The organism is Vogesella margarita (assembly GCF_028548475.1).
Lineage (GTDB): Bacteria > Pseudomonadota > Gammaproteobacteria > Burkholderiales > Chromobacteriaceae > Vogesella > Vogesella margarita.
This window is the reverse complement of sequence record NZ_JAQQLE010000006.1, coordinates 109,572-163,326: the sequence shown is the minus strand read 5'-3', so window position 1 is coordinate 163,326 and position 53,755 is coordinate 109,572. Positions and strand designations below refer to the sequence as shown.

The window sequence follows — 53,755 nt, the reverse complement described above, 5'->3', positions numbered from 1 at the left end:
CCTGAAGAGTCGTTCGAGACCAGGACGTTGATAGGTCGGGTGTGGAAGCGCTGTGAGGCGTTAAGCTAACCGATACTAATTGCTCGTGAGGCTTGATCCTATCATTTGAGTGGCTTTGCCGAGAGGGCAGAGCAAGCGACCGATACAAAAGATCTTCTACCAGGCTGAGTGACAGACTCAGTGTAGGCTTCTTTGATTTGTGACAGTTTATGTCTGGTGGCCATAGCGAGGTGGTCCCACGCCTTCCCATTCCGAACAGGACCGTGAAACGCCTTAGCGCCGATGATAGTGCAGATACCTGTGTGAAAGTAGGACACCGCCAGACGCCCCTTACGAAGCCCAGCTCAATCGAGCTGGGCTTTGTGCTTTGTGAGCGTAAAAGCATCGAGCTTTGCTGCCGTCATTCAAGCTTCCTCCCTCGGGCGTGGCCGGCTGGGAGGACCGCTCTGCTCTTTACCCGCATGACCTCTCCAGCCCCCCCCATACACACCGGAACGGCTGCCACTGACCCCCTTGCGGCCAACCTTGCGCCTCGCGTCAGCAGATGGCGATACCTGTGGAGGCGATAGCCCCGGACGGGTTGTGCCGACAGGCCGCGGCTGATCCGCCATGGAGGTCCGTTGTTTCCCCAGTTCACGCAGCAGGTCAGCCCGTACCGGACAGTGAATCACTGTGAATAGCATGTAAAAAGGCAAGCCAGAGCGGCTTGCCTTTTTGTTTTTGCAACCAGGAGGTGCCTTTGGCTGCTTAGCGCGTAGCCTGGGAGATGGCTTCCTTGGCGGACTGCAGGGCATTGCTGCGGGCGTCGTCGCCCATGGAGACGGCTTCGGCGCGGATGAAACGCACGTCGCTGATGCCGAGGAAGCCGAGTACGGTCTTCAGGTAGTCTTCCTGGAAGTCCATCGCCTGGCCTTGCTCGTTGCTGTAGACGCCGCCGCGGGCGGAGACGACGTAGACGGTCTTGCCACCAGCCAGGCCAACCGGGCCGGTTTCGGTGTACTTGAAGGTGCGGCCGGCGACGGCCACGCGGTCGATCCAGGCTTTCAGCTGCGACGGGATGGAGAAGTTGTACATCGGCGCGCCGATGACCAGGATCTCGCTGCCGAGGAATTCGCCGATCAGCTGTTCGCTGCGGGCGCGCTCGCTGCGCTGCAGCTCGCTCCAGTCGCTTTCTGGGGTGAAGGCGGCGCCGAGGATCTCGCCCGACAGGTGCGGGATCTCGTTGCTGGCCAGGTCGTGGTAGATCACGCCGGTGCTACCGTGTTGTGCTTGCAGGCTGTCGACCAGTGCGCGGGTCAGCTGGCGGGTAACCGAGTTGTCGTTGAGGACGCTGGAATCAAGGTGCAGGATTTTCATGGTGAGCTCCGTTTCGGGTGAGTGCCGGTTGGCAGTAGCAATGGAACGTATGATAGTTTTTGCGACAATGCTGAACTAGACTGCTGAATCGGGAATGATTGTCCTGAATTTGACATCAATGCTGACGGAGCTCACGCGATGCAAGACCTGAATGATCTGTATTTCTTTGCCAAGGTGGCCGAGCACGGCGGCTTCATGGCGGCGGCGCGTCAGATCGGGGTGCCCAAGTCGCGGCTGTCGCGCCGGGTTGCCGAGCTGGAGGCGCAGCTGGGGGTGCAGCTGTTGCAGCGGACGACGCGGCGGCTGGCGCTGACCGAGGTCGGGCAGGCCTACTTCGGCCACTGCCAGGCGATGCTGGCCGAGGCGGAGGCGGCGCAGGAGGCGATCGCCCGTGCGACCGACGTGCCGCGTGGCCTCGTGCGGGTGAGCTGCCCGGATCTGCTGGCGCAGTCGTTGTTGGCTCCCTTGCTGCCGGAGTTCATGGTGCAGTATCCGGAGGTGCGCATCCTGCTGGAGGTGACCGGGCGCCGCGTCGACCTGATCAATGACGGTATCGATGTCGCGCTGCGGGTGCGTTCGCGGCTGGAAGACAGTGCCAGTATCGTGGCGCGCCCGCTGGGACAGTCGCCCTTATTTCTGGTGGCCAGTCCGGCGTTGCTGGCCGAGCGTGGCCTGCCGCAGCATCCATCCGAGCTGGCGTCGTGGCCGGCGCTGGTGATGTCGCGGCCGGACGGGCGCGGCGAGTGGACGATGCACGACGAGGTCGGCCAGCTGTACAGCGTACAACTGGCCGCGCCGCGGTTGATGACCGACAACCTGGTGGTGCTGGCGCAGGCGGCGATAGACGGCTGCGGCGTGGCGGCGTTGCCGATGCTGGTCTGCCAGCAGGCGCTGGCTGACGGCCGGCTGCGACGGCTGTTGCCGACTTTTTCCATGCCGGGCGGCATCCTGCACCTGGCCTTTACCGGGCGCCGCCATCTGGTGCCGGCGGTGCGGGTGTTTGTCGACTTTCTGGTGGCGCGCACGCCGCAGTGGAATGCGCGCTTCGAATGATGGTTATTGCGGCCGGTTGAGAACCGTATAACGCGGTTCGCCGTCTGTTGCCGTCGGCGGCGGCGCCAAGGTTGGCCGCAACCACATATCCGGCGCACCCATGTCGCCGCATTTGTCTCGGGTGTGGGCGGCGCTTCTGCTACAATCCTGCCCCTCCTTATTGAATGAACGGGTTGCACGATGGTTATTCCGGCATGCGGTGTCGATTTTGGCACCTCCAACTCCACGGTCGCCTGTGTTCGCGCCGGGCAGAGCCAGTTGCTGATGCTGGAAGACGACAAGGCGACCCTACCGTCGGTGGTGTTCTTCAATGCCGAGGAGGAAAGCACCGCCTTTGGTCGCGCCGCGATCGGCGAATACCTGGACGGTTACGAGGGGCGGCTGATGCGCTCGCTGAAGAGCCTGCTCGGCACCAGCCTGATGAATGGCCAGACCGAGGTCAATGGTCGTGCGCTGCGTTTCATCGACTTGCTGTCTTCCTTCATCGGCACCCTCAAGCAGCGTGCAGAGCAGCAGGCGGGGCAGGTATTCAGTCGCGCCGTGTTCGGCCGGCCGGTGTTTTTCATCGACGACGATCCGGTCGCCGACCAGCTGGCACAGGACACGCTGGCCGATGTCGCGCGTCGCGCCGGCTTTCAGGAGGTCGCCTTCCAGTTCGAGCCGATTGCGGCGGCCTTTGACTACGAAAGCCGCATCGAGCGCGAAGAGCTGGTGCTGATCGTCGATATCGGCGGCGGTACCTCCGACTTTTCGCTGGTGCGGCTGTCGCCGCAGCGCCGCCACCTGCTGGATCGCCGCGACGACATCCTTGCCAACGGCGGCGTGCACATCGGCGGTACCGACTTTGACAAGCAGCTGAGCTTGCACAGCGTGATGCCGCTGCTGGGTTACCGCACGCGGCTGAAGAATAATGCCGAGGTGCCATCCGGCTACTACTTCAACCTCGCCACCTGGCACACCATCAACTTTGCCTACACCCGCAAGACGCTGGCCGACCTGCAGGGGGTGTACGTCGATGCGCTGGAGCGCGACAAGCTGGACCGCCTGTTCTCGGTGATCAACAAGCGCGCCGGCCACTGGCTGGCGATCCAGGTGGAGGCGGCGAAGATCGCGCTGTCCGACAGCGAGGCGCACCAGCTGGTGCTGGACGAGATTGCCGACGGCCTCACCCACCAGCTGACGCGCAGCCAGTTCGACGAGGCGATCGAGCGCCAGATCGACAGCGTGACGCAGACCATCGACCGCCTGCTGCAGGATGCCGGCGTTGCCGCCGCGCAGATCGATACCGTGTTCTTTACCGGCGGCGCCAGCGCGGTGCCCCTGTTGCGCGAGCGGGTGGCGGCGCTACTGCCGCAGGCGGCCAAGGTCGAGGGCGACCGTTACGGCAGCATCGGCAGCGGGCTGGCACTGGACGCGATGCGCCGCTTCGGCTGAGCGGGGTTTGGCACGCACCGCTGCGGTGGTGTGGCTGGGTGTGATGGCGGATGGGATTGCGGCCAACCTTGGGGTCAAGGTTGGCCGCATGTCTGACGGGGCGGGGAGGCCGGCAGCGGGAGTTCAGCCGACGAACTCCACCGGCACGAAGTAACTGTGGCCGATACGGGTCAGCAGCACCTGCGGCTGGCCTTCGACTACGGCACGAAACGCGCGCGGCAGGCGTTTCCAGTCACGGAACATCATCTTGATCGGGTCGTTGTAGCAGTTCATGGCTTGCTCCTTGCGGTCAGTCCACGGCGTGAATGACGCTGGTCACCACACCCCAGATAAAGAAACTGGCGTCTTCGGGCACTTCGATCGGCTTGAACGCCGGGTTTTCCGGCAGCAGGCGCACCCGCCCGGCGGAGCGCTCCAGCCGTTTCACCGTCAGCTCATCGTTGATCACCGCCACCACCACCTTGCCGTTGCGTGGCTCCAGCGAGCGGTCGACCACCAGCATGTCGCCGTCGTGGATGCCGGCGTTGATCATCGAGTCACCCTTGACGGTGACGAGAAAGGTCGACGCCGGCTTGCGCACCAGGTGCTGGTTGAGGTCGATATCGGCCTCTTTCAGGTCGTCGGCGGCGACCGGCGAGCCGGCCGGCACGCGGCTGGCAAACAGCGGCAGCGACAGGTTTTTCAGCGCCTCGCCGAGCAGGGCGATGTCGCCGATGCTGCTGTGGTTGATGCTGCGCAGGCTGCGGTATTCGTCCAGCCAGTTTTCCAGTACCGGTTTCAGCGGCTCCGGCACGCGCATGGCGACGGTCTTGTCGCCGCCGAAGCGGGATTTGCGACCGGCGCCTTCGCGCTTTCCTCCTTGCGATGACATCCTGATTCCTCCTTGTTTTTGATTGTGTACGAATTCAAAAACGAAGGCAAGGGAATTGTGGCGACGCTTGGGCGGGCTGTGGTTTTTTGGCGGAAGCCGTTGCGGATCAGGGGTTTGTCGTTGTGCGCGTGAGGTGGGTAAGGGGGGCGTGCGGCCAACGTTGGCCGCACGCCGGGAGCGGAATACGGGCCGGCGTTGCACCGGCCCGTGGCGCCTTAGCGGCCTTCGCCGGCCTTGATGATTTTCAGGGTGTTGGTGCTGCCCATCAGGCCGACGCTGTCGCCGACGGTGACCACCAGGATGTCGCCCTGCTCGACACGGCCCTGTTCGATCAGCTTGCGCTCGGCTGCGGCGAGCAGCTTTTTCGAGTCGGCGGCGGTGGGCAGCAGCATCGGGAACACGTCGCGGTACAGCGCCAGGCGGCGATAGGTGCCCAGCTCCGGCGTCAGCGCGTAGATCGGTACGCCGCAGTTGACGCGGCTCATCCACAGTGCGGTGGAACCGGTCTGGGTCAGCGCCACCAGCGCGCGCACCGGCAGGTGGTTGGCGGTGAATAGCGCGGCCATGGCGATGGACTGGTCGACGCGGCTGAATTCGCGGTTGAGGAAGGCACGCTCCAGCTGGTAGTCGGACGAGGTTTCCGCTTCCAGGCAGACGCGAGACATCGCTTCCACCGTCTCCACCGGATACTGGCCGGCGGCGGTTTCCGCCGACAGCATCACCGCGTCGGTGCCGTCCAGTACCGCGTTGGCGACGTCGGAGACCTCGGCGCGGGTTGGCACCGGGCTGCTGATCATCGACTCCATCATCTGGGTGGCGGTGATGGTCAGCTTGTTGCGCTCGCGGGCGAGGCGGATCATGCGCTTCTGCAGCGCCGGCACCGCGGCGTCGCCGACTTCCACCGCCAGGTCTCCGCGCGCCACCATGATGCCGTCGGCGGAGTCGATCAGGTCGTCGAGGTTGGCGATCGCCTCGCAGCGCTCGATCTTGGCGATGATGCGCGCCTGGCTGCCGGAGGCGTGCACCAGCGTGCGCGCCATGTACAGGTCGGCGCTGCTTTTCGGGAACGACACCGCCACGTAGTCGGCTTCCAGTTGCGCCGCGGTCTTGATGTCGTCGATGTCCTTGGCGGTCAGCGCCGGTGCGGTGAGGCCGCCGCCCTGGCGGTTGATGCCCTTGTTGTTGGATAGCACGCCGCCGACCTTGACGCGGGTGTGGATCTGGTTGCCGACGACTTTTTCCACGGTCAGCACGATGCGGCCGTCGTCGAGCAGCAGTACCACGCCGCTTTCGACGTCGTTGGGCAGCTCCTTGTAGTCGAGGCCGACGCGCTGGTCGTCGCCCAGTTCGCAGTCGGCGTCGAGGATGAAGGGCTGGCCGTTGGCGAGCGTGGTCTTGCCGTTGGCGAACTTGCCGACGCGGATTTTCGGGCCCTGCAGGTCGACCATGATCGCGACCGGCGTGCCGAGGCGTTCGGCGGTGGCGCGTACCAGCGCGGCACGGTCGATGTGGTCCTGCGCGCTGCCGTGCGAGAAGTTGAGGCGGACGACGTTGACGCCGGCCTGCAGCAGGCGCTCCAGGGTTGCCGGATCGCTGGAGGCGGGGCCGAGGGTGGCGACGATCTTGGTGCGGCGGGTCATGGTGTGGCTCTCCGTTATTGAGTGTCTGTAATTATGGTACGGAATGGCGTTGTAATTAAGTGGCTACAGCGGTAATAAAATTACGCTGTGACAAGGTTGGCCGCAAAGTGTCTTCCCCCGGAGTGGATGGTGGTGTGTTGTGTGGTGCCGGCAGGGGCATGAACTGTGGTGCGGATGGCGTTGAGCGTTGTTTTTGTGCCAACCGGATTCGTGATTGTAATCAAACACTCGCGTTTTTGCGGTTGGCCGGCTGCCCTGGCCGCTAACGCGAAACGCTTGCATTCAGGACGTCGCCCCGGGGAGCGTGGTAAAGTGGATTGTCTACAAAAAGGGTGATCACGAGTCACTCGATGATTATTTTGGCGGAATTATTGGCATGAACTGTCCCCGCCGGCGGAATAAAGGAGCGTCTTGTTGTGGTGAATATTGCAGCCCTCGAACCTACCATCGTGTGGGAACACTTTCAGACCCTGTGTGACATTCCCCGTCCTTCCAAGCATGAAGCGGCGCTGCGCGACTATCTGAAAGGCTGGGCGGAGCTGCGCGGTCTGCAGACGGTGGTCGATGCGGCCGGCAACCTGATCGTGCGCAAGGCGGCGACGCCGGGCATGGAAGACCGGGTCGGTGTGGTGCTGCAGGGCCACCTCGACATGGTGTGCCAGGCCAACACCGGCACCGTGCACGACTTCTTCAACGACCCGATCCGTCCGGTGTTGAAGGACGGCTGGCTGATCGCCGAGAACACCACGCTGGGCGCCGACAACGGCATCGGTGTGGCGCTGGGGCTGGCGGTGCTGGCCAGCGACGACATTGCACACGGCCCGGTGGAGGTGTTGATGACGCTGGACGAAGAGGCCGGCATGGGCGGCGCGCTGGGGCTGGAACCGGGGCTGCTGCAGGGCAGTATGCTGATCAATATCGATACCGAGGAGTGGGGCGAGTTCTACATGGGCTGTGCCGGCGGCATCGATGTCAACGCGCGGCGCAGCTATCAGCCGCAGCCGCTGCCGGCGGGCTTCGAGGTGCGCCAGCTGACGGTGGCCGGACTGGTCGGCGGCCATTCCGGTGCCGACATCCACCTTGGTCGCGGCAATGCCAACAAGGTGCTGATCCGCCTGCTGCGCGAGCTGGAGACGGTCACCGACCTGCGCGTGGCCTCGTTCAATGGCGGCACCGCGCGCAATGCGCTGGCGCGCGAGGCCTTTGCCGTGGTCGCCTATCCGGCCGCTGACGGCGACAAGCTGGCAGCGTATCTGGATGCGTTCCAGTCGCTGATGCGCTTCGAGCTGGCCGGTGTCGACGAAGGGGTGAGCATTGCGGCCAACCTTGCCAGTGCCGGCGAGGTGCTGGCGCCGGCCGACCAGCAGGCGATCCTGAGCGCGCTGCACGCGGCACCACACGGCGTGAAGCGCATGAGCCAGCGCGTGGCCGGCGTGGTGGAGACATCCAACAACCTGGGGGTGGTCAGCATTGCCGACGGCAAGGTGTTCACCAACCTGATGGTGCGCTCGCTGCTGGATAGCGGCTTCCGGAATCTGGCCAGCGAGATCGTCGGCCTGTTCCGTCTGGCCGGTTTCGAGGTGGAAACCGAGGGCGGTTACCCCGGTTGGGCGCCGAATCCGGCCTCGCCGCTGCTGGCGCTGTTCCAGCAGGTGTACCGTGAGCAGTTCGGCGCCGACTCCGGTGTGCAGGTGATCCACGCCGGGCTGGAGTGCGGCATCATCGGCGCCAAGTACCCGCAGATGGACATGGTGTCGTTCGGCCCCAATATCCGTGGCGCGCATGCGCCGGGCGAGCGGGTGGAGGTGGCCTCGGTGGGCAAGGCGTGGCAGTTGCTGCAGGCGGTACTGGCCGCGGTGCCGGTCAGCGCCTGAGTCGGAGATCACGCAGCATGAATAAACCCGCCGACCGGCGGGTTTTTTCATGCTGGTGATGACGCGTCAGGCGAGGTCGCTTCTTGCCCGGGTTTCCCGTGTGTTGCCGGCGAGGTAGTGCTCGGCGAAGTCGTGGAAGGCTTCCGCCCGCAGTGGCCGCGAGTAGTAGTAGCCCTGGATCTCGTTGGCGCCGATTTCGAGGATCTTGCTCAGTTCGCTTTCGGTCTCCACGCCTTCGGCGACCACGGAAATGCCCAGCTGGTGCGACAGGTCGGTAATCGCCTGCACGAACAACGGCAGTCGCTTGTCCCGGTCCAGGTGCTTGATGAAGGACTTGTCGATCTTGAGTTTGTCGAAACTCAGGTCCTTGAGGTAGGAGAACGACGACCAGCCGGTGCCGAAATCGTCCAGTGCGATACGAATCTGCCGCTCCTTCAGCTGGGTAAAGATCTTGCGGCTGAGCTGTACATCCTCCAGTGCGATGTTTTCCGTCAGCTCCAGGATCAGCTGGCTGGCGGGCAGCGGGCCGTCCTGCAGCCAGTCGCTGACGCGGTTGACCAGGTTCTGGTTGAAGATCGAGCTGCTGAGGTTGATCGAGACGTGGATGTGACACAGGGTGTCGGCCGGAAAACGGGCGATGTCGTGCCGCATGCGGCGGAACAGCCACTCGCCCAGCTTCTCGCCCAGTCCGTTTTCTTCGGCAATCTCGATGATGTCCGGCGGGTTGATGAAGTTCAGCTTGGGGTGCTCCCAGCGGATCAGCACTTCCACGCCCAGCTGTTGCGGCTGGCTGATGTTGATGATCGGCTGGTAGCACAGGAAAAGCTCGGTATTGTGCGGCTCGGCCAGCAACTCCTGCAGGTGGCCGGCCAGCAGCCGCTTACGCTGGTACTGGTCGAGCATGAAGCGGTTGAACACCTGATAGTGCAGCTGCTTGTCCTGCTTGGCGCTCGCCAGTGCCAGATCGGCAAACAGCACCATCTCTTCCACCGTGTTGGCATGCTGCGGGTACTGGCTGATGCCCATGTTCAGTTTGACGCGGTGGGCCGGGTCTTCGTGATGCAGCAGCCGCTCAAGCTGGTTGTAGATCTTGCGGGAATAGGCGAACCAGCTGTAGTCGGACATGTTGCCGAACATCACCAGCGCAAATTCGTCGCTGCCGATGCGCGCCAGATAGACATCCTCATTCTGATGCTGCAACAGTTGCCCGGCGATCTGTGCCAGCAGCCGGTCACCGACGGCGTGGCCAAGGCTGTCGTTGACTTCCTTGAAGCGGCTGAGGTCGACCAGGCACAGCACCACCTGGGCGTCCGTTTTTGCGGTCAGCTGCGACAGCCTGTTCATGAAGGCTGCGCGGTTGGGGAGTCGTGTCAGCACGTCGTTCCAGGCCAGGAAGTGCTGCTTTCTCGATTCGCGGAACAGCAGCACCAGCATGATGAGGCTGAACAGCAGCAGGATGCCGATGGCGGCAAAGTTGCGGATCTTGGCCTCGTCCAGCAGGCGGCTTTCCTGTAGCGCATTGGGGCCGGTGAAGTTCTGCACCATGATGTCGCGCAGTCGCGGAATCAGTGCATCCAGCTCCTGGCTCATCTGCTCCAGTTGCGGGTCGGCCGGAGAGGGGGTGGTGATGGCGGCTTCATGGCGCTGCAATACCTGCAGAATGCTGCGTACCAGCGCCTCGGCGGCGAAGCGCTGGCGGATTTCCTGGTTGGCGTCACCCGTCAGGAACACGTCCATCCGGTTCCAGGCGATGTCGTAGCTGAGGCTGAGCTGGTTGCTGTCGGCGTGACCTGCCTGGTACAGCTTCAGGGTTTCCTGCAGACGGTAGACATCGATTTCCAGCTGTGCCAGCGCCCAGGCAGAAGTCTGGGTGGTGGTGGTGATGGTGCGGAAGGTGCGTTCATAGTTCCACGTCGACCAGGCGGTGACCGCAAGGAAGGTGCACATGCTCGCCACGAAGAAGAGGAACCTGACTTTGCCCATGATTCATTCGGCTTTGATGGTTCTGACCTGCCATACCATGTAGTTGTGGTATTTCTCCTGATTGAGCTCTGGGTGTTCGCTCAACGGAAAGATGACCCACAGCGGACCCTTGTTGCGGCGGCTCATCGGCTGGCCATCGACGTGGGTGGCGAGAATCGCCCGGTATTGCCGTGCCACGGAGGTGGGCACCCGCGCCCAGAAGTCATTCAGGGCGTGGACCTTGAGCACTTGCGGGGACAGGTTCAGCCGCTGCAGTAGGGTGTCGATCGCGACGCCCTGGTAGCGGTGCTGACCGGTGGTCCACGGTGTGGCGGTGGTGATGGTGGTTTGTGGCAGGGCGGCAAGCTGTTGCAGGGTGAAATGGTGTTGTGCGCTCTCCTGGTCGATGGTCAGGATCACGTTGTCAGCTGCTATGGCAGGTGCGGTGGCGCCCAGCAGGGTCAGTATCGCAAGACAGTTTCGCCATGTTTTCATTGCTGCGTCCTTTTGGCGGCATGATCGTGAACGGCTGGCCGAAGTTTATGGCCCGGTTGCCATTCTTTTATCATCTTTTTTCATTGTTGTCTGGCACTGTAGCGGCTACCTGCGCACTGTTGGCGCAGGTGCCGTGTGTCGCGACCGGATCTTGTCTTGCGGCCAAGCTCAGGCGGTGTGGAAGCGGCTGAAGCTCTGCCGGATTTCTTCGGTCAGTTCGCTCATGCGCGCGGCGGCGGAGACGGCTTCGTCGGCGGCTTCGCGGTTGCGCTGGGCGATGGCGGTAATGCGCTGCACCTCGCGCGATACCTGCTCGCCGGAGCGGGCCTGGTCGGACAACGAACTGGCAATGGAGTGCACGCTCTGGCCGACGGTTTCGGTGCCGTTCTGGATCGCGACGATGGATTCGCCAGCGCGCTGGCCCTGCGCGGCGCTGGTGTTGGCGCGTTCCACCGACTGGTTCATCGCCTCCACCGCCTGTTGCGAGCTGACGCGGATGGCGCCGATCATCTCGGCGATTTCACCGGTGGCCTTGGTGGTGCGCTCGGCCAGCTTGCGTACCTCGTCGGCCACCACGGCAAAGCCGCGGCCTTGCTCGCCGGCGCGGGCAGCCTCGATGGCGGCGTTCAGGGCCAGCAGGTTGGTCTGGTCGGCGACGTCACGGATGACCGACACGATGTTGTCGATGGTCTGTGACTGGCGACCCAGTTCGTGAATGCTGCCGGCCGTGGATTTGATCAGGGTGCTGATGGCGTCCATTTCGCGTACCGCGCCCTGGATCACTTCCACACCCTGGCTGGCGGAGCCGCTGGCGGTGCGGGCCGCGCTTTCCGCATTGCCGGCGCTGTGGTGCAGCTCCTGCACGCCGACGGCCATCTGCTGGATCACGCTGGCCATCTCGTCGGCGGCGCGGTTCTGCTCTTCGGAGCGGCTGACCAGGCGTTGCATGGTGTTGCGCAGCTCGTCGGAGGCGGCGCTGCTTTCCTGCACGCTACGCTCGACGGTGCGCAGGGCGCTGTTCAGTTCGCTGGTCATGCGCGACAGGTTGTACAGCAGCGAGCTGTTGTCGCCCTTGGCGATCTTGACGTGGATGCCAAGGTTGCCGTGCGAGATCTCCTTCATCACTTCCGCCGCGTAGTCCGGCTCGCCACCGATCTGGCGCGTCAGCGAACGGGCGATCAGCAGTGCCACCATGATGCTGGCACCGACGCTGGCGATGATGGCGATGATGGCCGCCAGCATGGTTTCCTTCAGGATGCTGGTGGTGGAGGATTTCTGCTCTTCCATCACCTGGGTGTGGTAAGCGATCAGCTTGTCCAGCTGCATGCTGAGCAGGCGTTCCTGCGGTTCCAGTTTTTCCGAGACGATGATCGAGGCGTCCCACTTCTGGCGCACGATCATGGGTAGCAGCTTGTCGACCAGGACGTTGAATTCCTTCATCGACTTGTCGATCTTGCTGACCAGTTCCACCTCTTTCGGGTCCTTGGCCAGGGTCTGCATTTCCTTGAATTCCTGCTGTGCCTTGGTTGCCGATTTCTTCAGGGTGTCGAGTTTTTCCTCAACCAGCTTGTCGTCGCTCTCCAGCAGGATGGTCCGTGCCGCGTTGGTGACCGAGAGCAGGGCTGCGCTCAAGGAGCGAGAGTTCTGGATGACGGGAATGCGGTATTCCACCAGCTCCGATACCCGTTCCTGAATACCGCCGAGGCGGTACAAGGTAAAGGCCGAGCCGAGTACCAGCAGTGTGATGACGGCGCCAAAGCCCAGCGTCAGGCGCTGTGCCAGTTTTAGTTTCCCCATGATTTTGTCCTTGCAGAGTATTTTTTGTAGGTGATGTCGGGTGTGCGGCGCATACGGTGTGTGCCGCGTTTTGATGTGGTCGATATTAAATACAATTGCGATTCTTTAGAATATTTATCGTAATCGCCACAGCATTGTGCAAGGACTTTACGGGCTGGCCGGCATTTTTGTCACGTTCCGCCTTGTTGTTGCGGCCAAGGTTGGCCGCAACATGTGGTGGTCTTGCCGCAGCCGGCTAATTCTCGCGGTGGCGCAACTGCTCGACGGTGTGCCTGATCAGCCAGTGTGCGATGGAGTGTCCGGCCGGAGTGGGCGGCAGGTGGTCGATGTCGAACCAGTCGGCGGCTTCGATCTCGCCCGGCTGCGGCGTGATCTCGCCGCCGGCGTATTCGGCGGTGAAGGCCAGCATCAGCGAGTGCGGGAACGGCCAGGATTGCGAGCCGACATACTGCAGCTGCCTGATACGGATGCCGACCTCTTCGGCCGTTTCACGTTCGACGCAGGCTTCCAGCGTCTCGCCCGGTTCGACAAAACCGGCGAGGGCGCTGTACAGGCCGGGGCTGAAGTGCGGGCCGCGCGCCAGCAGGATTTCGCGGCCGCGGGTGACCGCCACCATCATCGCCGGCGACAGGCGCGGGTAGTACAGCTCGCCGCAGGACGGGCAGCCGCGGCCGTGATCGTGCTGGTGTGGCTGCAGCGGGTGGGCGCAGGCACCGCAAAAGCGGTGGCTGTGCTCGAAGCGCCGCAGCTGTGCGGCACGGGCCAGTAGCGGCACCGCGTCGGCGGGCAGGCCCTGCAGTGCCTGGCGCAGGGTGTGGGCTTGCCAGCTTGCCGGTGCCGCGCCGATCAGCTCGGCACTGAACAGGTTGAACCGGCCGTTGTGGCCGATGAAGTACGGATTGCTGCTGTGTGCCGGGGGCTGCGCGGGGAAGGTGCCGGCGTCGAGCCATACCTGCTGGCCGTCAAACAGGCACCAGCGGGTGGGCAGGGTGGGGTCGGCAACGTCGGGTAAGTTGAGTGTCATGGCGGGTGGGCTGGAAATGGATGGGCCGATTCTATGCCCTTGGTGCGTTTGGTGAAACGGGCGCGCGCATTTTAGGGTGGGGGGGGCGAGTCGGAGGGGGACTTGCGGCCAACGTGTGGATGGCTCGGGCCCGGTGTCTGCCGGCGCAATGATCGACGTCCAGTGTCTTGCCGGCAGGTGGGCGTTGTGTGGCCAATGTGCGGGCGCAGCGGCGGCTGCGCCCGGATGCTACTCAGACGGGTAGCTTGTCGCGCGTGGCGCGCGCTTCGTCCAGCAGGCGCTGGAACAGCTCGCTGACACTGGGAACGTCGTCGAGCAGGCCTTGCACCTGGCCGATCAGCTGTACCCCGTGCTCGTGGTCGCCGTCCTCGATCGCCAGCCGGATCGATTCGGTGGCGGCGCCGAACTGCGCCAGCTGGCGCAGGTTCTGCGGCTGGGTCAGCATGCCGCCCAATACCGTCTTGCCGAGTGGCAGCTTCATCCGGCGTGCCATGCCCAGTGCGCGCCAGCCGGCCACCAGCAGGCTCAGCGGCTTGCGGGTCAGTTTGCGTGCGGTCGAGGTGTCCATCACCCGGCACCACAGGCCATCGAAATTGCGCGAGTAGAGGGTGTCGCCAACGCCGCGCTGGCGAATCATCTCCTTGGTGGTGTGGTGTACCGGGCTTTCCCGGGTGAGGGCGAGACGGCTGCCCATGGCGATAGCGTCGGCGCCCAGTGCCAGTGCCGCAACCAGCCCCTGGCCGGTGCCGAAGCCGCCGGCGGCGATGATGGGGAGCGAGCTGACCTTGCGGATGGCTGGAATCAGCACCAGCGAGGTGACTTCGCCGCCGTGGGCGGCGGCCTCGTGGCCGGTGACCAGCAGGGCGTCGACGCCGATCTTCTCTGCGGAGATGGCGTGCTTCTCGGTGACCACGGTGGCGATGACCTTGCCGCCATAGCTTCGGGCGCGCTTGACGATCCAGTCACCCTTGCCGAGCGAGAAGTTGATCACCGGCACCTGCTCCTGTAGCGCCACTTCGGCGTTTTCCCTGGCGCCGGGCATCATCAGGGTGCAGCCGATGCCGAACGGCTTGTCGGTCAGGCTGCGGATGCGTCGGATGGCGCTGCGTGTCTGTTCTGCGGTGAGCGGGCCGGTGGCGAGGATGCCCAGGCCGCCGGCGTTGCCGGTGGCAGCGACCAGTTCCGGAGTGGCGATATAGCTCATGCCGGGGCAGAGCAAGGGGTGCTGGATGCCAAAGGTCTCGGTGAAGCGGGTGTGCATGATCGGGCGGCTCCTGAGGGCGGGAATGCGCTATTCTTGACACACTATTGGCTTTTTTTCAAACGGTCGTTTGATATGTATCTGATTGTGATTGCGTGGCTGTACGTGGTGCTGATGCTGGCGGTGGTACAGGACAGCTTGGTCCGCGCAGGCATCTTGCTGTTTTTTCTGGGCTTTCTGCCGACCCTGATTGTGTTGCGTTTGCGTCGCCGCCGCATCCGGCGCCTGAAAAACCCGGACGGCGAATTTTGAGCGGTGACGGCTTGAAGCGGCCGTCACGCCAATGCTACAATTGCGAGTTCCCCCAATGTCTGGGGGATATCACGCACATCCGTACCAAAGGGTGCCTTGTACGCAAGGTTGTCTGTACGGATGGAGGCATAACCCTTTAGGAGATTCAAATGTCCAACAACGTGACCATGCGTCAAATGCTTGAGGCCGGCGTTCACTTCGGCCACCAAACCCGTTTCTGGAACCCGAAAATGGCTCAGTACATTTTCGGCAGCCGTAACAAGATTCACATCATCAACCTGGAAAAGACTCTGCCACTGTTCGTTGGCGCCCAGGACTATGTGCGTCGTTTGACTGCTAACAAAGGCAACGTGCTGTTTGTGGGTACCAAGCGTCAGGCGCGTGAGATCGTCCGTGAAGAAGCGACCCGTGCAGGCGCGCCATTCGTGGATCACCGCTGGTTGGGCGGTATGCTGACCAACTACAAGACCGTTAAGCAGTCCATCAAGCGCCTGGAAGACAAGCGCGCTGCCCTGGAACTGGCTGGCGATTCCGGCTTCAACAAGAAAGAGCTGCTGGATATGCAGCGCGAAGTTGAAAAACTGGAGCGTTCGCTGGGCGGTATCAAGGACATGAAGGGTCTGCCAGACGCGATCTTCGTTATCGACACCGGCTACCAGAAGGGTGCCGTTGTTGAAGCCAAGAAGCTGGGCATCCCGGTTATCGGTGTTGTTGATACCAACAACTCGCCAGAAGGCATCGACTACGTAATCCCAGGTAACGACGACTCCAGCCGTGCCATCCGTCTGTACGCTCGCGGCATCGCCGACGCCGTACTGGAAGGCCGCGCCCAGTCGCTGCAGGAAATCGTTGCTGCTGAACCAGCTGCTGCTGAATAAGCTGAAGGGTAACGCGAAAAAGGGGCGCAAGCCCCTTTTTTTCGAACCCTGACGAGACGTAACCGTATACTTTTGAAGGAGTAAGTCATGGCGGAAATTACCGCAAAAATGGTTGGCGACCTGCGCGCAGCGACTGGTCTGGGCATGATGGAATGCAAGAAGGCACTGGTTGAAGCCGAGGGCGATCTGGCCAAGGCTGAAGAAATCCTGCGCATCAAGTCCGGCAACAAGGCTTCCAAGATGGCCGGCCGCGTTGCTGCCGAAGGCATCATCGGCTCCTGCATCGAAGGCGGTGTTGGCGCGCTGGTAGAAGTGAACTGCGAAACCGACTTCGTTGCCAAGGACCCGACTTTCCTGGCGCTGGCTGCTGCTGCTGCCAAGGCTGTTGTTGCGGCCAACCCTGCCGACGTTGAAGCCCTGTCCGCCGTTGAAGTTGACGGTGTGTCGGTTGAAGAAATCCGCAAGGCAGCCATCGCCAAGCTGGGCGAGAACATGACCATCCGTCGTTTCGTTCGCTACAGCACCGAAGGCACCATCGCGACTTACCTGCACGGCGCCAAGATCGGTGTCATCGTTGACCTGAACGGCGACGAAGCACTGGGCCGTGACGTTGCCATGCACATCGCCGCTTCCAAGCCGATCTGCGTGTCGAAAGACCAGGTTCCGGCCGAGACGCTGGAACAAGAGCGCAAGATCTACACCGCGCAGGCAGCCGAATCCGGCAAGCCGGCCGATATCGTTGCCAAGATGGTTGAAGGCCGCGTGAACAAGTTCCTGGCCGAAGTGACCCTGGTGGGTCAGCCTTTCGTCAAGAACCCGGACGTGACTGTAGAAAAACTGCTGGCCGAAAAATCGGCTAAAGTGAATGCATTCGCGATGCTGGTTGTTGGCGAAGGCATCGAAAAAGCCGTAGTTGACTACGCTGCTGAAGTGGCCGCTGCTGCCAAGCTGTAATACCCGTTAATTGAACGGTCCAACGGCACCCTGCTTGCAGGGTGCCGTTTTGCAAATTGAATTCTAACCCCACGCCCGAGGTGATCATGAGCCAAGCCCCTGCCTATAAACGAATCTTGCTGAAATTGTCCGGTGAGGCCCTGATGGGTGATGACAGCTACGGTATCAACCGTGCCACCATCGAACAGATTGTCGGTCAGATCAAAGAAGTGGTGGCGATGGGGATCGAGGTGGGTATCGTCATCGGTGGCGGCAACATCTTCCGTGGTGTGGCGCCGGCCGCCGCAGGCATGGACCGTGCCACCGCCGACTACATGGGCATGATGGCGACGGTGATGAACGCGCTGGCGCTGAAGGATGCGATGACCAAGGCTGGCCTCATCGCCCGCGTGCAGTCGGCACTGACCATGCAGCAGATCGCCGAGCCCTACGTGCGCGGCAAGGCGATGCAGTACCTGGAAGAGGGCAAGGTTGTCATCTTCGCCGCCGGTACCGGCAACCCGTTCTTCACCACCGATACCGCGGCCGCGCTGCGTGGCATGGAAATGAACGTTGACATCATGCTGAAGGCGACCAAGGTGGACGGCGTGTACACCGACGACCCGAAGAAAAACCCGGATGCGGTGCGCTACCAGACGCTGACCTTCGACGAGGCCATCTCGCGCAACCTCAAGGTGATGGACGCGACCGCGTTCGCGCTGTGCCGCGACCAGCAGCTGAATATCAAGGTATTCAGCATCTTCAAGGACGGCGCGCTCAAGCGCGTGGTGCTTGGCGAAGACGAAGGCACGCTGGTACACTGCTGAGCCTAATGGATATGGATAGGGCGGAAGCGGCGTCAGCCGTTTTCCGCTTTGTTTTTTAGAGAGACAACGGGAGTAATCATGATTAATGACGTGAAAAAATCGGCCGAGCACAAGATGCAAAAGACCCTCGAAACCTTCAAGGCAGACCTTGCCAAGGTGCGTACCGGTCGTGCCCATACCGGTCTGCTCGATCACGTCATGGTGGAATACTATGGCAGCGACGTGCCGGTCAACCAGGTGGCCAACGTGACCCTGATCGATGCCCGTACCATCGGCGTGCAACCGTGGGAAAAGAACATGGCCGGCAAGATTGAAAAGGCCATCCGCGACTGTGACCTGGGTCTGAACCCGGCCAGCATGGGTGACCTGATCCGCGTGCCGATGCCGATGCTGACCGAGGAGCGCCGCAAGGATCTGATCAAGGTGGTGCGCAGCGAAGCCGAAGGCGCGCGTGTGTCGGTGCGCAATGTGCGTCGCGACTCCAACAACGACTTCAAGAACCTGCTCAAGGACAAGGCCATCACCGAGGACGAAGAGCGCCGCGGTCAGGACGAAATCCAGAAGCTGACCGACAAGTATACCGCCGAGATCGACAAGGCACTGGCGACCAAAGAAGCCGAACTGCTGGCCGTATAAGGGGTATCGCTTGTTCGCGAGTTCCACGCAGGATGTGCCCGAGGTACGGCCCGTACCCCGGCATATCGCCATCATCATGGATGGCAACGGCCGTTGGGCCAAGAAGCGCTTTCTGCCGCGCGTTGCCGGCCACAAGCGCGGTCTGGAGTCGGTGCGTGACACCATCAAGGCCTGTGCCGAGCTGGGCGTCGAATACCTGACCCTGTTCGCGTTTTCCACCGAAAACTGGCGCCGCCCGCCGGACGAGGTCAGTTTCCTGATGGGCCTGTTCATGACCGCGCTGGAACGTGAGGTGGACAAGTTGCACCACAACAATATCCGCCTGCACGTGATCGGTTCGCGCGAGCGCTTCTCTGCCGAAATCGTCGAGCGCATCGAACGGGCCGAGGCACAGACTGCCCGCAACGCCGGTCTGGTGCTAACCATCGCCGCCGACTACGGCGGTCGCTGGGACGTGATGCAGGCGGCCAACCGGCTGCTGACACAGGGTGCAACCCGGCTGGACGAGGCCGCCCTTGCGGCCAACCTGTCGATGGCCTACGCCCCGGAGCCGGACCTTTTCATCCGTACCGGCGGCGAGCAGCGCATCAGCAATTTCCTGCTGTGGCAGCTGGCCTATACCGAGTTGTTCTTCACCGATTTGCTGTGGCCGGACTTCGATGCGCAGGCATTGACCTCAGCAGTGGCATCCTTCCAGTCTCGTGAGCGCCGTTTCGGTCGTACCAGCGAGCAACTGCCCGAAACCCAACGCCGAGGCTGAGTCATGCTCAAGACGCGTATTCTGACGGCGCTGGTGCTGCTTCCGCTGATGCTGGCGGCGCTGTTCCTGTTCAATGGCGTGGCCTGGGCCGGTTTTTCCTGGCTGATCATCGTGCTGGCGCTGTGGGAGTTTGCCCGCATGGCCCGGCTGGATGGGGGGCCGCGTTACGCCTATCTGGCGGTATCGACCGCGCTCGCCGCCGGCCTGTGGCTGCAGGGCTTTGTCGCGCCGGCGGCACTGATGGCGCTGTCGCTGCTGGTATGGCTGCTGCTGGCACCGTGCTGGCTGGCCAAACGTTGGCCGCTGCCCACGGGCTTGCCGGCGATGCTGCTGGGCTGGCTGCTGCTGTTTCCGGCATGGTTTGCCTTCCTCGCGTGGCGGCCGCAACCGACCGTCGCCGATGGCCTGCAGCTGCTGGCGGTGATGGGGCTGGTGTGGGTGGCCGACATCGCCGCCTACTTTGCCGGCAAGGCCTTCGGCAAGCACAAACTGGCCCCGACGATCAGTCCCGGCAAGAGCTGGGAAGGGGTGGCTGGCGCGGTGGTCGGCGTGTCGCTGTACAGCTGGCTGGTGACGCAATGGGGCTGGCTCAATGTGCCGCTGTCGCCACTGTGGCTGCTGCCGCTGGCGATCGGCCTGACTGCGGTCAGCGTGATCGGCGACCTGCTGGAGTCCTGGTTCAAGCGCAGCGCCGGCGTCAAGGACAGCAGCCAGCTGCTGCCTGGGCATGGCGGCGTGTACGACCGTATCGATAGCCTGATTGCCGTGCTGGCGGTGTCCCATGCACTCCGTCTTTTGCTGGTCTGAATCATGAACCGTTCCCAAGGTATTACCGTACTCGGCGCCACCGGCAGCATCGGCGTCAACACCCTCGATGTGGTGGCCTGCCACCCGGAGCGTTATCACGTGGTGGCGCTGACCGCGCATCGCCAGGTCGACAAGCTGTTTGCGCAGTGCCTGCAGTTCCGCCCCCTGCTGGCGGTGGTGGCCGATGCGTCGGCCGCCAGCCAGTTGCAGCAGCGGCTGCGCGACGCGGCGTGCCCGACCGAGGTGGCGTACGGCGAGGCGGCGCTGGAGGTGGCGGCGACCCTGCCGGAGGCGGACATGGTGATGGCGGCCATCGTCGGTGCCGCCGGCCTGCGGCCAACGTTGGCCGCCGCGCGGCTGGGCAAGCGCATCCTGCTGGCGAACAAGGAGTCGCTGGTGGTCGCCGGCGAGCTGTTCATGCGCACCGTGCGCGACAGCGGTGCCGAGCTGCTGCCGGTGGACAGCGAGCACAATGCGCTGTTCCAGGCATTGCCGGCAAGCTACGACGGCAACCTCGACCGCAACGGCATCGAACAGCTGATCCTGACTGCGTCCGGTGGCCCGTTCCGCCAGCGCGATGCCGCCAGTCTGCGCCATGTCACGCCTGACGACGCCTGCAATCATCCGAACTGGGTGATGGGGCGCAAGATTTCCGTCGACTCCGCCACCCTGATGAACAAGGGCCTGGAGGTGATCGAGGCGCACTGGCTGTTCAATGCGCCGGCCGACCGCATCGACGTGGTGGTGCATCCGCAAAGCGTGATCCACTCCATGGTGCGCTACAAGGACGGCTCGGTGCTGGCGCAGCTGGGTTCGCCCGACATGCGTACGCCGATCGCCTACGCCATGGGCTGGCCGGAGCGCATCGCCGCACCGGTGAAGGCGTTGGACTTCCTGGCCCTGTCCGGGCTGACGTTCGAGGCGCCGGACCTGCAGCGCTTCCCCTGCCTGCGGCTGGCGTTCGACGCCTTGCGCGCCGGTGGTGCCGCCTCGGCGGTGCTTAACGCCGCCAACGAGATCGCCGTCGAGGCCTTCCTGCAGCAGCGCATCGCCTTTCTCGATATGCCCGGTCTCGTGGAGCGCGCGCTGCAGACGCAGGACCTGTCCGCCTGCCACGAGCTGGAGGCCCTGCTGCAGCGCGACGCGGATACCCGCCGCCAGGTGCAGGCCTGGGTGGCTGCATGATGGCCTTGCTGGCCTTCCTGCTGGTGATCGGGGTACTGGTCACCTTTCACGAGTTTGGCCACTACATCGCCGCCCGCTATTGCGGGGTCAAGGTGCTGGAGTTCTCCATCGGCTTTGGCAGGCCGCTGTTGACCTGGCAGCGCGGCGAGACCAGCTGGAAGATCGCCTGGATTCCGCTGGGCGGCTTCGTGCGCATGCTCGACAGCCGCGAGGCGTCGGTGTCGGAGGATGAGCTGCCGCGTGCCTTCAACCAGCGGCCGCCGTGGCAGAAAATCCTGATTTCGATCGCCGGGCCGCTGGCCAACCTGCTGCTGGCGGTGCTGCTGTTCTTTGTGGTGATGCAGGGCGAGCAGACCCGCCTCTTGTCCTACGTCGGCAGCGTCGCGCCACAGTCGGCGGCGGCGGCGGCCGGTGTGCTGCCGGGGGACCACATCCGTGCGGTCAACGATACCGAGGTTGCCGACTGGCACGCGCTGCGCGGTGGCCTCAGTGACGCCATCGCCCTCGACGGCCGCATGGTGCTGTATATCGCCCGGGACGGCGTGGATATGACGCTGCCGGTGGATTTGCCTGCGTTCGGCCTGCAGCAGCTCGACGAACAGAGCCTCGCCCGACTCGGCTTGTCGCCGCTGCGTTACCACCTGGCGTTGGGCGAGCTGGTGCCGGACGGTGCGGCGGCGCGGGCCGGCCTGCGTCAGGGCGACCGCCTGCTGGCTGCGGATGGCCAGCTGCTGACGTCGTGGCCGGCGTGGGTCAGCTATGTGCAAAGCCACCCAGGACAGGCCATCCGCCTGCGCATCCAGCGCGACGGCCAGTTGCGCGAGGTGGTGCTGACGCCGGACAGCAGCGAGCGCAACGGGAAAAAGGTTGGCCGCATCGGTGCCGGTGCGCTACCCGATGTGGCGTGGCAACAGAAAATCGAGCAGCAGGTCACAGTGGGGGCGGGCGAGGCCTTGCAGCAGGCGCTGGCACGCACGGCTAGCCTCATGGCATCCAGTTTGCGTATGATTGGCGCGATGTTTACCGGCACGGTGGCGCTGGAAGCGCTGAGCGGGCCGCTGACCATCGCCGACTACGCCGGCAAGAGTGCCGGCCTGGGCCTGGTACCGCTGCTGGAATTCATGGCGCTGATCAGTGTCAGTCTCGGGGTGTTCAACCTGTTGCCGGTGCCGGTGCTGGATGGTGGACACTTGCTGTATCATGTTGCCGAATGGATACGCGGGCGACCGTTGCCCGATCGGGTGTATGAAATCGGTCAGCGTTTGGGGATGGCTTTCATCATGACAGTCATGTTGCTGGCCCTGTTCAATGACTTCGGCCGCCTTTTTGCCGGCTAGGATTATAAAAACCATGAACAAACGCTTTCTTGTGGCGGCGCTGGCCGCCACTTTCCTGTCGCCGGCCTGGGCCGCCGACAGTTTCGTGATCAAGGATATTCGCGTTGAAGGTCTGCAGCGTACCGAGCCCGGTACCGTGTTCAGCTACCTTCCGCTCAAGGTGGGGGATACCTTCACCCAGCAGCAAGCCGCCGATGCCATCAAGGCCCTGTTCGCCACCGGCTTCTTCAACGATGTACGCATCGAGACCGAGGGTGACGTGCTGATCCTGGCAGTCAGCGAGCGCCCGGTGATCGCCCAACTGCAGATCAACGGCTCCAAGGAGTTCAGCAAGGACCAGTTGGTCAAGGCGTTGAAAGACAACGGCCTCGCCGAGTCGCGCATCTTCGACCAGGGGCTGCTGGACCAGGCGGTACAGGAACTGAAGCGCCAGTATTTCAGCAAGGGCAAGTACTCGGTCGAGATCCAGCCGCAACTGACGCGACTGGAGCGCAACCGCGTGGCCGTGACGCTGGATATTGTGGAGGGCATTACCGCCAAGATCCGCGACATCCGCATCGTCGGTGCCAAGGCGTTCGAGCAGGACGATCTGCTGGAAGAAATGGCGCTGACCCCGTCGGGCTGGCTGTCGTGGCTGTCGCGCTCTGACCAGTATTCGCGCCAGCAGCTGTCTGCCGACCTGGAGAAGCTGCGTGCTTTCTACCAGAACCAGGGTTACGTCGAGTTCAACATCGAATCGACGCAGGTGGCGATCAGCGCCGACAAGAAGGACATGTTCGTCACCGTCAATATCCGCGAGGGCGAGCAGTTCCGCATTGCCGACGTCCGTCTTGGCGGTGATCTGAAGCTGCCGGAAGCGGAGCTGCGCAAGCTGCTGCTGGTGAAGCAGGGTGACCTGTTCAACCGCGAGCAGGTCAACGAAACCGTGACCGCGCTGTCCGACCGGCTGGGCGCGGAAGGCTACGCTTTTGCCAACGTCAACGTCGCCCCGGAAGTGGACGCCAAGACCAAACAGGTGACACTGACTTTCTTCGTCGATCCGGGTCGTCTGACCACCGTGCGCCGCGTCAGCATCGCCGGCAACACCCGTACCCGTGACGAGGTGATCCGCCGCGAGCTGCGCCAGCTGGAAAGTGCACAATACAATGGTGACGGCGTCAAGCGCAGCAAGGAGCGTCTGGAGCTGCTCGGCTACTTCGAGAGCGTCAACGTCGAAACCCCGCCGGTAGTCGATACCCCGGACCAGGTGGACATGAACGTGACGGTGAAGGAGCGCCCGACCGGCTCCATCCAGGCAGGTCTCGGCTTTGCCCAGGGTGACGGTCTGCAGCTGAGCGCCTCGGTGTCGCAGGCCAACGTGCTGGGCTCCGGCAAGTCGCTGTCGGTCAGTTTTGCCAACGGCAAGACCACCAAGAACGCGTCGATCTCGTTTACCGATCCATACTATACGGTCGATGGCGTCAGCCTCGGCTACGACCTGTACAGCCGCAGCTACAATCCACAAAAAACGGACCGTGCCCAGTACAGCACCAAGACCACTGGTGCCGCAGCCCGCTTCGGGGTGCCGATCACCGAGTACGACCGCATCAGCTTCAGCTTTGGCGCCGAAAATACCAACATCAAGCTGTACGAAGACAGCCCCGATCGCTATAAGGATTTTGTCGGCCAGTACGGTGCCAGCAACATGACCGTGCTGGCCTCCGCCGGCTGGTCGCGCGATACCCGCGACAGCGCCTTGTGGCCGACGCGTGGTGTCAGCATGGGTGTGTCTGCCGACGCCGGCTTGCCGGGCGGCGACATCCAGTATTACCGTCTGTCGCACAACCAGACCTGGTTCTGGCCGCTGTCGAAGAACTACACGCTGGCGCTGGGCGGGGAAGTCGGTTTTGCCAACGGCTATGGCCGGACCAGCCGCCTGCCGTTCTTCCAGAACTACTACATCGGCGGTATCGGCTCGGTGCGCGGCTACGACAACGGTAGCCTCGGCCCGCTGGACAGCAATGGTGACGCCCTGGGTGGTACCCGCAAACTGTCCTTCTCGGCAGAGCTGCTGTTCCCGTTCCCTGGCATGAAGGATAATCGCAGCCTGCGCAGCAGCGTATTCTTCGACGGCGGTACGCTGTGGGACGACAAGGACAAGTCGGTGACGGCATCGAACGGCGCGCGCTACTCGACCGGTCTGGCGTTGTCGTGGTTGTCGCCGGTGGGACCGATGAAGTTCAGTTATGCGTTCCCGATTGGCAGCAAAGAGACCGACAAGTTGCAGCGCTTCCAGTTTACATTGGGGCAGGTTTTCTAAGGATTCAGGGTGGCAAGGATGATGCTGAAGGCAGTGCTTTGCAGTGTTGGGCTGATGCTGGCGGTGCCAGCGTCGGCGGCCGACTTCAAGATGGGCTACGTCAATACCGAACGCGTTTATCGCGAGGCGGCACCGGCGGTGAATGCCCAGAAAAAACTGGAAAAAGAGTTCGCGGTGCGCGAGGCGGACCTGAAGCGGCTGGCCGCCAAGGGCAAGGAGCTGGAAGCCGGCATCGCCCGCAACAAGATGCCTGAGGCCGAGCGCAAGGCGATGGAACGCGACCTGGCCGTGACCGAGCGCGAGTATGCGGCCAAGATGCGCGACTTCCGCGACGACCTGAACCAGCGCCGCAACGAGGAGTTCGCGTCGGTGCAGGAGCGGGCCAACCGCATCATCAAGACCATCGCCGACCGCGAGCAGTACGATGTGATCCTGCAGGACGTGGTGTACGTTAACCCCAGGCACGACATTACCGGCAAGGTCCTGAAAGAGCTGGAAAAGTAAGCCGGCACGGTCCGTCCTGTTACCTGAAGCCGACTCGTGTCGGCTTCGTTTTTGATGCCTACCATGAAACTATCTGCAATTGTGGCCGCCCTGGGCGGCGAGCTGCGGGGCGACGATCGCGACATCCAGCGCCTGGCGCCGATGGACGAGGCCGGGGCGAGTGACATCACCTTCCTCGCCAATCCCAAGTACCGCAGCCAGCTGGTCGCCACTGAAGCCGCGGCGGTGATCGTGAAGCCGGCGCTGGCGGAAGAGGCGGCCAAGGTTGGCCGCAGCCTGATCCTGGCGGCGGACCCGTACCTGTATTTTGCCAGGGTGGCGCGGCTGTTCAGCCCGCTGCCGCAGGCACAGGGCGGGGTGCACCCGCGTGCGGTGGTGGCCGAGAGCTGCCGCATCGCCGCCAGCAGCGAAGTGCGCGAGCTGGTCAGCATCGGCCGCAACGTGATCATCGGCGAGCGCTGCATCCTGCATCCCGGCGTGGTGATCGGTGACGATGTCTGCCTGGGCGACGACGTGGTGCTCTATCCCAATGTGGTCGTCTATCACGGCTGCCGCCTCGGCTCGCGGGTGATGGTGCACGCCGGCGCGGTGATCGGGGCCGACGGCTTCGGCCTCGCCTGGAACAGCGACCGCTGGTTCAAGATCCCGCAGACCGGCGTGGTGGTGATCGCCGACGATGTCGAAATCGGCGCCAACACCACCATCGACCGCGGCGCGCTGTCCGATACCGTGATCGGTGAGGGCGCCAAGCTCGATAACCAGATCCAGATCGCCCACAACGTGACGGTCGGCGCCCATACCGCGATGGCCGGTTGCGCCGCGGTGGCCGGCAGTACCCGCATTGGTGCGCGCTGCACCATCGGCGGCGCGGCACGCATCATTGGCCATCTGGAGATCGCCGACGGTACCCATGTCGGCGCCGGTACCCTGATTTCCAAATCCATCCGCAAGGCGGATGCCTACACCGCGGTCTACCCGATGGCGACGCACAAGGAGTGGCTGGCCAACGCCGCCCATGTCCGCCATCTGGACGACCTGGTGACCCGTGTCAAACAACTTGAAAAAGCGCTGAGCACAGCGCAACAGAACAAGGACTGAACAGAATGACTGAAGCCGCATCTACCGAAAACTGCGCCGTATCGATCGACGTCCGCGAGATCATGCGTTACCTGCCGCACCGCTACCCGTTCCTGCTGGTAGACCGCGTCACCGAGTTCGAGGCCAACACGCGCATCAAGGCGCTGAAGAACGTCACCATCAACGAGCCGTTCTTCATGGGCCACTTCGAGCAGTATCCGGTGATGCCGGGCGTGCTGATCATCGAGGCGCTGGCGCAGGCCGCCGGTATCCTGTCGATCCGCAGCGTCGGCGAGCGTCCGGAAAACGAACTGTACTTCTTCGTCGGCATCGACAGCGCGCGCTTCAAGCGCCAGGTGGTGCCAGGCGACCAGCTGGTGCTGGAAGTGGAGCAGCTGTCGATGAAGCGCGGCATTGCCAAATACAACGCCCGCGCCTTGGTCGACGGCCAGGTAGCGTGCGAGGCGCAGATTATGTGCGCAAAACGCGAGGTGTAAGCATGGCCATTCATCCTACCGCCATCATCGCCGACGGGGCGCAGATCGCCCCCGACGTCGAGATCGGCGCCTACAGCATCATTGGGGCCAACGTCAGCATTGACAGCGGCACCTGGGTCGGCCCGCACGTGGTGATCGAAGGCCATACCCGCATCGGCAAGAACAACCGCATTTTCCAGTTCTGCTCGCTGGGTGCGATGCCGCAGGACAAGAAGTACGCGGGCGAGCCGACACGGCTGGAGATCGGCGACAACAACACCATCCGCGAATTCTGCACCTTCAACATCGGCACCGCGCAGGATGGCGGCGTGACCCGTATCGGCAACGACAACTGGATCATGGCCTATGTCCATCTGGCGCACGATTGCCAGGTCGGCAACCACACCATCTTCGCCAACAATGCGACGCTGGCCGGCCACGTGCACATCGGCGACTGGGTGATCCTGGGCGGCTTCACCAGCGTGCACCAGTTCTGCCATATCGGCGCCCACGCGATGACCGCGTTCTCCAGCGCGGTGGCGCAGGACGTGCCGCCGTACGTGATGGCGCACGGCAACCGTGCGGTGCCGTCCGGTATCAATGCCGAGGGCCTCAAGCGTCGTGGCTTTACCGCCGAGCAGATCCGCAACATCCGCAACGCTTACAAGTCGCTGTACCGCAAGGGCCTGTCGTTTGACGAGGCCAAGGCCGAGATCACGGCGCAGGCGGCGGAAGGCAGGGAGGAGCTGGCGCTGTTCGTGCAATTCTTCGACACCGCGGGCCGGGGCATCATCCGTTAACCATGACTGACAAGCTGTTTGCCCGTCCGGCCCGGCTCAAGGTCGCTATGGTGGCCGGCGAGGCCTCCGGCGACCTGCTCGGCGCCCACCTGATGGATGCGCTGAAGGCGGCGCATCCCGACATCGCCTTTGCCGGCATCGGCGGGCCGCGCATGCTCTCACGCGGTTTCGTCAGCCAAGTGCCGCAGGAGCGGCTGGCGGTGCGCGGCTATGTCGAGGTGCTGTCGCGCCTGCCCGAGCTGCTGCGCATCCGGCGCCGCCTGCGCGACACCCTGCTGGCGGAAAAGCCGGACGTGTTCATCGGCATCGACGCGCCGGATTTCAACCTGCAGCTGGAAAAATGGCTGAAACAGGCCGGGATTCCCACCGTGCACTACGTCAGCCCGTCGGTGTGGGCGTGGCGTCCGGAGCGGGTGGTGAAGATCGGCGAATCGGCGGACCAGGTGCTGTGCCTGTTCCCGATGGAAAAGCCGCTGTACGACGCCGCCGGCGTCAACGCCACCTTCGTCGGCCATCCGCTGGCCAGCGAGATCGCGATGCAGCCGGACCGCGAGGCGATGCGCGACCAGCTCGGCCTGCCGCGCGACGTGCCGGTGTTTGCCTTGCTGCCGGGCAGCCGCAAGAGCGAGCTGGACTACATGGGCGGGCTGTATCTCGAGACCGCCCGCCTACTGTTGCAGCAGTTTCCCGATGCGCAATTCCTGGTGCCGCTGGCGACGCGGCCAACCCTGGACCAGTTCGACCGCCTGCTGACCGAGTACAAGGCGTGGGACCTGCCTATCCGCAAGCTGATCGGCCACGCGCAGATGGCGATGATCGCCGCCGACGTGGTGCTGGTCACCAGCGGTACCGCGACGCTGGAAGTGGCGCTGACCAAGCGGCCGATGGTGATCAGCTACAAGCTGTCGTGGCTGACCTACCAGCTGGTCAAGCGCAAGCTGAAGCTGCCCTACGTCGGGCTGCCCAATATCCTCGCCAAGCGCTTCGTGGTGCCGGAGTTGCTGCAGAAAGAGGCGACACCGGAGAAGCTGGCCGCGGCAGTGGCCGACCTGTACCAGAACACCGAGGCACGCGACGAGGTGATCAGCACCTTTACCGAGCTGCACCGCTCGCTGCAGCAGGACTCGGCGCGTCTGGCGGCGCAGGCCATCCTCAAGTTGGCCGCATGCTGATCTGCGGCGTGGACGAGGCCGGGCGCGGGCCGCTGATCGGCTCGGTGTTCACCGCCGCGGTGATCCTCGATCCGGCGCGGCCGATTGCGGGCCTGGCCGACTCCAAGAAGCTGAGCGAGGCGCGGCGCGAGGCGCTGGCGCTGGAAATCAAGGATAAGGCGCTGGCGTGGTGCATCGCCTTCGCCTCGGCCGCCGAGATCGACCAGCTGAACATCTTCCAGGCCACCATGCTGGCGATGGTGCGCGCGGTGGACGGTCTGGCGATCACGCCGGGCAAGGTGCTGATCGACGGCAACAAGATCCCGAAGACGCTGACGCTGCCGGCGGAGGCCATCGTCAAGGGCGATGCCAAGGTGCAGGAAATCTCCGCCGCCTCGATCCTGGCCAAGACCGCGCGCGATGCGGAAATGATCGCGCTCGACCGCCTGCATCCGCAGTACGGTTTCGCCCGCCACAAGGGCTATCCCACCGCCGAGCACCTGAAAGCCTTGCAGGAGACTGGGGTACTGGCCGAGCACCGCCGCAGCTTTGCCCCGGTGCGCGAGGCGCTGGGGCTGGCACAGGGCAGCCTGTTCTAAGGTTGGCCGCATGCGCAAGAGCAGCTTTCCCCCCGTCGTTGACGCCGATACCCGTCTGCTGATCCTCGGCTCGCTGCCGGGCGATGCCTCGCTCGCGGCGGCGCAGTACTACGCCCACCCGCGCAACCAGTTCTGGCGGCTGCTGTCGGCGATCGGCGCGGTGGAGCTGACCTCGCTGGCCTATCCGCAGCGGCTGGTGGCGCTGCAGGCGCTGGGCGTCGGCTTGTGGGACGTGGTGGCCTCGGCGCGGCGCCGCGGCAGCCTCGATAGCGACATCCGCGAGGTGGCGTTCAATCCGCTGTCCGAGCTGCTGGCGACGCTGCCGGCGCTGCAGGCGGTGGCCTTCAACGGCAAGACCGCCGCCAAGGTAGCGCCGACCCTGGCCGCCAGCGGCCTCGACATCCTGCTGCTGCCGTCGTCCAGCCCGGCGCTGACCACGCCGTTCGAGAAAAAACTTGCCGAGTGGCAGGTGCTTGGCCGGTATATCCTTCAATAATCAACCCGCTGCCGTGCGCGCGGCGGGTCGGAGGAAGGCCATGAATCACTACTGCATCTGGTTTGTCAGCCCCGATGATGCCGCCACCCGCCGTGCCGAGGTGACGCTGGACGGCACCATCCACAACCATCGCGTGCTGGAGGAAATCGAGGCGCGCATCGCGCGCGACTGCGGCCTCAGCACCATCCTGATCACCCACTGGCAGCGCTTCGAGGAGCCGCCGGCGACGCTGCCGCTGGGGCGCGCCGCCTGATCCGCCAAGCGGCGGATGTCCGCCTCGCCGCGTCTGTGAGAAGATGCGGCTTTCTCTTGTTCCGGTTTCCTTATCATGCAAACAGTTGACCAAACCCGTGACTGGCTGCTTTCGCGTGCCCGTGTCGTCGCTGATATCGAGCAGGTACCGCTGCTGGACGCCGCCGGTCGCGTGCTGGCACGCGAGCTGGTCTCGCCGCTGGACGTGCCACCTCATGACAACAGCGCGATGGACGGCTACGCCGTGCGCGCCGCCGATGCGGCCAACGTCTTGCCGGTCAGTCAGCGCATTCCCGCCGGTACGCTGCCGCAGGTACTGGCCGCCGGCAGCGCGGCGCGCATCTTTACCGGCGCGGTGATCCCGCCGCAGGCCGACGCGGTGGTGATGCAGGAACAGGCCGAGCTGCAGGATGACGGCAGCGTGCGCTTCACCGCGCCGGTGCGTATCGGGCAGAACATCCGCCGCCGTGGCGAGGACATCGCCGTCGGCCAGGTGGTGCTGGCCTGCGGCCAACGTTTGCGCGATGCCGACCTCGGCGTCGCCGCCGCCATCGGCCAGCCGCAGCTGGCGGTGTATCGCCGCCTGAAGGTGGCGGTGTTCTTCACCGGTGACGAGCTGGTGGAGCTGGGCGAGGCGGCACCGGCCGGCAAGATCTACAACTCGAACCGCTACTGGCTGGTGCCGGCGTTGCGGCAGCTCGGCTGCGAGGTGATCGATCTGGGTATCATCGCCGACCGGCTGGACGCCACCCGCGCCGCGCTGCGCGATGCCGCCGTGCGGGCCGACGTGGTGATGACCTGCGGCGGGGTGTCGGTGGGGGAGGAGGATCACGTCAAGGCGGCGGTGGAGGCCGAGGGCGAGCTGCAGCTGTGGAAGATCGCGATCAAGCCGGGCAAGCCGCTGGCCAGCGGCCGCATCGGCGACGCCGACTTCATCGGTCTGCCCGGCAACCCGGTGTCCGGCTACGTCACCTTTGCGGTGCTGGTGCGCGATTTCCTGCGCGCGCGCATGGGCGAGACGGTGCAAGGTTGGCCGCAGCCGCGCCTGCTGCCGGCCGCTTTCGACTGGCTCAAGCCGGACCAGAAGCGCGAGGAATTCCTGCGCGTGCGCATCGTGGAGCAGGATGGCGCCCAGCAACTGCAACGCTTCGCCAACCAGGGCTCCGGCGTGTTGACTTCCTGCGCTTGGGCCGACGGTCTGGTGCGCCTGCAGCCGGGGCAGAGCGTGCAGCCGGGCGACCTGCTGCCGGTGTATCCGCTGTGACCACGCTGCAATTCCTGCGCGACGGGCAGGTGCTGGCCGAGGTCGACGCCTGTACCGGCGACCTGCTGATCGACGTGGCGCGTTTTCACGAGGTGCCGTTGCACTGGCGCTGCGGGCAGGGTACCTGTGGCACCTGCGCGGTGCACATCGCGCACGCGGGCCAGCCGGCCACGGTCAAGGTTGGCCGCAAGGAGCGCAATGTGCTGCTGCGCGCCGGTTTGATCGACGCCGCGCAGGCGGCGGCCGACACTTGGCCGGACACGCCGCAGACGGTGCGGCTGGCCTGCCATCTGTCGGTCACCGATGTGCCGTGGCAGGTCACGCTGCCGCAAGATAGTTAAGCCGCTCCCGCCAAAGCCGCGTACAATGCGCGGCTATTTTTATGTTGACGATTCAAGAGGATACGGCGATGGCCAAGAAGAAAGACCACGATCTGGACGACGAAACCCTGGCGCTGCTGGCCTGGTGCGAAGAAGTCGAAGGCTTCCTGGTCGCCGGTGGTGCCACCCTGGCGCAGGCGCAGGAACACATCGAAGAGCAGGCCGAGTGGTTTACCGACCAGTTCTACGACGGTCTGACTCCGGAAGAAGCCGCCAAGGCGGCGCTGGCATGATCGAACGTGTGGCCGTGATCGACTTCGAAACCACCGGCATCACGCCGGGGCGGGAAGGGCGAGCCACGGAAATCGGTATCGTGATGCTGGAGGGGGGCGTCATCGTCGACCGTTTCCAGAGCCTGATGAACGCCGGCGTGCGCGTGCCGCCGATGATCGAGCAGCTGACCGGCATCAGCAATGCCATGCTGCGCGCAGCACCGCCCGCGGCGGGCGTGATGCGCGATGCGGCCAACTTCGTCGGCTCCACCCCGCTGGTGGCACACAATGCCAGCTTCGACCGCAAGTTCTGGGATTTCGAGCTGGCGCAGTGCGGTCTGGTACGGACGCAGGACTTTGTCTGCACCCTGTTGCTGTCGCGCCGGCTGCTGCCGCAGGCGCCGGATCACAAGCTGGGCACGCTGACGCGCTGGGCCGCGCTGCCGGCCACCGGCCGCGCCCACCGCGCGCTGGCCGATGCCGAGATGGCGGCCAACCTGCTGCTGCACCTCGGCCAGACCATGGCGCGCGCCTGCCGTCAGCCGGTGACGCACGCGCTGCTGTGCAAGCTGCAGGCCGTCACCGCGGCCAAGGTGCCGCAGTTCCTGCAGCAGCACTGAGAACCTGTTCACGAGCTGCTGCGACTTGATCTAAACGGGGCGATACGACGTTGAAAACGGCTTCGGAATGCTTGTTTATATCTGGATAAAGCCGCTTTCTCAGCCGTTTTTCCCTGTCTTGCGCGAGCGTGCGAGATCGTGAACACGCTTTGGGTTTTTAATGAAGCACCGGCCGGAAGCGCCCGGCAATGTGCTGCGCCATGCCGTCGGCCAGTACCTGTTTTTCCAGGAACACATGGCCGCTGTGCTCGCTCTCCAGCAGCATGCCTTCCTCCTCGTTGCCGGTGCGCAGGATGACCTCGATCGCCGGGTTCAGGGTGCGGGCGATCTGGATCATCTGCCGGGTCTTGAAGATGTCCGGCGCGGTCACCACCAGCATGCTGGCGCGGGCGACATGCGCCTGGATCAGCACCGCCGCCTCGGCGGCATCGCCGCATACTGCCGGAATGTGGCTGGCACGCAGCGATTCGATCAGCTCGCGGTTTTCGTCCGCCACCACGTAGGGGATCGCCAGCTTGTCGAGCTGGCTGGCGATGCGCTGCCCCACCTGACCGTAGCCCACCAGCACCACCTGGCCCGTGAGCAGCGCCTGGTCGACCGACATTGGCAGCTCGGCCAGCGGGTCGTCGCGCCGCTCCAGCTTCTGCGCCAGCGGCGAGTGCCGGCGCAGCCAGTTCTGCAGCGGGGCGATGCAGCCGAATAGCGCGGCGTTGAGCGCGATCGAGATCAGTGCGCCGGCCAGGATCAGGCTTTGCCCGGCCGCCGACAGCAGACCCAGGCTCATGCCGAGGCCGGCCAGGATGAAGGAAAACTCGCCGATTTGCGCCAGGCTGACGCCGACCGTCAGCGCGGTATTGAGTGGATAGCGGAACAGCAGCACCAGTGCGATGGCGGCAATGGTCTTGCCCAGCATGATGATGGTGACCACCGCCAGCACCTTCAGCGGCTCCTGCAGCAGGATCGCCGGGTCGAACAGCATGCCTACCGACACGAAGAACAGCACCGAGAAGGCATCGCGCAGCGGCAGCGACTCGTCGGCAGCGCGGTGGCTGAACTCCGACTCGCGCATCATCATGCCAGCAAAGAAGGCGCCCAGTGCGAACGACACGTCGAACAGCTTGGCCGAGCCCAGCGCCACGCATAGCGCCGCGGCGATCACGCACAGCGTGAACAGCTCGCGCGAGCCGGTGCGCGCCACCAGCCACAGCAGCCGCGGAAACAGGCGGCGGCCGACGATCAGCATCAGCGCGATGAAGGCCGCGACCTTGGCCAGGGTGATCAGCAGCGTCATGCCCATGCCGTTGCTGGCGCCGCTTGCGGCCTCGCCGCCGAGCAGGCCGCTCAGTGGTGGCAGCAGCACCAGCACCAGCACCATGGCGAGATCTTCGACGATCAGCCAGCCGACGGCGATGCGACCGTTGACGCTGTCCAGCACCCCCCGGTCCTCCAGTGCCCGCAGCAGCACCACGGTGCTGGCCACCGACAGGCACAAGCCGAACACCAGTGCCTCACCCGCTGGCCAACCCCAGTACAGGGCTGTCGCCGCCCCCAGCGCGGTGGCCACCGCGATCTGCACGATGGCCCCTGGCACTGAAATGCGTTTCACCGCCATCAGGTCCGACAGCGAGAAGTGCAGGCCGACGCCGAACATCAGCAACATCACACCGATTTCGGACAATTGACCGGCCAACGCCACATCGGCAACAAAACCGGGCGTGGAGGGGCCGATCAGCACCCCGGCCAGCAGATAGCCGACCAGCGGCGGCATGGCCAGACGGGTGGCGGCATAGCCGAACAACATGGCCAGCCCCAGCCCGGCGGCGATAGTGGAGATCAGGGAAATATCGTGCGGCATCGCTATCCTTTTATGAATCGAACAGCCAATGACAAGGACTACTAACCCGGTGTAGTCCGGAAACGGCCTGTTGGCCAGCGCGGATGTGATTTTGTCGGCTGTTCTTGATTTGCGTGAGTTGATTATTTATTGACTATCTCAGGCTGACAAGTTCCTGAAATAAAGTGAAATTATCGTGCTAATCATGAAAAATAAGGTTTTCTGGCGAGATATATTGCGATATGGCCGGTTTTAACGGTTTATGAAGGCAGGGCATAAAAATGCCTGGTCGCGGAGGCGGGCTGGAGTCGAAATAAGCGCAAATTATGCGGTGGGGAGGGGGGCAAAAGCAGCATAAAACTGTGCCAAAAATAATGCGAAGGCACAGAAGAAAAAAAGCTGACGGAAAAGCTGACCAAACGGCCTCAAAAAGCCCAAAAAAATAGCCCACGCAAGGTGGGCTATTTTTGCTAAGTCATTGATTTGACTTGATGTTGGTGGTGGAGGCGGCGGGAATCGAACCCGCGTCCGGAAATCCTACACAGAGAGTTCTACATACTTAGTCGTGTCATTTGGATTTAACCTCCACTACGCCGACGGACAGGCTGAGCTTTGGCGAGTTACCTTTTGGTTCGCATTGTGCCAAGTAACCCGACACAACACTAGCAGATGTAAAGTGACACTACAGGGTTTTGACGCCCCCGGCCCATCTGCGAACCGTTGTAGTGTCTAGCCGGCCGTTAGGCTGCTAGAGCGTAGTTTTCGTCGTTTGCGACTAAATAAATTCAGTGTTTTACGGGAAGTCTGAGATCCCGGTATGCCCTCTTCTGCTTCGCAACCCCCGTCGAAACCAGGTCGCCCCCACATCTGAAGAACTTCAGTATACCTGAACGTATAGCCACGCGCCAGTAGTGGCTTGATTCAATTCGCGATTTCTGCACGGCTCCGCAATGGCGGCTGGCTGGTCGTTGTTCCGGCGGTGCCTGTCCTTGCCGGTCTGCGCGACTGGCGGGAGGGCGGGGTAGGCGGAGAGTGGTGATGGTCGCGGCGCCGTTGGCTGGCGGCTGGTCAGGGCGGCAAGCTATTGACGGCATTGCGATAATCGATTTCCCGCCCGGTGCAGGGTGGCCTAGCGTTAAAGCAGGCTTGTTGTTTGCGGGGAGTGTGTGATGGATGCCGTGGATACCGTACTGGAGTGCAGCGTTTGCCTCGACAGCCTGCCGCCCGATAGTGGCGAGTGCGAGGTGACCGACTATGTGGCGCATTACTGCGGGCTGGCCTGCTATGTGCGCTGGCACCAGCATGAGGTGCCGGGCGAGTCGCCGCCGCTGGTGGCGTTGTCCGGCTGAGGCGCCGTACGGAGGGTGAGGGTGGCAAAAGGTTGGCCGCAATGCCGCGGGGCATTGCGGCCAACCTTGTGGTGTCAGGACAGGTGGGGCAGCAGCGCCAGTGGCTGGTCGATGGTGATGTCGGCCTGCCAGCTGTCGGTGTCGTCGCTGTCGGCGATATAGCCCCAGTTGACCAGCACCGTTTTCATGCCGACCGCGCGGCCGGCCTGGATGTCGCGCTCGGCATCGCCGACATACAGGCAGTGCTCCGGTGCGATGTCGATCTGCTGCGCCGCGTGCAGCATCGGTGCCGGGTCCGGCTTGGCGACGCCGACGGTGTCGCCGCTGACCACCACCGCCGGCGGCACCGCGAACGGCAGCGCCGGCACCAGCCGGTCGGTGAAGCGCATCGGCTTGTTGGTGACGATGCCCCACTTCAGGCCGCGGGCGTCGATTTCGCGCAGCAGCGCGTTGATGTCGTCGAACAGTACCGTCTCGTCGGCAAAGCTGTGCTCGTACAGATCCAGAAAGCGCAGCCGGTATTCCTCGAAGCGCGGGTGGGTCTTGTCGATGCCGAAGCCGAGGCTGACCAGGCCGCGCGCGCCGTGGCTGGCGATCGGGCGCACCGCCGCGTACGGTTGTGGCGGCAGGCCTTCCTCGGCCAGCAGGCGGTTGAGGGCGGCGCCCAGGTCGCGGGCGGTGTCGGCCAGGGTGCCGTCAAGGTCAAACAGTACGGCCTTGATCATGATTGCTGAGGTCTCCGGTAATGAGTTGCGGCCAACCTTGAGGCAAGGTTGGCCGCAGGCGGGCGGGGCGGTTCAGCGGACGGTCTTGCCGAGGAACAGCTTGTACGCCGGGTTGTTGGTTTCTTCCACGCACGGGTAGCCGAGGCTGTCGAGGAATTGCTGGAATGCGGCGTTGTCCTCGCTTGGCACCTGGATGCCGACCAGCACGCGCGCATAGTCGGCGCCGTGGTTGCGGTAGTGGAACAGGCTGATGTTCCAATTAGTGTGCATCGCCTCCAGGAAGCGCATCAGCGCGCCCGGACGCTCGGGGAACTCGAAGCGGAACACGCGCTCGTCCTTCAGCTGCGGCGCGTGGCCACCGACCAGGTGGCGGATGTGCAGCTTGGCCAGCTCGTTGTCGGTCAGGTCTAGCCCGTCCAGCTCGTTGCTCTGCAGGTCGGCTACGATGCGGCCAACGTCTTCGCGACCGGTGATCTGCACGCCGACGAACACGTGGGCGATGCTCGGATCGGCAAAGCGGTAGTTGAACTCGGTGATGTTGCGGTTGCCGACCACGCTGCAGAACTTCTTGAAGCTGCCCGGTTTCTCCGGGATGGTGACCGCGATCACCGCCTCGCGCCGCTCGCCCAGCTCCGAACGCTCGGACACGTGGCGCAGGCGGTCGAAGTTCATGTTGGCGCCGCAGTTGATGGCGACAAGGGTCTTGCCGCTGCAGCCTTCGCGCTCGATATAGCTCTTGACCGCCGCCACCGCCAGCGCGCCGGCCGGTTCGGTGATGGAACGGGTGTCCTCGAAGATGTCCTTGATCGCGGCGCAGATGGCGTCGGTATCGACCAGCATGATCTCGTCCAGCAGCTCGCGGCAGATGCGGAAGGTTTCCTCGCCCACCAGCTTCACCGCCACGCCGTCGGCGAACAGGCCGACGTCCTTCAGCTCGACACGGTGGCCGGCCTCGATCGACTGCCTCATGGCGTCGGAATCGACCGGCTGCACGCCGATGATCCTGATTTCCGGCTTCAGGCGTTTGATGTAGCTGGCCACGCCCGCGGCGAGGCCGCCGCCGCCGATGGCTACGAATACCGCGTCGATCGGGCCGGGGTGCTGGCGCAGGATTTCCATGCCGATGGTGCCCTGGCCGGCGATCACGTCCGGATCGTCAAACGGCGGGATGTAGGTCATGCCGTTTTCGGCCACCAGTTTCATGGTGTGCTGATAGGCGTCGCTGAACGATTCGCCGGCCAGCACCACCTTGCCGCCGCGGCGGGTGACGCCGTCGATCTTCACCTGCGGGGTGGTGACCGGCATCACGATGGTGGCTTCACAGCCGATGCGCTGCGCCGACAGCGCCACGCCCTGCGCGTGGTTGCCGGCGCTGGCGGTAATCACGCCGCGGGCCAGCTGCTCGGGCGTGAGCTTGGACATCTTGTTGTAGGCGCCGCGCAGCTTGAACGAGAACACCGGCTGCAAGTCTTCGCGCTTGAGCAGGATGGTGTTGCCGGTGCGGCGACTGAGATTGGCGGCCACGTCCAGCGGGCTCTCGATGGCCACGTCGTAGACGTTGGAAGTAAGAATGCGTTCTAGATAGTCCTTGGGATGCGGCATGGTGATCGGTGTCCGGATGATGTCTTTTTTTATGAATCACCAGATTAACAGGAACCAAGTGCCAGCGAAAAGCGCCGTAAGGCAAAGATTGCTGCAATGCGGCGGTCGGCGCGGCGCGCGGGCTTGTTTTGTATAGAAAAACCTGTACCGCAGCGCGAATGAAGCGCGGGCTTGGGTGTATAATCCCCGCCTGCTTTGCCTTGAACCCACCCTAATCGTGTTTTGCCTCTGATGAAAAAGATTACCTCTGCACTGCTTGTTGCCGCCCTGTCTCTCTCCACGCTGGCCCAGGCCAATACCGCTTTCGTGCCGCCGGTGCCGGAAATCGCGGGCAAGGCCTATTTCCTGATGGATTTCCAGAGCGGCCAGATCATCGCGGCCCGCGATCCGGACCTGCGTGTCGAACCCGCCTCGCTGACCAAGCTGATGACGGCCTATCTCACCTTCAAGGCGCTGAAGGAAAAACGCCTGACACTGGAGCAGACGCTGACCGTGTCGCAGGTGGGCTGGAAGCAGGAAGGCTCGCGCATGTTCCTCGACCCGAAAGTGCCGGTCACGGTCGATAACCTGATCAAGGGCATGATCGTGCAGTCCGGCAACGACGCCTGCGTGACGCTGGCCGAAGCCATTGCCGGCAGCGAGCAGGTGTTCGCGCAGATGATGACGGCCGAGGCCAAGCGCCTGGGCATGAAGGCCACCAACTTCAAGAATTCCACCGGCCTGCCGGACCCCGAGCACTTCACCTCGGTGCGCGACCTGGCCACGCTATCGGCGGCGATCATCCATGATTTCCCGCAGTACTACCCGACGTATTCGATCAAGTCGTTTACCTATAACAACATCACCCAGCCTAACCGCAACCTGCTGCTGTACCGCGATCCGAACGTGGACGGCATGAAGACGGGCCATACCGAGGGCGCCGGCTACAACCTGATCGCCTCCAGCCGCCGCGACGGCCGCCGCGTGCTGTCGGTGGTGGTCGGCACCGCCAGCCCGGAAGCCCGCGCGGTGGAAAGCTCGAAATTGCTCAACTACGGCTTGCAGTTTTTCGAAACGCCCAAATTGTATACTGCCGGACAAGCCGTCTCGACGCTGCCGGTGTACAAGGGTGCCGCCTCGACGCTGGCCATCGGTTTTGATCGCGACGTGCACGTGACCGTCGCCAAGGGCGCAACCAGCCGCCTGAAGGCGGAGATGAAGACGCTGCAGCCGGTGATCGCGCCGATCAAGCAGGGCCAGGAAGTCGGCAAGCTGACCGTGTCGCTGGACGGCAAGGTGCTGCTGGAGCGCCCGGTGCAGGCGCTGAAGGCGGTGGAAGAGGGTGGTTTCTTCAGCCGTCTGTGGGACAGCATCAAGTTGTGGCTGGGCTGGTAAGCCGCCACGCAAGGTTGGCCGCAGCCATTGCGGCCAACCTTGACCATCAGGAATAGCCGAGTACAGAGCAATGAGTGAAGAGCAGAAAGAGTTGATGGAGTTTCCGTGCCGCTTCCCGATCAAGGTGATGGGCGAGAAACATCCTGACTTCCACCCCACCATTTTCGAAGTGGTGCGCGTGCATGCGCCGGATCTGGACATCACCGACATCGTGGCGCGCGACAGCTCCAGCGGCCGTTACGTGTCGCTGACCGTCACCGTGACCGCGATGTCGCGCGAGCAGCTGGACGACATCTATCGCGCGCTATCCAGCCATGCCCTCGTCAAGTTTGCACTGTAAGCCATGAGCCGCCTCGTCAAACAGCTGGGTCTGGTCGACTACACGCCGACCTGGCAGGCCATGCAGGCCTTTACCGACAGCCGCACGCCGGCGACGCCGGACGAGCTGTGGTGCGTCGAGCACCCTCCGGTGTACACCCTGGGCCTGGCCGGCAAGCCGGAGCACCTGATCATGCCCAGCAGCATCGAGGTGGTGAAGTGCGATCGCGGCGGCCAGGTCACCTATCACGGCCCCGGCCAGCTGGTGGTCTACCTGCTGATCGACTTCAAGCGTATGGGCATCGGCGTGCGTGAGTTGGTGCGCCGCATCGAGCAGGCGATCATCGACATGCTGGGCGAGCTGGGTATCGCCGCCTACGGCGATGTCAACGCCCCCGGCGTTTATGTAGGCGGCGAGAAGATCGCGTCACTGGGCCTGCGCATCAAGAACGGCGCCGTCTACCACGGGCTGAGCCTGAACGTGGACATGGACCTGACGCCCTTCCTGTGGATCAACCCTTGCGGCTATGCCGGCCTCAAGGTCACTCAAATCAAAGACCAAGGCGTTGCGCTGACCGTTGCGCAAGCCGCCGAACGGCTGCTGCCGCAGCTGGAGCGACACCTGACGGTGATGAAGGAGACAGCATGAAACTGGAAAACCAGGTTGGCGTAAAACACAAGGGCGCCGACAAGACGGCACGCATTCCGATCAAGATCGTGCCGCTGGACGAAAAGCTCAAAAAGCCGGAGTGGATTCGCGCCAAGCTGCCGAACGGCCAGCGTTTCAACGAGATCAAGCAGATCCTGCGCGAGCAGAAACTGCACACCGTCTGTGAAGAGGCGACCTGCCCGAACATCGGCGAATGCTTCAGCAAGGGCACCGCCACCTTCATGATCATGGGCGACATCTGCACCCGCCGCTGCCCGTTCTGTGACGTCGGCCACGGCCGTCCGAACCCGCTGGACGCGCAGGAGCCGATCCACCTCGCCGAAACCGTGGCCGCGCTCAAGCTGCGCTACGTGGTGATCACCTCGGTTGACCGCGACGACCTGCGTGACGGCGGTGCCCAGCACTTTGCCGATTGCATCAGCGAAGTGCGCAAGCAGTCGCCGGGCACCCAGATCGAGGTGCTGGTGCCGGACTTCCGCGGCCGTCTCGACATCGCGCTGGACATCCTCAGCGCCACCGCGCCGGACGTGATGAACCACAACCTGGAAACCGCGCCGCGCCTGTACAAGCAGGCCCGTCCCGGCTCCGACTACCAGCACTCGCTGACGCTGCTGAAAGAGTACAAGGCGCGCAATCCGGAAGTGCGCACCAAGTCCGGCATCATGGTCGGCCTCGGCGAAACCGATGAAGAAGTGTACGAAGTGATGGCCGACATGCGCGCCCACGATATCGACATGATCACCATCGGCCAGTACCTGCAGCCGACCGACGGCCACCTGCCGGTGCTGCGCTACGTGCACCCGGACGTGTTCAAGCAGTACGAAACCCGTGCCTACGAAATGGGCTTCAAGCACGCCGCCGTCGGCGCCATGGTACGTTCCAGCTATCACGCTGACGTGCAGGCGCACGAGGCCGGCGTGTAAGGTGACACTTCCAACGCTTGAGTGTACTGAACAACGATAATTTGTACTCTACATTGCTACTGGCTACTGGCCGATACAGATCACTAATGCATCTTTAATAGTGTTTTTTGGGCGCTAGCTGTCAGGTTTTCTAAAAAGCCGACCTTTTGGTCGGCTTTTTAGTTTGCATGAAGTGTTGCTACGCATGTGGAGCAACGCCAAGGCTGCTTGTGCGGATTTTCGTCGATACGAATCCTGCTGGGTAGCGCGGCGTGATTTTCGGACAGGCTCATGTACTGACGAGCAGGACAAGCCAGTCTTCGACGTTGGGCAAATATTGGTGCGGATTTCCGGTGGGCTTTGGCATTGGCGGATCCGATAACGCTTCATCAAGCGAGATGGCTATCTGCCGCAACAGGCTAGTCGCCAGCTTAAGTGAGAACCCATGTGGCCTTGGAGATACCGGAAACGATAATGTCGGCTGCGGCTCAAGGGCCCAAGATGGCATTGATCGGGATGGAGATGCGCGACTCGCTGCCGGCATGGGCTTCGGTGCCATGTTCCAGCCAGTTGGGAAACACCAGTAGCTGGCCAGCTTCCGGGGCAATGGAAATCTCGCTGCCGGCGTTGGGGCGCAGGCTGCCTTGCCACGGTGACAGCAGCGCGCCGGGGCGCGGGTCGCGCAGCACGATGGGTCCGCTGCCGGCGGGTACCTTCAGGTAGTAACAGGCGCTGAGCAGGGCACCGGCGTGATTGTGAAAGGTGTTGTAGCCGCCGGCGTCATGCACATTGGCCCAGGCTTTCAGCTGGTAGCGATGCAGTGGCGGGCCCATTTCGTTGAAGATGAAATCGAAAACGCTCCGTACCGCCTGTGTCAGCGGCAGAAAAAGCGGGTCGTCAAACAGTGTCTGTGCACTGTTCCAGCCCATGCGGTTGGAGCGTCCCTCCGCAACTGGATGCTGCTGCCGCCACAATTCGACCTGTGCCGTCCATTGCGGCACGTGTTCGTTCAGGGCTGACAGGCTGACCGACCAGACCCGGGTCGGAAACAGCTCCATGTGGGCAAGATTGAGTTGTTGCATCGAGGTATTTTTCAGTTTTTTTTATAAAATGTACTGGATAACAGCGGTTTTGCTGTGAGGGCTGTGTGCCGACAGTTTGGGTTCTTGGCGGTGTAACGCCTGTATTGACAGCCTTTTGCCCCCGATTTTCGGGTGTGAAAAACCACAGTCTGGATAATAAGGCGGCCGTTGCTATGACATTTTATTTTCAAGTTGTCCTTATGTAATCACAATGTCGCCACCCGTACCAGACTAGGAATCGCTATGCCTACCCTATTCTCCACCCGTCCTGCCTGCGGCCAACCTGGCAGCAAGCAAAAACTGCTGGTGCTGGCCACCGCCGCCGCCTGTTTTGCCTTGGCCGCCGGTTCGGCGCAGGCGACTCCTTGCACCACCTCCGTCACCACCGAGACAACCACTGCGGCGACGGTATGCAGCGACCTGTCCGTTAGCTCTGCCGGTGCCATCGATGTGAGCGGCAACACTGCCGTTACCATCAATTCTGGCAACGAAGTGTCGACTTCCGTTGACAACAGTGGCCGGATTACCGGTAGCACGGCGATCTACTTGCAGGATGATTCGAGCAGTCTTGACACCCAGATTTACAACCGTAGCAGTGGCGTGATTGTGGGGCAGAGCTATGCCGTGAACCGTGCCGGCGGCCTGGAAGCGCAGGACATCAGTATCTATAACCAGGGCCAGATCGCCGGCTCCATCGTCGCCACCGACCTGTTCAACCAGAACGGCGGCGTGGTGACGCTCAAGAATGGCGTCGACAGGGACGACCTGCGTAACAGCGGTAGCGCTGGCTCAGCGGTGCTGAGTGGTGACTTCAGCCAGGAGTCTGGTGCCACGCTGCGGGTAGGCATCGTGTCGACCAGCAGTGAAGGCAGCTACAGCTACCTGCAGGCGGCCAACGTTGAGCTGGATGGCACACTGGATGTGGACGTGAAAGCCAACAGCGGGCTGAGCCTGAGCTCTGGCCTCCACTCCTTCGGCATCATCCACGCGACGAATACCTTCACCGGCACCTTCTCGCAGATCACCGACAACAGCGCACTGTTCAACTTCACGCAGCAAGTGGTTTCCAACACCCTGTATATCGACGCCGTGCGCGCACTGACGGTGGAGCAGGCGGCGCGTGACAACAGCAATACCCCGGGGCTGGGTGCGGCACAGGTGCTGGATTCCGGTGCGTCCGGTCTGCAAGAGGTGGTCGATGCACTGGGCCAGCTGGCTACCGCGCAGGAAGTGTCCGACGCGGTGTCGCAGACCCTGCCGCTGCATACCGGCGCTTCTATCACTGCGACGCAGGATGCACTGGCAAGCGTCAACCAGATCGTACAGGCACGTATCGAAGGCAGTACCGGTCTGTCGGCCGGTGACCAGGCGTTTAGCGACCGTTATGTGTGGGTCAAACCGTTCGGCTCTTGGGCGGAGCAGGAAAACCGTGACGGCGTAGCCGGCTATGATGCGCGCACCCGTGGTCTGACGGTCGGGGTCGACGGTGCCTTGTCGCCGCAGCTGCGTCTGGGTGGCGCGCTGGCCTATGCCAATATCGATATCGACGGCAAGTCCACGGTGGCGAAGCAGAGCAGCGAAGTGGATGTCTATCAGCTGGTCGGCTACGGCAGCTACAGCCTGGACGAGCGCACCAATCTGAATTTCCAGGTGGACGTTGGCCAGGGCAACTCGCAGGGCGAACGCCGGATCGCATTCACCCAGTCCACGGCCTCTTCCGACTATGACAGCTTCACCGCGCATGCCGGCCTGGGTATCGGTCGCAGCTATGCGCTGGATAGCAGTACCACGGTCATTCCATCACTGCGTGCCGACTACACCTGGATCAAGGATCAGGCCTACAGCGAAACCGGTGCCGGCGCACTGAACCTGCAGGTGCAAAGCCGCACGTCGGATGCACTGGTGCTGGCGCTGGAAGGCAAGCTGAACAAGGATCTCGGCAACGGCACCCAGCTGCAGGCCAACCTCGGTGTCGGTTACGATACTCTCAACGAGCGCTCGTCCATCGTGTCGGCCTTTGCCGGCGCGCCCAATGCGGCGTTTGTCACCTACGGTGCGGAACCCAGCCCGTGGCAGGTGCGTGGCGGCTTCGGCCTGACCCACAAAACCGCCAGCGGCATGGAAATCACCGGCCGTTACGATGCGCTGTACAAGACCGACTTCCTGAACCAGACCGTGTCGGTCAAACTGCGCTGGATGTTCTGAGCCAGCCGGTTTTATGATTGACCATGGCAGTGGCGCGCGCCACTGCCATTTTTTATGTTTTTTTCATGACCTACATACTTGAGTTGCAGCCTGCCCGTTCGCCGGTCTACCGCTACGGGCTGTCCCAGCCGGTACAGACCCTCCGCTTCCGCTCTGTGGTGCTAGTACCAGACTCCGACTGGCAGGCGGCCGACCGCTGGCTGGCGGCGACATTCCGGCTGGTGGTTACGCCCGCAGCCATGGACCCCCTGTGGTCTGAAGCCGAACAGCGCGTGGCACAGTGGGCCTGGCGTGTGCTGCAGTTGGCCGCACAGCTGCAGCGGCTGGCGCGCATCCCGGTATTCACGCCGGGGGTGATCACGCGGCTGCCGGCGGCGGCGGATGGCTGGCAGGTTGAGGCGGCGATTGCGCAAGTGGCGTATTTCCCGGCGGCGGATGTCTCACGCTGTTACGAAGCCGCCGCCATCGTGCTGAGCGGCTATCTCGCCAACCCCGGCCACTTTGCCGCCAGCGAAGTGTTGTACCGGCAACTGGAGGCGACCCTGATCGGGCCGTTGTGCCGGCACAATCCGACTGACGACACCACCTTGTCGCTGCTGGCTGCCGCCACGGTGGCCGAACTGCCGTGGCAGCATCTGGGGCAGGGCTGCTACCAGATCGGCTGGGGCGGTCATGCTCGACGGCTGCAGCAGGGGGGGCTGGAGACGGATTCGATGCTCGGCATCCAGGTCAGCGGCAACAAGGTGTTGACCCGGCGCTGGCTGGCCAGCGGCGGCATGCCGGTGCCGGAGCAGCGGCTGGTGGCGACGGAGGCCGATGCGGTGCTGGCATGGCGCGACATGGCGGCACCGCTGGTGTTCAAGCCGGCAAGCGGCGAGGGCGGGCAGGGGGTGAGTGTCGACGTGGCGAGCGAGGCCGACGCACGCCAGGCCTTCCGGCTGGCGGCAGCCGTGGCCGGCGAGGTGATTGTCGAGCGCCAGGTCGCCGGCGATACCCATCACCTGCAGGTGGTGGATGGCGAACTGCTGTTCGTGATGCGCCGCCGGCCGGCGGCGCTGGTTGCCGATGGTCACCATGATCTCGCGCACTGCCTGGCTGCGGAGAATCACCGGCGACAGGAGGAGATGCTGTGGTGGTGCCTGCCGCCGCTGCCGCAGGATCAGGCCGCGACCGCTTGCCTCGCCCGGCAGGGCTATGACTGGCACAGCATCCCGCCCGCCGGCACGCCGCTCTTCCTGCGCGACATCCCCAGCAATATCGACGGTGCGCTGGACGAGGATGTGACCGGGCTGGTGCATCCGGACAACATCGCGCTGGCCTGCCGTGCCGCCCGCCGGCTGGGGCTGGCGATGGCCGGGGTGGATATCATTTCGCCGGATATCCGGCGTCCGTGGCATGAAAACGGCGCGGTAATCAACGAGGTCAATCATGCGCCGCAGCTGGGCGCTGGCACGCGCTACCGGTGCTATCTGCCCGCCATGCTGCGGCAGCTGTGGCCTGCTGGTGGCCGCATCCCGGTCGAGGTCTACGTCGGCGGCGCGGCCGCACTGGCAACGGCACGCCAGCGGCAGGCGGCGTGGGCGGCGCAGGGCGTCAGCTGCTTTATCTGCACGGACGAGTTCTGTCTTGACGTGCACGGCCAGCCGCTGGCGATGACGGGAGACGCGGCTCACCGGCTGCAGGCGCTGTTGCTGGAGCAGCGGGTGCAGGGCGTGCTGCTGGTGAGCAATGGTCACTGGCTGGCGGCTGGGCTGCCGCTCGACCGCATTTCTCGGCTGGAGGTGGTGGCCGAGACCCCGTGCGGCCAAGCGCCGCCGGATGCCGGGCAATGGCTGGCACTGCTGCAACCATACCTGCAACCTTCTGCTGACGAACTGCAATGACGATTACGACCTTGCCTTCCCTTGCTGACAGTACGCTCCGGCAACCACAACAGGTGTTGAGCATCCGCCTCGGCCCGCTGCCGGCCGACATGAGTTGGCCTTTACTCGATGCCTGGCTGCATGCCTGGCTGGAGTCGCCGTTGGTCGAGCCCGCGCGGCCGGACACACCGCACGACCCGGTCGAGGCGCAGCTGCAGCGTCTTGCCTGGCGCATTGCCGTCGCCACGCCGGCGCTGTTGCGCGGCTGCGGCATACCGCTGCTGGCCGACGGCAAGGTGCTGGCCATGGTGCCGCCGCAGGATGCGGCAGCACCATGGCAGTGCGACATCGCCTTTGCACAACTGGATGGCGTAGCGGCCACGCTGCTGCTGCAGGCCTGTGATTACTGTGTCCGCTGGCTGCAGGCGGTGGCCTGGCAGGCGGCGGGCAGTGATCCGCTGGCCGCGTTTTTCCAGTCGCTGGCGCAGGACATCCTGCCGCGGCTTCTGCCGCACGCCATCGCCGCGCCGTCGAGCATGGCACTGCTGCAGGCTGCGGCCAACCTTGGCATCCCGTGGTGGCACGAGGGCAACGGCGTGTTCCAGCTGGGCTGGGGCGTGCAGCTGCGACACGCCTTCACCAGCCGGCTGGATAGCGACTCCTCGATCGGCATCCGCGCGGCGGGCAACAAGCAGCTGGCCGCGCAGTGGTTGCGGCAGGCGGGGCTGCCCACGGCAGTGCAGCGGTTGGTCGGCAATGGCGAACAGGCCAGCGCCGCGGCGCAGGAGCTGGGCTGGCCGCTGGTGGTGAAACCGCTGGCGCGTGATCGTGGCGAAGGCGTCAGCACCGGGATCGGCAACCACTCGCAGCTGCAACTGGCGCTGGACAAGGCTGCGCATTATGGCTGGCCGCTGTTGCTTGAGCAGCAGGCTCCCGGCGTCTGTCATCGCATTCTGGTGGTCGGAGGGCGGGTGATGTATGTGGTCAAGCGCCTGCCGGTGTCGGTGCAAGGCGATGGCGTGCGCAGCATCCAGGCGCTGATCGATGCGGCCAACTTGCAGCAGCTGGCCCTGCCGCCGTGGCGGCGCACGCCGCCGTTGCGGGCCGACGACGACACCCACACCTGCCTGCGCGCGGCGGGTCTGCAGCTGGCGTCGGTGCCGGCGGCGGGGGCGTGGATAGCGTTGCGCGCGATCGAATCGTCGGCCGATGGCGGCCGCGATGAAGACATGCTGGCCGCCGCCCATCCGGACAATCTGGCGCTGGCACTGCGTGCGGCGGCGCTGTTCGGCCTGGAGGTGGCCGGCATCGACATGATCACACCTGATATCGGCCAGCCTTGGCATGCCAACGGTGCCATCATCAACGAGGTCAATGCCGCGCCGGCGCTGGGCGCCAGCCAGAGTTCGCACGACGCGATGCCGCTGCTGATGCAGCAGCTGTTCCCGACGGGGGGGCGTATTCCGGTTGAGCTGTTCGTCGGCGGCGCCATGGCCGAGGTGGCGGCACGGCAGCGCCGCGACGAGCTGCAGCGTGCCGGGGTGGCGTGCTACTTCACCACTGCGCAGCACAGCGAGGACGCTACCGGGCAGCGCCATCACTTGGCCTGCAGCAGCCTGTACCAGCGCTGCCTGGCGCTCTTGAGCGACCGCAGTGTTGACGCACTGACGATCGCCGTCACACCGGCGCAGTGGCGAGAGGAGGCGCTGCCGCTGGACCGGGCGGTGCGGGTGCAGCAGTGTGGGGATGCTGAACATGAATAGATGGCGAAAGAGCTCACGCCGGCTGGCTGGTGGCGGACTGCTGCTGGGGCTGCTGGCAGGCTGCGTGCATATTCCGGATGCGGCAGAGCGTAACGGCCAGGCGCTGCAACTGGCGGCGGCACGCGGTTGGCAGCCGCTCAGCCTGCATACCGGCAGCTTTAGCCTGCGGGCCTATCTGCCGGCCAGCGTTCCCGCTACCGGTACGCTGACGGTGTATCTGGAGGGGGACGGCCTGGCGTGGCTATCGGCGGATACGCCATCGCTGGATCCGACGCCGCTTACGCCTCTCTCGCTGCTGCTGGCGCTGCAGGATCCGGAGCCGGCGGCGTATCTGGCGCGGCCATGCCAGTACGAAGGTGTCGGTAGCGAGCTTTGCGCACAAAAATACTGGACCAGTCACCGCTTTGCGCCGGAAGTGGTGCAGGCGAGTAATCAGGCGCTTGATCAACTCAAGCAGCGCTTTCAGGCACAGCGGCTGGTTCTGGTCGGCTATTCCGGTGGCGGGACGCTGGCCAGCCTGCTGGCCGCGCGGCGCCAGGACGTGGCCGGGCTGATTACCCTTGCGGCCAACCTTGATCACCAGGCGTGGACCGCGGCCAAGCATCTTTCACCGCTGACGGGCTCGCTCAACCCGGCTGACAGCTGGCAACGTCTGCAGCATGTGCCGCAGCGCCACTATGTCGGTGTCGCCGACCGGCAGGTCGGGAGCGGGCCGGTGCTGTCCTACGCCGCGCGTTTCCCGGCAACAAAACGGCCGGCGGTGGTGCTGGTTCCGGGATTTGACCACCCCTGCTGCTGGCAGCAGCGGTGGCCGGCGCTGAAACAGGAGGCGCTGTTCTCCTGGCATATGCTGCAGTAGGGGCCGGCATCCGCGAGGTACTGCCGCGCCCGGGTTGCCGGGGGCGCCGCTGTTTGGCCGCGACAAATTGATTTCAATTAGGTGGCGAGTGGTCGCGGCCCCCGCGCGAGTTGACGTATTTTTATTGCGCAATGGTGCCGGTTTTACCGTTTTTATTCCGCTTGGCCGGCGTGCTGACGGCGGGCGGCAAAACAAAACCCGCACCGATGCGGTGCGGGTTGCGGAGTCCGGGTACGGCGGTTGGCCGCAGCCTGATGCTTACTTGAATGGGTAGATGTCGTTGCTGAAGTACTTGTCCTGAATCTTCTTGTAGGTGCCGTCTTTCAGGATTTTCTTCAGTGCTACGTTGATCTTGGCCAGCAGATCCTTGTTGCCTTTCTGTACCGCAATGCCGCAACCCTGATAGTACTTCGGGTCGTTGAAGATGGGGCCGACAAAGGCGTAGCCCTTGCCGGTTTTCAGGAAGTCTTCCTCACCCACGGTGGACTCCAGGAACACCGCATCCAGGCACTGGCTGGACAGGTCGAGGAAGGCATCGGTGATCTTGCCGTAGATATTGATGCTGGCGTCTTTCGGCTTCATCTTGTCGCTGCCTTGCTGCTCCTGCTCCTGCTCCTGCTCCTGCACCGCGCTGCGCTGCGCTGCGCGCCGATGTTCTTGCCCTTGTACCAGGCGTCATTGATCTGGGCGCCGGCCTTGGCCAGCAGGCGGCCGGGGACGTTGAAGTACATGTCGCTGAAATCAACTACCTTGGCGCGATCGGAGGTAATGCTCATCGAGGCGATGGCCACTTCGAATTTCTTCGCCTGCAACGCCGGAATAATGCCGTCGAAGTCCATTGCCTAGTCGCGATGAGTGATGTAAAACGGCTGGTAAAATCGCCTTCAAGTACAATCAAGTATTGGAAGCCACATAATGTTGGCCGCAACCCTCCGACAACGGCGCCAGTGGGCGCCGTTGTTGTTTCCGATTCCGCAATACAAGGACACCATCGCATGAACCATGACGCCCAGGCCGCTGCCGTCAGTAACGAACAATGGCGTCAAGCCAAGGCGCTGCAACAGCAGCTGGATGGGCTGCTGGGCGAGACGCTCGGTGCGGCCAAGCTGTGCCACAAGCTGGGCAGTGTCGAGCACAGCGTGCAGCAAGTGCCGGCGCTGGGGCGGGTGGCGTTGGCCAGCAGCCTGCCGCTGATCGTGCGCAACAAGAAAAGGAAGGAATTCATCGGCGGCTGGCTCAACTACCAGATCAGCCTTGCCGGTGACGGCGTGCCGCTGCAACAGGATGGCACGCCGGTGGGCGCGGTGCTGCACGTGGCACACTGGGCCTGCGAGTTTGCCTTCGAGTACGACGCCTTTGTCGGCTTCCCGGCCAGTGCGTGGCAGCCGTGGGAAAACCGCGGCAACCGCCTGCTGTGGTGGGAAGAGAGCGAGTCGCACTTCGGCGCGGAGTGGACCTATACGCTGCAGCTGTCGGCGCTGGAGGGCGACGAGGCCTTGCTGGCGGCGGTGGTGCGGCCGGCACTGGCGCTGCTGCAGGGGCAGCCGCTGGACGAGGCGCTGCCGGCCGCTGTGCCGGGGCTGCTACGCTACCACGACGTGGAGATCGACGGCGAGCGGGAGCTGCGTGTCAGCCTTGGCTGATGCGGCCAACCTTGGGTGTCCGCTAGCGGGCCCGGTCGCCGTTCAGGCGGGCGGGGTCTCGGCGCCGGCATTCCTGCCGCCTGCGGACGGCGCCGGGACGGTGTCTGTCCGGTCTGGCGGCGCGCAGGCATGGCGGACGTCGTGCTGCAGCTCGCAGTCGCAATCGAATGGCTGCGGCCTGGCCACGGCATAACCCTGTGCGTAGTCGACGCCGATGTCGGCCAGCGCCCGCAGGATGGCCGGCGTTTCCACGAACTCGGCAATGGTGCGCTTGCCCATCACGTGGCCGATGTGGTTGATGGCCTCGACCATGGCACGGTCGATCGGGTCGTCGAGCATGTCCTTGACGAAGCTGCCGTCGATCTTCAGGTAGTCCACCGGCAGGTGCTTCAGGTAGGCAAACGAGGACATGCCGGCGCCGAAGTCGTCCAGCGAGAAGCGGCAGCCCAGCTTTTGCAGCTCGGTGATGAAGTGGATGGCGCTGGCGAGGTTGGCGATGGCGCTGGTCTCGGTGATCTCGAAGCAGATCATGCGCGGCGGGATTGCGTGCAGGCGGAACTGCTCGTGCAGGAAGTCCAGGAATGCCTGGTCGCCGATGGTGGTGCCGGACAGGTTGATGGCGCAGGTGCTGATCGGCGTCGCCTTGCCGCAGCGCAGTCGCGCGGCGAGGATGGCAAACGCGCTTTGCACCACCCAGCGGTCGATCAGCGGCATCAGGCCGTAGCGCTCTGCCGCCGGGATGAAGCTTGCCGGCGGTACCAGGCTGCCGGTTTCGTCGTGCAGGCGAAGCAGCAGCTCGACATGGCGGCTATCGTCGTGGTCTTTGTCCAGCGGCGCGATAGGCTGCGCGTACAGGCATAGCCGCTGCTCTTCCATGGCCTGGTGGATGCGCTGCACCCAGGCCATCTCGCCGACGCGCAGCGACAGTTCCGAATCGTCCGGATGGTAGAGCTGTACCCGGTTGCGCCCCTTCTCCTTGGCCATGTAGCAGGCGACGTCGGCGGCGCGCAGCGCCTCGCTCAGCGTGGTCAGGGCGCCGGTCAGGTGCACCAGGCCGATGCTGACGCTGACGTTGAACGGCCGGCCACCCCACACGAAGTGCAGGTCCTGCACCGTCTGGCGCAGGGATTCGGCAATCTCCAGTGCGACATCGGTCGGGCAGTGCTCCAGCAGGATGCCGAATTCGTCGCCGCCGAGGCGGGCGAGGGTGTCGCTGTCGCGCAGCCGCTGTTGCAGCAGCAGGCAGATCTGGCGCAGCAGCTCGTCGCCGGCGGCGTGGCCGCAGGTGTCGTTCACCACCTTGAACTGGTCGAGGTCGAGGAACATCAGCACGTGTTGCTGCTGGCCTGCGTGCTGGGGCGCCAGATTGCCCAGCGCCTGTTCCAGCCGGTATTCGAATTCGCGGCGGTTGACCAGCCCGGTCAGCGCGTCGTGCGAAGCCTGCCATGACAGGCTGGCGATGTACTGCCGTTCCCGTGTCATGTCGTGCAGCACCAGCACTGCCCCGCTGGGCTGGCCGTTGCTGTGGATCGGCGCCGCCACCAGTGCCACCGGCACGGTGTTGCCGTCCAGGCGCACCAGCAGCAGCGAGTGGCTGCTGCTGGTGCGCTGGCCACCGGCCAGGATCTGTTCGATCAGCGCCATGCCATCCTGCCGGGCGCTCTCGTCCACGATGCGGAACAGCGAGACGAGCGGCAAGCCGAGCGCCTGCTCCAGCGTCCAGGTGGTCAGCTTTTCCGCCGCCGGGTTCAGGTAGGAGGTCAGGCCGTCGGCGTCGATGGTGATCACCGCGTCGCCGATGGAGGCGAGGGTGACCTGCGCCCGTTCCTTTTCCGCCTGCAACGCGCTCTCGGAGGCGTGACGCTGATTCAGCAGCTTGCGCGTGCGCAGCAGCGCAAGCAGGATCAGCAGGGCGGCGCTGAGCAGGTTGGCGGTCAGCAGCACGCGCTGGATGACGCGCGAACCTTCGCCCAGGGTGTCGGAGAAGGCTTTCTCCATCGGGGTGACGCGACTGTTGATGGCGTAGATTTCAGCCTTCCAGGCAGCGATGTCGGGCGGGGCGACCAGGTCGGCGCTGATCTGGCGCTGCATCTGTTCCGCAAGCTCCGTCAGCTCCTGCAGGTTGCGGTCGCCGAACTCCCAGTAGGAGATCGCCTGCTGCAGGTAGCTGAACTGGCGGAAGTTCTGGTACAGCCAGATCAGGCCGGCGATGTCCTGCGGGTGGTTGCCGCCCTGCAGGAAGCCGGCACGGGCCAGTGCCAGGTTCGGCTCCGGCTGCTCCAGTGCCATGCGGGCGATGTGGTCGCCAAGCGGAAGGGCGATGGCGGTCTGGTATTGCCGGAAGTGGCGCGGGTTGCGGCTGTCGGCGTACAGGTTGAGATAGTAGATGGCGTCTTTTTGCCCTTTCGACCACAGGCTCTCGCCGCTGACGTAGGCGCGTACCGCGGACTGGATCTCCAGGCTGATGCCGGCCAGCGTCGCCAGCAGCAGGGCGACGGCGATGAACGGCCAGAGCAGGCCGGGCAGCTGTGCGGTGTTGCGATTGCGGTGTCGTGTCATGCCCTTGCTCACCCCGGCAAGTGGCGGGCAGCAGAGGTGCTGCTCGCGGTCGTTCAGGTCAGGCCTTGTCGCTGTGTTGCTGTCTCGGGTGCTGCGCCGGCCGGCGATGCCGGCTTGGCTGTGCTTGTTTTTCTCATGCCATGGAGGATGATAGATAGCCTTGCTTACGCTGGATAGCTAATTCATCCGATTCCGTGGCAGAAATGAAAACAGCCATGCAAAGGCATGGCTGTCGGCGGCAGGATTGCGGCCAACGTTGGCCGCAACGCTTATTGCCAGCAGAGCAGGGTGTGGTGTTTCTTGCCGCGCTTGAGCAGGCTGTAGCGGCCGAACAGGCGCTCGCCGTCGCCGATCTGGTGTTCGAGGCTGTCGGTCTTGTTGCCGTTGACGCTGACGGCACCGCTCTGGATGAAGGTGCGCGCCTCGGACTTGGACTTGGCCAGGCCACCGGCCACCAGCACGTCGATCAGGCCGCTGCTGTCGCACGGCAGCTGCA

52 protein-coding genes, 2 rRNA genes and 1 other RNA gene (1 of these 55 running past the window's edge) are annotated in these 53,755 nt (G+C 63.9%); 37 read left to right on the top strand and 18 right to left on the bottom strand.

Translation table 11 applies throughout. The features are described 5' to 3' along the window. Together PQU96_RS08660 and rrf are read left to right on the top strand one after the other, a co-directional pair. Positions 1-100, top strand: a 23S ribosomal RNA gene (locus PQU96_RS08660); the annotation flags it as partial. Positions 101-212: 112 nt separating this feature from the next. Further along, positions 213-325, top strand: a 5S ribosomal RNA gene (gene rrf / locus PQU96_RS08655). 422 nt (positions 326-747) lie between these two features. On the opposite strand, the gene PQU96_RS08650 is transcribed toward rrf, so the two are convergent. Further along, entirely contained in the window at positions 748-1,356 is a 609-nt protein-coding gene (locus PQU96_RS08650; RefSeq protein WP_272771909.1) for an FMN-dependent NADH-azoreductase, read from the bottom strand. A gap of 138 nt (positions 1,357-1,494) precedes the next feature. Between PQU96_RS08650 and PQU96_RS08645 the strand changes: the two genes are divergently transcribed. Both PQU96_RS08645 and PQU96_RS08640 read left to right on the top strand, forming a co-directional pair. After that, a complete protein-coding gene (locus tag PQU96_RS08645) occupies positions 1,495-2,409 on the top strand; it encodes a LysR family transcriptional regulator (RefSeq protein WP_272771907.1) in 915 nt (304 codons plus the stop codon). 180 nt (positions 2,410-2,589) lie between these two features. Then, positions 2,590-3,843 (top strand): Hsp70 family protein, encoded by a 1,254-nt coding sequence (locus tag PQU96_RS08640; RefSeq protein WP_272771906.1) that lies wholly within the window; start codon positions 2,590-2,592, stop codon positions 3,841-3,843. Between the two features lie 123 nt (positions 3,844-3,966). On the opposite strand, the gene PQU96_RS08635 is transcribed toward PQU96_RS08640, so the two are convergent. From PQU96_RS08635 to pyk, 3 genes are all read right to left on the bottom strand, one after another. Further along, complete coding sequence (locus PQU96_RS08635; protein ID WP_272771905.1) at positions 3,967-4,116, bottom strand: hypothetical protein; 150 nt, start codon at positions 4,114-4,116, stop codon at positions 3,967-3,969. Between the two features lie 16 nt (positions 4,117-4,132). Further along, on the bottom strand, positions 4,133-4,714 hold the full coding sequence (locus PQU96_RS08630) for a LexA family protein (protein WP_189374200.1): 582 nt from the start codon (positions 4,712-4,714) through the stop codon (positions 4,133-4,135). Positions 4,715-4,929: 215 nt separating this feature from the next. Then, a complete protein-coding gene (gene pyk, locus PQU96_RS08625) occupies positions 4,930-6,354 on the bottom strand; it encodes a pyruvate kinase (protein ID WP_272771904.1) in 1,425 nt (474 codons plus the stop codon). A gap of 419 nt (positions 6,355-6,773) precedes the next feature. Here pyk and PQU96_RS08620 point away from each other — a divergent pair, with 419 nt between their 5' ends. Continuing rightward, entirely contained in the window at positions 6,774-8,228 is a 1,455-nt protein-coding gene (locus PQU96_RS08620) for an aminoacyl-histidine dipeptidase (RefSeq protein WP_272771903.1), read from the top strand. A 66-nt stretch (positions 8,229-8,294) separates the two neighbouring features. Here the strand turns inward: PQU96_RS08620 and PQU96_RS08615 are convergent, their stop codons facing one another. From PQU96_RS08615 to PQU96_RS08595, 5 genes are all read right to left on the bottom strand, one after another. Then, on the bottom strand, positions 8,295-10,211 hold the full coding sequence (locus tag PQU96_RS08615; RefSeq protein ID WP_272771902.1) for a putative bifunctional diguanylate cyclase/phosphodiesterase: 1,917 nt from the start codon (positions 10,209-10,211) through the stop codon (positions 8,295-8,297). Positions 10,212-10,214: 3 nt separating this feature from the next. Beyond that, positions 10,215-10,685 carry a putative pterin-binding protein gene (locus PQU96_RS08610; protein WP_272771901.1) on the bottom strand — a complete coding sequence of 157 codons (471 nt, stop codon included), beginning with the start codon at positions 10,683-10,685 and terminating at the stop codon, positions 10,215-10,217. A 168-nt stretch (positions 10,686-10,853) separates the two neighbouring features. Next, entirely contained in the window at positions 10,854-12,482 is a 1,629-nt protein-coding gene (locus PQU96_RS08605) for a methyl-accepting chemotaxis protein (RefSeq protein WP_272771900.1), read from the bottom strand. Positions 12,483-12,717: 235 nt separating this feature from the next. Beyond that, on the bottom strand, positions 12,718-13,506 hold the full coding sequence (gene nudC / locus PQU96_RS08600; RefSeq protein WP_272771899.1) for an NAD(+) diphosphatase: 789 nt from the start codon (positions 13,504-13,506) through the stop codon (positions 12,718-12,720). A 232-nt stretch (positions 13,507-13,738) separates the two neighbouring features. Continuing rightward, positions 13,739-14,767 (bottom strand): NAD(P)H-dependent flavin oxidoreductase, encoded by a 1,029-nt coding sequence (locus PQU96_RS08595; RefSeq protein WP_272771898.1) that lies wholly within the window; start codon positions 14,765-14,767, stop codon positions 13,739-13,741. On the opposite strand from PQU96_RS08595, the gene PQU96_RS08590 reads away from it, so the two are divergent. The 22 genes from PQU96_RS08590 to PQU96_RS08485 all read left to right on the top strand — a co-directional run bounded on the left by PQU96_RS08590 (position 14,729) and on the right by PQU96_RS08485 (position 32,512). Further along, positions 14,729-15,019, top strand: coding sequence for a hypothetical protein (locus PQU96_RS08590; RefSeq protein ID WP_272771896.1), 291 nt, complete (start codon positions 14,729-14,731; stop codon positions 15,017-15,019). The genes PQU96_RS08595 and PQU96_RS08590 overlap by 39 nt on opposite strands. Positions 15,020-15,168: 149 nt before the next feature. Next, a complete protein-coding gene (rpsB, locus tag PQU96_RS08585) occupies positions 15,169-15,897 on the top strand; it encodes a 30S ribosomal protein S2 (RefSeq protein WP_189374180.1) in 729 nt (242 codons plus the stop codon). An 87-nt stretch (positions 15,898-15,984) separates the two neighbouring features. Continuing rightward, positions 15,985-16,851, top strand: coding sequence for a translation elongation factor Ts (gene tsf / locus PQU96_RS08580; RefSeq protein WP_272771894.1), 867 nt, complete (start codon positions 15,985-15,987; stop codon positions 16,849-16,851). Between the two features lie 86 nt (positions 16,852-16,937). Then, positions 16,938-17,657, top strand: coding sequence for a UMP kinase (pyrH, locus tag PQU96_RS08575; RefSeq protein WP_189374176.1), 720 nt, complete (start codon positions 16,938-16,940; stop codon positions 17,655-17,657). A 78-nt stretch (positions 17,658-17,735) separates the two neighbouring features. Continuing rightward, positions 17,736-18,293 (top strand): ribosome recycling factor, encoded by a 558-nt coding sequence (gene frr, locus PQU96_RS08570; RefSeq protein ID WP_189374174.1) that lies wholly within the window; start codon positions 17,736-17,738, stop codon positions 18,291-18,293. Between the two features lie 10 nt (positions 18,294-18,303). Further along, positions 18,304-19,053: a polyprenyl diphosphate synthase gene (uppS, locus tag PQU96_RS08565; RefSeq protein WP_272771891.1), complete on the top strand. Its 750-nt coding sequence runs from the start codon at positions 18,304-18,306 to the stop codon at positions 19,051-19,053. Between the two features lie 3 nt (positions 19,054-19,056). After that, positions 19,057-19,860 carry a phosphatidate cytidylyltransferase gene (locus tag PQU96_RS08560; RefSeq protein ID WP_272771890.1) on the top strand — a complete coding sequence of 268 codons (804 nt, stop codon included), beginning with the start codon at positions 19,057-19,059 and terminating at the stop codon, positions 19,858-19,860. 3 nt (positions 19,861-19,863) lie between these two features. Further along, entirely contained in the window at positions 19,864-21,045 is a 1,182-nt protein-coding gene (gene ispC / locus PQU96_RS08555; protein WP_272771888.1) for a 1-deoxy-D-xylulose-5-phosphate reductoisomerase, read from the top strand. Then, complete coding sequence (rseP, locus tag PQU96_RS08550) at positions 21,042-22,382, top strand: RIP metalloprotease RseP (protein WP_272771887.1); 1,341 nt, start codon at positions 21,042-21,044, stop codon at positions 22,380-22,382. Before ispC ends, rseP begins: the two co-directional genes overlap by 4 nt. Positions 22,383-22,395: 13 nt before the next feature. Further along, entirely contained in the window at positions 22,396-24,681 is a 2,286-nt protein-coding gene (gene bamA / locus PQU96_RS08545; protein ID WP_272771886.1) for an outer membrane protein assembly factor BamA, read from the top strand. 18 nt (positions 24,682-24,699) lie between these two features. Next, positions 24,700-25,185, top strand: a complete 486-nt coding sequence (locus PQU96_RS08540) for an OmpH/Skp family outer membrane protein (RefSeq protein ID WP_272771885.1) — start codon at positions 24,700-24,702, stop codon at positions 25,183-25,185. A gap of 54 nt (positions 25,186-25,239) precedes the next feature. Next, positions 25,240-26,283 carry a UDP-3-O-(3-hydroxymyristoyl)glucosamine N-acyltransferase gene (lpxD, locus tag PQU96_RS08535; RefSeq protein WP_373316282.1) on the top strand — a complete coding sequence of 348 codons (1,044 nt, stop codon included), beginning with the start codon at positions 25,240-25,242 and terminating at the stop codon, positions 26,281-26,283. 5 nt (positions 26,284-26,288) lie between these two features. After that, positions 26,289-26,759, top strand: coding sequence for a 3-hydroxyacyl-ACP dehydratase FabZ (gene fabZ / locus PQU96_RS08530; RefSeq protein WP_272771882.1), 471 nt, complete (start codon positions 26,289-26,291; stop codon positions 26,757-26,759). 2 nt (positions 26,760-26,761) lie between these two features. Beyond that, entirely contained in the window at positions 26,762-27,538 is a 777-nt protein-coding gene (gene lpxA / locus PQU96_RS08525; RefSeq protein WP_272771881.1) for an acyl-ACP--UDP-N-acetylglucosamine O-acyltransferase, read from the top strand. A 2-nt stretch (positions 27,539-27,540) separates the two neighbouring features. After that, positions 27,541-28,710, top strand: coding sequence for a lipid-A-disaccharide synthase (gene lpxB / locus PQU96_RS08520; RefSeq protein ID WP_272771880.1), 1,170 nt, complete (start codon positions 27,541-27,543; stop codon positions 28,708-28,710). After that, complete coding sequence (gene rnhB / locus PQU96_RS08515; protein ID WP_272771879.1) at positions 28,704-29,288, top strand: ribonuclease HII; 585 nt, start codon at positions 28,704-28,706, stop codon at positions 29,286-29,288. Before lpxB ends, rnhB begins: the two co-directional genes overlap by 7 nt. A 10-nt stretch (positions 29,289-29,298) precedes the next feature. Then, the gene (locus tag PQU96_RS08510; protein ID WP_272771878.1) at positions 29,299-29,784 is read left to right on the top strand and encodes a DNA-deoxyinosine glycosylase; all 486 of its coding nucleotides are present in this window, start codon (positions 29,299-29,301) and stop codon (positions 29,782-29,784) included. A 40-nt stretch (positions 29,785-29,824) separates the two neighbouring features. Then, positions 29,825-30,037 carry a hypothetical protein gene (locus PQU96_RS08505; protein ID WP_272771877.1) on the top strand — a complete coding sequence of 71 codons (213 nt, stop codon included), beginning with the start codon at positions 29,825-29,827 and terminating at the stop codon, positions 30,035-30,037. Between the two features lie 75 nt (positions 30,038-30,112). Next, a complete protein-coding gene (locus PQU96_RS08500) occupies positions 30,113-31,300 on the top strand; it encodes a molybdopterin molybdotransferase MoeA (RefSeq protein ID WP_272771875.1) in 1,188 nt (395 codons plus the stop codon). Beyond that, the gene (locus PQU96_RS08495) at positions 31,297-31,641 is read left to right on the top strand and encodes a 2Fe-2S iron-sulfur cluster-binding protein (RefSeq protein ID WP_272771873.1); all 345 of its coding nucleotides are present in this window, start codon (positions 31,297-31,299) and stop codon (positions 31,639-31,641) included. Before PQU96_RS08500 ends, PQU96_RS08495 begins: the two co-directional genes overlap by 4 nt. 68 nt (positions 31,642-31,709) lie before the next feature. After that, the gene (locus PQU96_RS08490; RefSeq protein WP_189374147.1) at positions 31,710-31,913 is read left to right on the top strand and encodes a hypothetical protein; all 204 of its coding nucleotides are present in this window, start codon (positions 31,710-31,712) and stop codon (positions 31,911-31,913) included. Further along, positions 31,910-32,512: a 3'-5' exonuclease gene (locus tag PQU96_RS08485; RefSeq protein WP_272771871.1), complete on the top strand. Its 603-nt coding sequence runs from the start codon at positions 31,910-31,912 to the stop codon at positions 32,510-32,512. Before PQU96_RS08490 ends, PQU96_RS08485 begins: the two co-directional genes overlap by 4 nt. A gap of 157 nt (positions 32,513-32,669) precedes the next feature. On the opposite strand, the gene PQU96_RS08480 is transcribed toward PQU96_RS08485, so the two are convergent. Then, positions 32,670-34,367: a cation:proton antiporter domain-containing protein gene (locus PQU96_RS08480; protein ID WP_272771870.1), complete on the bottom strand. Its 1,698-nt coding sequence runs from the start codon at positions 34,365-34,367 to the stop codon at positions 32,670-32,672. Positions 34,368-34,844: 477 nt separating this feature from the next. Beyond that, positions 34,845-35,209: a transfer-messenger RNA gene (gene ssrA / locus PQU96_RS08475) on the bottom strand. A 306-nt stretch (positions 35,210-35,515) separates the two neighbouring features. Here ssrA and PQU96_RS08470 point away from each other — a divergent pair. Then, complete coding sequence (locus tag PQU96_RS08470; RefSeq protein ID WP_272771869.1) at positions 35,516-35,695, top strand: DUF3330 domain-containing protein; 180 nt, start codon at positions 35,516-35,518, stop codon at positions 35,693-35,695. A gap of 74 nt (positions 35,696-35,769) precedes the next feature. Here the strand turns inward: PQU96_RS08470 and PQU96_RS08465 are convergent, their stop codons facing one another. Further along, positions 35,770-36,420, bottom strand: coding sequence for an HAD family hydrolase (locus tag PQU96_RS08465; RefSeq protein ID WP_272771868.1), 651 nt, complete (start codon positions 36,418-36,420; stop codon positions 35,770-35,772). Between the two features lie 72 nt (positions 36,421-36,492). Further along, on the bottom strand, positions 36,493-38,022 hold the full coding sequence (gene ilvA / locus PQU96_RS08460; RefSeq protein ID WP_272771867.1) for a threonine ammonia-lyase, biosynthetic: 1,530 nt from the start codon (positions 38,020-38,022) through the stop codon (positions 36,493-36,495). A gap of 231 nt (positions 38,023-38,253) precedes the next feature. On the opposite strand from ilvA, the gene PQU96_RS08455 reads away from it, so the two are divergent. The 4 genes from PQU96_RS08455 to lipA all read left to right on the top strand — a co-directional run bounded on the left by PQU96_RS08455 (position 38,254) and on the right by lipA (position 41,307). Beyond that, a complete protein-coding gene (locus tag PQU96_RS08455; protein ID WP_272771866.1) occupies positions 38,254-39,396 on the top strand; it encodes a D-alanyl-D-alanine carboxypeptidase family protein in 1,143 nt (380 codons plus the stop codon). A 70-nt stretch (positions 39,397-39,466) separates the two neighbouring features. Continuing rightward, positions 39,467-39,736: an HP0495 family protein gene (locus PQU96_RS08450; RefSeq protein ID WP_272771865.1), complete on the top strand. Its 270-nt coding sequence runs from the start codon at positions 39,467-39,469 to the stop codon at positions 39,734-39,736. 3 nt (positions 39,737-39,739) lie between these two features. Continuing rightward, positions 39,740-40,363: a lipoyl(octanoyl) transferase LipB gene (gene lipB / locus PQU96_RS08445; protein ID WP_272771864.1), complete on the top strand. Its 624-nt coding sequence runs from the start codon at positions 39,740-39,742 to the stop codon at positions 40,361-40,363. Then, the gene (gene lipA, locus PQU96_RS08440; RefSeq protein WP_272771863.1) at positions 40,360-41,307 is read left to right on the top strand and encodes a lipoyl synthase; all 948 of its coding nucleotides are present in this window, start codon (positions 40,360-40,362) and stop codon (positions 41,305-41,307) included. The genes lipB and lipA overlap by 4 nt, the downstream gene beginning before the upstream one ends. 467 nt (positions 41,308-41,774) lie before the next feature. Here the strand turns inward: lipA and PQU96_RS08435 are convergent, their stop codons facing one another. Continuing rightward, positions 41,775-42,368, bottom strand: a complete 594-nt coding sequence (locus PQU96_RS08435) for a TIGR02466 family protein (RefSeq protein ID WP_272771862.1) — start codon at positions 42,366-42,368, stop codon at positions 41,775-41,777. 243 nt (positions 42,369-42,611) lie between these two features. On the opposite strand from PQU96_RS08435, the gene PQU96_RS08430 reads away from it, so the two are divergent. The 4 genes from PQU96_RS08430 (at position 42,612) to PQU96_RS08415 (ending at position 49,057) form a co-directional block, all read left to right on the top strand. Continuing rightward, on the top strand, positions 42,612-44,573 hold the full coding sequence (locus PQU96_RS08430; RefSeq protein WP_272771861.1) for an autotransporter family protein: 1,962 nt from the start codon (positions 42,612-42,614) through the stop codon (positions 44,571-44,573). Positions 44,574-44,638: 65 nt separating this feature from the next. After that, the gene (locus tag PQU96_RS08425) at positions 44,639-46,456 is read left to right on the top strand and encodes a hypothetical protein (protein ID WP_272771860.1); all 1,818 of its coding nucleotides are present in this window, start codon (positions 44,639-44,641) and stop codon (positions 46,454-46,456) included. 56 nt (positions 46,457-46,512) lie between these two features. Next, positions 46,513-48,198, top strand: a complete 1,686-nt coding sequence (locus PQU96_RS08420; RefSeq protein WP_272771859.1) for a hypothetical protein — start codon at positions 46,513-46,515, stop codon at positions 48,196-48,198. After that, on the top strand, positions 48,191-49,057 hold the full coding sequence (locus tag PQU96_RS08415) for an alpha/beta fold hydrolase (RefSeq protein WP_272771858.1): 867 nt from the start codon (positions 48,191-48,193) through the stop codon (positions 49,055-49,057). Before PQU96_RS08420 ends, PQU96_RS08415 begins: the two co-directional genes overlap by 8 nt. A gap of 258 nt (positions 49,058-49,315) precedes the next feature. Here PQU96_RS08415 and PQU96_RS08410 read toward each other — a convergent pair whose 3' ends face one another. Then, entirely contained in the window at positions 49,316-49,639 is a 324-nt protein-coding gene (locus PQU96_RS08410) for a transporter substrate-binding domain-containing protein (protein WP_373316281.1), read from the bottom strand. Continuing rightward, a complete protein-coding gene (locus PQU96_RS08405) occupies positions 49,636-49,896 on the bottom strand; it encodes a transporter substrate-binding domain-containing protein (RefSeq protein WP_272771856.1) in 261 nt (86 codons plus the stop codon). Before PQU96_RS08405 ends, PQU96_RS08410 begins: the two co-directional genes overlap by 4 nt. 156 nt (positions 49,897-50,052) lie before the next feature. On the opposite strand from PQU96_RS08405, the gene PQU96_RS08400 reads away from it, so the two are divergent. Further along, a complete protein-coding gene (locus PQU96_RS08400) occupies positions 50,053-50,700 on the top strand; it encodes a hypothetical protein (protein WP_272771855.1) in 648 nt (215 codons plus the stop codon). A gap of 42 nt (positions 50,701-50,742) precedes the next feature. Here PQU96_RS08400 and PQU96_RS08395 read toward each other — a convergent pair whose 3' ends face one another. Together PQU96_RS08395 and tyrS are read right to left on the bottom strand one after the other, a co-directional pair. Then, positions 50,743-53,259 (bottom strand): EAL domain-containing protein, encoded by a 2,517-nt coding sequence (locus PQU96_RS08395; protein WP_272771854.1) that lies wholly within the window; start codon positions 53,257-53,259, stop codon positions 50,743-50,745. Between the two features lie 269 nt (positions 53,260-53,528). Next, positions 53,529-53,755 carry the end of a tyrosine--tRNA ligase gene (gene tyrS, locus PQU96_RS08390; protein WP_272771853.1) on the bottom strand. The gene runs 1,048 nt beyond the window's last position, so 227 of the gene's 1,275 nt are visible here — the last part of the coding sequence; its start codon lies beyond the right edge, outside the window; its stop codon occupies positions 53,529-53,531.

Coding starts and splice junctions, on each gene's coding strand:
- PQU96_RS08650 (WP_272771909.1), bottom strand. CDS start 1,356: ATGAAAATCCTGCACCTTGATTCCAGCGTCCTCAACGACAACTCGGTT.
- PQU96_RS08645 (WP_272771907.1), top strand. CDS start 1,495: ATGCAAGACCTGAATGATCTGTATTTCTTTGCCAAGGTGGCCGAGCAC.
- PQU96_RS08640 (WP_272771906.1), top strand. CDS start 2,590: ATGGTTATTCCGGCATGCGGTGTCGATTTTGGCACCTCCAACTCCACG.
- PQU96_RS08635 (WP_272771905.1), bottom strand. CDS start 4,116: ATGAACTGCTACAACGACCCGATCAAGATGATGTTCCGTGACTGGAAA.
- PQU96_RS08630 (WP_189374200.1), bottom strand. CDS start 4,714: ATGTCATCGCAAGGAGGAAAGCGCGAAGGCGCCGGTCGCAAATCCCGC.
- pyk (WP_272771904.1), bottom strand. CDS start 6,354: ATGACCCGCCGCACCAAGATCGTCGCCACCCTCGGCCCCGCCTCCAGC.
- PQU96_RS08615 (WP_272771902.1), bottom strand. CDS start 10,211: ATGGGCAAAGTCAGGTTCCTCTTCTTCGTGGCGAGCATGTGCACCTTC.
- PQU96_RS08610 (WP_272771901.1), bottom strand. CDS start 10,685: ATGAAAACATGGCGAAACTGTCTTGCGATACTGACCCTGCTGGGCGCC.
- PQU96_RS08605 (WP_272771900.1), bottom strand. CDS start 12,482: ATGGGGAAACTAAAACTGGCACAGCGCCTGACGCTGGGCTTTGGCGCC.
- nudC (WP_272771899.1), bottom strand. CDS start 13,506: ATGACACTCAACTTACCCGACGTTGCCGACCCCACCCTGCCCACCCGC.
- PQU96_RS08595 (WP_272771898.1), bottom strand. CDS start 14,767: ATGCACACCCGCTTCACCGAGACCTTTGGCATCCAGCACCCCTTGCTC.
- rpsB (WP_189374180.1), top strand. CDS start 15,169: ATGTCCAACAACGTGACCATGCGTCAAATGCTTGAGGCCGGCGTTCAC.
- tsf (WP_272771894.1), top strand. CDS start 15,985: ATGGCGGAAATTACCGCAAAAATGGTTGGCGACCTGCGCGCAGCGACT.
- pyrH (WP_189374176.1), top strand. CDS start 16,938: ATGAGCCAAGCCCCTGCCTATAAACGAATCTTGCTGAAATTGTCCGGT.
- frr (WP_189374174.1), top strand. CDS start 17,736: ATGATTAATGACGTGAAAAAATCGGCCGAGCACAAGATGCAAAAGACC.
- PQU96_RS08560 (WP_272771890.1), top strand. CDS start 19,057: ATGCTCAAGACGCGTATTCTGACGGCGCTGGTGCTGCTTCCGCTGATG.
- ispC (WP_272771888.1), top strand. CDS start 19,864: ATGAACCGTTCCCAAGGTATTACCGTACTCGGCGCCACCGGCAGCATC.
- rseP (WP_272771887.1), top strand. CDS start 21,042: ATGATGGCCTTGCTGGCCTTCCTGCTGGTGATCGGGGTACTGGTCACC.
- bamA (WP_272771886.1), top strand. CDS start 22,396: ATGAACAAACGCTTTCTTGTGGCGGCGCTGGCCGCCACTTTCCTGTCG.
- PQU96_RS08540 (WP_272771885.1), top strand. CDS start 24,700: ATGATGCTGAAGGCAGTGCTTTGCAGTGTTGGGCTGATGCTGGCGGTG.
- lpxD (WP_373316282.1), top strand. CDS start 25,240: ATGCCTACCATGAAACTATCTGCAATTGTGGCCGCCCTGGGCGGCGAG.
- fabZ (WP_272771882.1), top strand. CDS start 26,289: ATGACTGAAGCCGCATCTACCGAAAACTGCGCCGTATCGATCGACGTC.
- lpxA (WP_272771881.1), top strand. CDS start 26,762: ATGGCCATTCATCCTACCGCCATCATCGCCGACGGGGCGCAGATCGCC.
- lpxB (WP_272771880.1), top strand. CDS start 27,541: ATGACTGACAAGCTGTTTGCCCGTCCGGCCCGGCTCAAGGTCGCTATG.
- rnhB (WP_272771879.1), top strand. CDS start 28,704: ATGCTGATCTGCGGCGTGGACGAGGCCGGGCGCGGGCCGCTGATCGGC.
- PQU96_RS08510 (WP_272771878.1), top strand. CDS start 29,299: ATGCGCAAGAGCAGCTTTCCCCCCGTCGTTGACGCCGATACCCGTCTG.
- PQU96_RS08505 (WP_272771877.1), top strand. CDS start 29,825: ATGAATCACTACTGCATCTGGTTTGTCAGCCCCGATGATGCCGCCACC.
- PQU96_RS08500 (WP_272771875.1), top strand. CDS start 30,113: ATGCAAACAGTTGACCAAACCCGTGACTGGCTGCTTTCGCGTGCCCGT.
- PQU96_RS08490 (WP_189374147.1), top strand. CDS start 31,710: ATGGCCAAGAAGAAAGACCACGATCTGGACGACGAAACCCTGGCGCTG.
- PQU96_RS08485 (WP_272771871.1), top strand. CDS start 31,910: ATGATCGAACGTGTGGCCGTGATCGACTTCGAAACCACCGGCATCACG.
- PQU96_RS08480 (WP_272771870.1), bottom strand. CDS start 34,367: ATGCCGCACGATATTTCCCTGATCTCCACTATCGCCGCCGGGCTGGGG.
- PQU96_RS08470 (WP_272771869.1), top strand. CDS start 35,516: ATGGATGCCGTGGATACCGTACTGGAGTGCAGCGTTTGCCTCGACAGC.
- PQU96_RS08465 (WP_272771868.1), bottom strand. CDS start 36,420: ATGATCAAGGCCGTACTGTTTGACCTTGACGGCACCCTGGCCGACACC.
- ilvA (WP_272771867.1), bottom strand. CDS start 38,022: ATGCCGCATCCCAAGGACTATCTAGAACGCATTCTTACTTCCAACGTC.
- PQU96_RS08455 (WP_272771866.1), top strand. CDS start 38,254: ATGAAAAAGATTACCTCTGCACTGCTTGTTGCCGCCCTGTCTCTCTCC.
- PQU96_RS08450 (WP_272771865.1), top strand. CDS start 39,467: ATGAGTGAAGAGCAGAAAGAGTTGATGGAGTTTCCGTGCCGCTTCCCG.
- lipB (WP_272771864.1), top strand. CDS start 39,740: ATGAGCCGCCTCGTCAAACAGCTGGGTCTGGTCGACTACACGCCGACC.
- lipA (WP_272771863.1), top strand. CDS start 40,360: ATGAAACTGGAAAACCAGGTTGGCGTAAAACACAAGGGCGCCGACAAG.
- PQU96_RS08435 (WP_272771862.1), bottom strand. CDS start 42,368: ATGCAACAACTCAATCTTGCCCACATGGAGCTGTTTCCGACCCGGGTC.
- PQU96_RS08430 (WP_272771861.1), top strand. CDS start 42,612: ATGCCTACCCTATTCTCCACCCGTCCTGCCTGCGGCCAACCTGGCAGC.
- PQU96_RS08425 (WP_272771860.1), top strand. CDS start 44,639: ATGACCTACATACTTGAGTTGCAGCCTGCCCGTTCGCCGGTCTACCGC.
- PQU96_RS08415 (WP_272771858.1), top strand. CDS start 48,191: ATGAATAGATGGCGAAAGAGCTCACGCCGGCTGGCTGGTGGCGGACTG.
- PQU96_RS08410 (WP_373316281.1), bottom strand. CDS start 49,639: ATGAAGCCGAAAGACGCCAGCATCAATATCTACGGCAAGATCACCGAT.
- PQU96_RS08405 (WP_272771856.1), bottom strand. CDS start 49,896: ATGGACTTCGACGGCATTATTCCGGCGTTGCAGGCGAAGAAATTCGAA.
- PQU96_RS08400 (WP_272771855.1), top strand. CDS start 50,053: ATGAACCATGACGCCCAGGCCGCTGCCGTCAGTAACGAACAATGGCGT.
- PQU96_RS08395 (WP_272771854.1), bottom strand. CDS start 53,259: ATGACACGACACCGCAATCGCAACACCGCACAGCTGCCCGGCCTGCTC.